We start from the raw sequence: 57671 nt of genomic DNA on the forward strand, positions 1-57671 counted from the left end.
GACCTCGGCATCGACTCCATCAAGCGCGTCGAAATCATGGGCGTCCTCCAGGAACGCGCGGGCGCCACCGTCACCGCCGGACCCGAGCAGCTCGCGGAACTCCGCACCCTTCGCGACATCGTCCAGCTGATCGCGGGTTCCGCGGCCCCCGCCGCCCCGGCCGCCGCTCCGGCCGCCTCGGGTCCCGACGCGGGCGCCGTCCAGGCCGTCCTCCTCTCCGTCGTCTCGGAGAAGACCGGCTACCCGGCCGACATGCTCGACCTCGACATGGACATCGAAGCCGACCTCGGCATCGACTCCATCAAGCGCGTCGAAATCATGGGCGTCCTCCAGGAACGCGCCGACGCCACCGTGACGGCGGGACCCGAGCAGCTCGCGGAACTCCGCACGCTGCGCGACATCGTCCGGCTGATCGCCGGAAGCTCCGCCCCCACCGGAGCCCCGGCCGCGCAGCCCGCCCCTGCCCCCGCGGACGCGGCCCCGCAGCCCAAGGCGGGCATCGGCCGGGCGCAGGCCGCGCTGACGGCCCTGCCCACGCCGGACCTGCTGGTGGGCGCGTACGAGGAGGGCTCCGCCGCCCTCGTCGTCGACGACGGCTCCGAGCTGGCCGCGGCCGTCGCCGCCCGGCTCGCCGGCTCCGGCCGCCGCGTGCACGTGCTGCGGCTTCCCGGGGTCGCCGAGCGGATCACCGGTGTGACCGACCACGCCCTGTCCGGCTGGGGCGTCACCGAGCTCGCCGAGCGGATCGAACCGGTCCTGGCCGACCGGGTCAGCCTGGTCGTCGACGTGTCCGCCGCCGACGGCGGCGACTGGTCGGACGGGGTGCGCCGGCTGGCGCACACCCTCCTCGTCGCCAAGCACGCGGTCGAGCCGCTCGGCGCCGCCGCCGCCTCCGGGCGCGCCGCGTTCGTCACCGCCACCCGGCTCGACGGCCGCTTCGGTCTCGGCGGGGTGCCCGAGGAGAAGGTCCCGGCGGGCGGTGTCGCCGGCCTGGTGAAGACCCTCGCCGTGGAGGCCCCGGCGGTGTTCTGCCGGGCCGTGGACCTGGCGCCGGCGCTGGACGCGCAGACGGCCGCCGCGCTCGTCGTCGACGAGGCGTCCGACGCCGTCGCCGACACCGTGCAGGTCGGCCACGACGGGACCCGCCGCGTCGGCCTCACCGTCGCCGAGCAGCCTCTGCGGGCCGCCGGAACCGACGTCCCGCAGCTCGGCCCGGACGACCTGCTGGTCGTCACCGGCGGCGGCCGCGGCATCACCGCCGCCTGCGTCGTCGAGCTGGCCCGGCAGTACCGGCCCGGTCTGCTCCTGCTGGGCCGCACCCCGCTGGCCGACGAGCCGGAGTGGGCGCGCGGCGTGGCGGAGTCCGCGCTGAAGGGCGCGGCGGCGGCGCACCTGAAGGCGGCCGGTGAGAAGCCGACCCCGAAGCGGGTGGAGCAGCTCAGCGGTGCGGTCGTCGGCGCCCGCGAGATCCGGGCGACGCTGGAGCAGGTGCGGGCCGCGGGCAGCGAGGTCGAGTACCTCGCCGCGGACATCACCGACGGGGCCGCGACGGCCGCCGCGCTGGCCCCGTACCGGGAGCGCGTCACCGGCCTGGTGCACGGTGCGGGCGTACTGGCCGACCAGCTCATCGCGAACAAGAAGGCCTCGGAGATCGAGCGGGTCTTCGCGCCGAAGCTGGCCGGGCTGCGCTCGGTGGCCGCGGCACTGCCCGAGGGGGCGCTGCGCCACGCGGTGCTGTTCTCCTCGGTCGCCGGGTTCTTCGGCAACCAGGGCCAGTCGGACTACGCCATGGCGAACGAGGTGCTGAACGCCTGGGCGTCGTCGTTCAAGCAGCGCAACCCGCAGGCCCACATCACCTCCCTGAACTGGGGGGCGTGGGAGAGCGGCATGGTCTCCCCGCAGGTCAAGGCGATCTTCGAGGAGCGGGGCATCGTCCTGATCCCCGTGGAGACCGGGGCGAGGATGTTCGCCGAGCAGTTCTCGGCGGGCCGCGCGGACGACGTCGTCACCGTCCTCGGGCCGACGACGCCGCTGTCCGAGCCGGAGCGTCCCGCGAGCGGCGCGCCGGTGACGGTGGAGCGGTCGCTGGAGGCGCTGGCCGGGGACCCGATCATCGGGGACCACGTCATCGGTGACGCGGCGGTCCTGCCGGCGGCGGTCGCCCTCGGCTGGGCTATCGGCGCGGCCGAGCGGACGACGGGCCAGGAGGTGCGCCGGGTCCGGGACTTCACCGTCCAGAAGGGCATCGTCTTCGACGGCACCGAGCCGGCCCGGATCTCCCTCACCCTCACCCCGTCCGGCGACACGCTGGGCGCGGCGATCCGCTCGACCGGCGCCGACGGCGGCCCGCGGCCGCACTACGGCGCGGTCGTCGAGACGGGCGCCGCGGCCGACGTGCCGGCGGTGGCCGGGCTGCCGGCGGCCGGGACCGGCCGGGACGCCGGATTCCTGTACGCCGACGGCACCCTGTTCCACGGCCCGTCCCTGCGCGGGGTGCGCCGGATCCTGGCCGAGGCGGAGTCCCGGCTGGTGCTGGAGGCCTCGCTGGCCGAGCACCGGCCCGACGGCGGCGCCTACGGCGGCTCCCGGTACGCGCCCGGCACGGCCGACCTGCTGCTCCAGGCGGGGCTGGTGTGGGTGAAGCTGTTCCGCGGGACGTCGGGTCTGCCGCTCTCGGTGGGCCGCGCCGACCTGCACCACCCGCTGCCGGACGGCGAGCCGTTCCTGATCGTGGTGGAGCCGACCGCGGCGAGCAACGGCACCAGTTCCTCGCTCACCATCACGGCCTGCGCGCCCGACGGACGCGTCCTGACCCGCTTCGACAACGTGTCGGTGGTCTCCGCCCCGCAGCTGGCGGCGAAGTTCGCCACCCGGAACGGCACCAGCGGCTGATTCCGCTCCGTATCCGACGCAAGCGGTCGTGTCGGCCCGGACGGTACCCGCACCGTGCGCCCGTCCGGGCCGGCCGCCCCTCAGAAGGGACCCCACAGCTCTCATGAGCAAGTACGCGATCGTCGGCCTCTCCTGCCTGTTCCCCGGAGCGGGGACGCCTGCCGAGTTCTGGCAGAACCTCAGCTCCGGCACGGACAGCCGCAGGGAGGGCGGGGAGGAGGTCTTCGGCCCCGCCCTCGACCCCCGGGACACCGACCCCCAGCACGAGATCTACTGCCGCCGGGGCGGCTTCATCACCGACTTCGCCTTCGACCCGACCGGCTACCGCCTCGACGCCGGGCAGCTCGCCGGCCTCGACCGGATCTTCCACTGGTCGCTGCACGTGGCGCGGGAGGCGCTGCGGGACAGCGGCCACGCCGACCGGCCGGAGGTCCTCGCCCGCACCGGTCTGATCCTGGGCAACTACTCCTTCCCCACCCTCGCCTCGGCCGAGGTCAGCGTGCCGCTCGTGCAGGAGGCCGTCCTCCAGGGCCTCCGCGACGCCGGCCACCCGGCGCTCGGCGCGCTCGCCGACAAGGCCCTGCAGATCGACGCGGCGTCCCTGAACCCGCAGGACCTGCGGGTCAGCGGCTCCCCCGTCGGCGTGGCGGCGGCCGCGCTGGGCCTGGGCGGCCCCCGCTACGCCCTCGACGCGGCCTGCTCGTCCGCCCTGTACGCGCTCAAGCTGGCCTGCGACCACCTGGCGGCCGGACAGGCCGACCTGGTGCTGGCGGGCGGCGTGTGCGCCCCGGACCCCACCCTCATCCACCTGTCGTTCTCGGACCTCCAGGCGTACCCGCGCAACGGGTTCAGCCAGCCGTTCGACGACCGCTCGGGCGGCATCCTGACCGGCCAGGGCGCCGGCATGGTCGCCGTGAAGCGGCTCGCGGACGCGCTCCGCGACGGCGACACCATCCACGCGGTCGTCGACGGGATCGGCCTGACCAACGACGGGGCGGGCCGCCACCTCCTCGTCCCGCAGGGCGGCGGCCAGCTCCAGTCGTACGAACTGGCGTACGCGCAGGCGGGCGTCGACCCGGCGGCGATCGACTACCTGGAGTGCCACGCGACGGGGACGCCGATCGGCGACGCCACCGAGGCCGGATCGGTCGCCGAGTTCTTCGGCGCAGCCGGCCGGACCCCGCTGATCGGCTCGGTCAAGGGCAACATCGGGCACCTGCTCACCGTCGCCGGCCTCAGCAGCATGCTGAAGGTCGTCCTGGCGATGGGCAACGGGCACATCCCGCCGACGATCGGCGTGGAGCAGCCGGTGTCCTCCAAGGACGGCCGGGTCGGCTCCGCGAACCTGGTGCGCGCCGGCCGCGACTGGCCGTCCGGTCCGGGCCCGCGCCGCGGCGCGGTGTCCGCGTTCGGCTTCGGCGGCACGAACGCGCACGTGGTGCTGTCGCAGCACACCGGCGGCGAGGCCCCGGCGGAGGAGCCGGCGGCGGCGCTGCCCGCGCTCGACGTGGTGGGCCTCGGCGCGCACTTCGGCGCGCTGGACGGAGTCGACTCCTTCGAGCGGGCCGTGTACGGCGGCGAGGACGCGCTGGTCCCGCTGCCCGAGCGGCGCTGGCGCGGCCTGGACGGCACCCGCGGCGGCTCCCTGGAGGCGGCGGCCGGGGTGTCGCCGGACGCCCTGCCGCACGGCGCGTTCGTCGACGGCGTCGGCATCGACCCGATCGACCAGAAGATCCCGCCGACGGACCTGCGCACGTACAACCTCCAGCACGCGCTGGCGACGAAGGTCGCCGACGAGGCGCTGCTGGACGCCGGCTACAGCCGGGCGGTGCCGGCCGGGCGGGCCGCGCCCGAGCCGCGCCGCATCGCGGTGGTCGTCGCGATGGAGATGGAGCCGGCGACGCACCTGCGGCTGACGCGCTACCGGCTCGGGCAGTTCCTGCGCGCCGAGTTCGAGCGGGCCGGGGTGCCGGTCGACGAGGAGGTGCTGTCCAAGCTGACGGCGGTCGGCCGGGACGCGGTCGTCGACCCGATCGTCGCGAACGAGGTCCTCAGCTACATCGGCAACGTGATGGCGAGCCGCATCTCCTCGCTGTGGAACCTGACGGGCCCGTCGTTCACGGTCTCCGCGGACGGCTCGGGCACCGCCGAGGCGCTCGAGGTGGCGCGGCTGCTGCTGCTCGACCCGAGCATCGAGGCCGTCCTGGTCGGTGCGGTCGACCTGGCGGGCTCGGCGGAGAACATGCTGCTGACGCCGGAGGCGGTGGCCGAGGCCGGCCTGACCTTCGGCGAGGGCGGGCAGGGCCGCCGCATCGGCGAGGGCGCCGGCGCGGTCGTCGTCACCCGCCCCGGCGGGGCGGGTCCGGGTGCGCGGGTGTACGCGCGCCTGGAGTCCCTCGCCATCCGGTACGCGGACCCCGTCGACGGGGAGCTGCCGGAGGCGGACGCCGGCGCGTTCGCGGCGGCGGCCTCGGCCGCGCTGGAGGAGGCGGGCGTCACCGCCGCCGACATCGGCTGCGTCGAGGCGCACGCGGGCGGCACCGCCGCCCAGGACCGGGCGGAGATCGCGGCGCTGGCCGCGGTGTACCCGGCGGGCACGGCGAGCGCCGCCCTGGGCAGCGCCAAGGCGCAGGTTGGCGACGCCGGCTGCGCGGCGGGCATGGCGGGGCTGATCCGCTCCGTCCTCGGCCTGCACCACGGCTACGTGCCGGGCACGCGCGGCTGGCAGCGCCCGGCCGGCGACCTCGCGGAGGACTTCGCGGCGTCCGGGCTGTACGTGCCGACGGCCTCGCGCCCGTGGCTGCGTACCCGGAAGGACAGCCGCCGGTACGCGGCGGTCAGCTTCCTCGGCGGCAGCGGCGCCCACGGCCACATGGTGCTGTCCTCCGACACCACCCGCGGCGCGGTCAGCGCCGCGGACTGGCGGCGCGCGGACGGGCCGGTGCTGCTGCCGCTGGCCGCGGACTCGGCGGACGACCTGCTCATGCTGGTCGCCCTGCACCGGGACCTGGTGGCCGAGGGCCGCGACCCGTACGAGCTCGCCCGCGCGGCCGCCGGCACGCTCGCCGGCAAGCCGGTGCGCGCGGTGCTCGTCGGGCGGGACCGGGAGGAGCTGCTCGCCCAGCTGGAGCTGGCCGTGCGGGACCTGCCGGGCGTGCACGCCGGGGGCGGGGAGTGGGCGACGCCGGCGGGGAGCTTCTCCACGGCCGCCCCGATCGGCCCCGACGGCAGGGTCGCGCTGGTCTACCCGGGGGCGTTCAACTCCTACCCGGGGCTGGGCCAGGACTTCTTCCGGGCGTTCCCGGGGCTGCTCGACCGGTTCGAGGGGCAGGCGGACGAGCCGGCCCGGCTGATGCGCGCCGCGGCCCTGTACCCGCGGACGCAGGCGGCGCCCGGGCGGCGGGAGCTGATGGAGCTGGAGGCCTCGCTGGGCGAGGACATCCCGTTCATGCTGGCGACCGGCACCAGCTTCGCGATGCTGTACACGGACCTGGTCCGCGGCGTCCTCGGGATCACCGCGCACGGCGGCTTCGGCTACAGCCTCGGCGAGTCGAGCATGCTGTTCGCGACGGAGTGCTGGCTGCCGGAGGGCCGCCGCGACGACCTGATCAGCAACACGCCGCTCTTCCACGACCGGCTGTGCGGGCCGCGGCGCACCGTGCGCGAGCTGTGGGGCCTGTCCGAGGACACCCCGGACGCGGACGTGTGGGCGAGCCACGTGCTGCTGACCGACGCGGACACCGTCCGGGCCGCGCTGGCCCGAGGCTATGACCGGGTGTACCTGACGCACGTCAACACCCCGAAGGAGCTGGTGGTCGCGGGCGATCCGGCGCAGTGCCGGGCGCTGATCGCGGAACTGGGCTGCCCGGCGGCCCGGTCGCCCGTCAACGCCGTGATGCACTGCCCGGCGGTCGACGCCGAACTCGACGGGCTGGCCGGGCTGAACGACTACCCGACCGGCTCGACGGGCGGCCTGGAGCTGTTCAGCGCGTACGACTACGAGGCGATCCGGGACCTGGACCGCAAGGAGGTCAGCCGCCGGATCGCGCACACGCTGCGCTCCGCGATCGACTTCCCGCGGCTGGTGCGGGGCGCCTACGACCGGGGGTTCCGCTACTTCCTGGAGGTCGGGCCGAGCTCGACCTGCTCGCGGTGGGTCAAGGACACCCTCGGCTCGGCTCGGCACGTCGCCGTGCCGGTGGACCGGCGCGGCGTGCCGACCGCCCGGTCGGTGGCGCAGCTGGTCGCCCGGCTGGTCGGGCACGGCCTCGCCGTCGACCTGGAGCCGCTGCTGGCGGCCGCCGACGAGCCGGTGCCGGTGCTGGCGGCCCGCAACTCCCGCTTCCGGGTGGGCGGCGGCGTCCCCGTACCGTCGCGCGTCGCCGCAGGCGTCACCGCGGCCGGCGCCGCCGGCCCCCTCGCCGCATCCACTGCGCCCCTGCCCGACGGCACGCGCGCCGCCACGGCCGCCGGGAACTCCGGCCGACCGGGCTCCGCGGGCACCGCACCGACCGCGCCGGGAACCGCGGCGCGCGGGGCAGCCCAGGACGGCGCCGGACGCACCGCCGCGGCGCCCGGGCCCGGTGCCTCGGGCTCGCCCGGCGGTGGACGTGCCGTCCCGCCTCCCGCCGACGGCCCCGCCGGGGAGTCGGCCGCGGACTCCGCGCCGTCTCCCGCCGGCGGTCCCGCCGGCCCGCCGGCCGCGAACCGCACGCCGTCCGCCTCCGCTGCGGCCGCCGGCGGTGGTTCCGCCGGTCCGGCCACCGGGAGCGCCGGTCGACCTGGCGCCGCAGGCGCCGGCTCAGCCGGCTCCGGCTCCGCGCCCGCCGGGCCGCGTTCCACCGGTACGGCCGCCCCGGCCGCCGGCAGACCTGCCCGTCCGGGCGCCCCTGCTCCGGCCGCGGCGTCGGCCGCGGCAACACCCGCACCCGTCCCGTCCGTACCGCCGGAGGACCCACGCCTCATGCCTGCCGACCCGACCCTGGCCGATCCGGAGGTCATCGCCTTCGACGGCGAGCCGATCTCCTTCCTTCCGTGGGCGCCCCCGGTGCCCGCGGCCGTGCAGCCCGCCGCCGCCGAGCCGGCCGCCCCCGCCGCGCCCGCGGCCCCGGGCGCCCCGGCCGGGCAGGGCTCCCCGCTGCCGGCGCCGGCGCCCGCCCGGGCCGCCGCCCGCCGTACGCCGTCCCGGTCCGCCCAGGCCGCCCCGGCCCCCGCCGCCTCCGGCGACGCGGCCGCGGCCGCCGCCGACCTGGTCCGCGACATCCGCCGGCAGATGGTCTCCACCCACGCGGTGGTGATGGAGACCCAGCGCATCCTGCAGGAGTCCGCGCTCAGCCGCGCGGAGTCCCTGCTGGAGGGCGGTCCGGCCACCGCCGGGGGCGTTCCCCCGGTGAGCGCCGCGCCCGCCGCACCCGCCGTGCCCGCCGCGCCCGCCCGGGCGGCGCTGCCGGCCGCGCCGCCGGCGCCGGCCGCCCTGCCGCAGCCGCCCGCGCCGCGCGTCGTCGAGGCGAGCGCCGTCCTGCCCCCGGCCGCCCCCGCTCGGAAGCCGGACGGGGTGATCTGGGACGAGGCGGACCTGATGGAGTTCGCCGTCGGCAGCGTCGCCAAGGTGTTCGGCCCGGAGTTCGGCGTCATCGACGGCTACGCCCAGCGCGTCCGGCTGCCCGCCGAGCCGTACCACTTCGTCAGCCGGGTCACCGCCCTGTCCGGCACCACGCACGAGTTCAAGCCCGCGAAGATCACCACGGAGTACGACGTCCCCGAGGACGCCTGGTACGCCGTCGACGGGGGCGTGCCGCCGGCCGTCACCGTCGAGGCCGGCCAGTGCGACCTGCTGCTGGTCAGCTACCTCGGCATCGACTTCCGCAACAAGGGCGAGCGGGTCTACCGCCTCCTCGACAGCACGCTGGTCTTCCGCGGCAACCTGCCGCGCGTCGGCCAGACCCTCAAGTACGACATCTCCATCGACCGGTTCGTGCACAACGGCGACACCACGCTCTTCTTCTTCAGCTACAAGTGCTACGCCGACGGCGAGCTCATCCTGGAGCTGCACGACGCCTGCGCCGGCTTCTTCAGCGCCGCCGAGCTGGAGACCCCGATCGGCGTGGTCATGACCGACAAGGAGAAGGCCGAGCGGGCCGCCCTGCCCAAGGGGTACTTCAAGCCGCTCGCCTACACCGACAAGAACCACCTCACCGCCGAGGACCTGGAGCTGCTCGCCCAGGGCCGCCCCGGCGACGTGTTCGGCCCCGACCACGCCCAGGACCCGGGCATCAACCCGGCCCTGCGACTGCCCGTCGAGAAGCTCCGCATGGTCGACGAGGTCACCATCGACCGCAAGGGCGGCCCCCGCGGCCTCGGCACGCTCAGCGCCGTGAAGAACCTGAGCCCCGATGCCTGGTACTTCGAGTGCCACTTCCCGGACGACCCGGTGCTCGCCGGCTCCCTCGTCGCCGAGGGCGCGGTCCAGCTCCTCCAGATCTACCTCCTGCACCAGGGCATGCACCTGACCCTCCCGGACGCCGCGTTCCAGTGCGTCACGGACACCCCGATCGAGGTGCAGGTCCGCGGCCAGATCACGCAGAAGCACACGCAGATCCGCTACGAGGTCGAGGTCATGGAGCTGACGCTCCTGCCGCGCGCCACGGTCATCGCGGACGTGCTGATCTACATAGGGGACCTGCCGGTCATCCGGATGAAGAACCTCGGCCTCCAGGTCCGCGAGAAGCCGGGGACCCCGTACCGCCCGGAGGCCGGCGGCATCCCGCAGTTCCTGGGCCGCCGCAACCGCAGCGGCGAGGCCGCCATGATCAACGAGATGCACCTGGCGCACGCCGCGAAGGGCGACCTGGACATCGCGATGGGCCCCGAGTTCGAGGTCTACCGCACCAGCCGGGCCCCTTACATCCCGAACGGCGCGTTCCAGTTCGTCGACCGCGTCATGTCCCTCAAGGGCACCCGCGGCGACCTGGGCCCCGGCTCGGAGATGGTGACCGAGTACGACTCCCCCGCCGACGCCTGGTACTACGAGGAGAACTCCTACCCGCACATGCCGAACGCCGTCTACATGGAGAGCTCGCTCCAGGCGGCGATCTTCCTCGGCTACTACCTCGGCGCCACCCTGAAGAACACCGACGAGCAGTACGCCATCCGCAACCTGGACGGCCGCGCCACCCTGGTCAAGGACATCGACCTGCGGGGCAAGACCATCCGCCACCACTCCAAGCTCCTGATGACCAGCGCCGTCACCGGCGCCGTCCTGCAGAACTTCTCGTACGAGCTGTCGGCCGACGGCGAGGTCTTCTACACGGGCGAGTCGCTGTTCGGCTACTTCAGCGACGCGGCCCTGGCCAACCAGGTGGGCCTGGACAACGGCAAGTACGTCGCCCCCTGGATCGAGACGAACGAGGTCGACCCGGCGAAGGTCCGCCGCATCGAGCTCCCCGAGGGCGCGCCCGCCTTCACCGACCCGTCCGGCGGCCACCTGCACCTGCCCGGCGGCCGGTACGCGCTCGTCGACCGGGTGGACCTGGTCGAGGGCGGCGGCCGGCACGGCCGCGGCTACCTGCACGGCCACCGGGCGATCCGGCCCGACGAGTGGTACTTCGACTGCCACTTCCACCGCGACCCCGTGATGCCCGGCTCGCTCGGCGTCGAGGCGATCCTCCAGGCGATGCGCCTGTACGTGATCGAGGAGAACCTCGCCGAGGGCTTCGAGCGGCCGCGCTTCGCGATGGCCACCGGGGTGGAGATGTCCTGGAAGTACCGCGGCCAGATCCTGCGCCACGACAAGGAGCTCTCCTTCGACGTGCACGTCAAGGAGGTGCGCCGCGAGGAGGGCCGCCTGCTGCTCATCGCCGACGCCGAGCTGTCGAAGCCGGGACTGCGCATCTACGAACTCACCGACGTGGCCATCGAGGTCCGTTCCACCGAGGCCTGACGGCCCGACAGCTGAGCCCAAGGAGCTTCGTTTCCCCATGGACACTCTCGAGACCCCTCTCCGGTGGTACGGAGAGCGCAACCCGAGCATCGACCCCGCCGGGATCTACCAGGTGCTGGCCGATCTGGACCACCCGTGTTTCATCACCGTCACCCGTGAGGGCATCGGCGCCGCGGCCGGCGGTTTCGCGACCGCCGACGGCGACGGCCTGCCCCTGCTGGCCGCCGCGCAGCCGCTCCCGCCGGAGCGGCTCGGCTCGGCCGCCTTCCGCGCGGCGCACGGGGTGAAGTACGCGTACATGGCGGGCGCCATGGCGGGCGGGATCGCCTCCGCCGACATGGTGGTCGCCCTCGCCCGGGAGGGCTTCCTGGCCTCCTTCGGCGCGGCGGGCCTGCTGCCCGAGCACATCGAGGCGGCGCTGGCGCGGTTCGCCGCGGAGATCCCGGGCCTGCCGTTCGCGGTGAACCTGATCCACAGCCCGAGCGAGGACCGGCTGGAGCGGGAGGCCGTCGAGCTGTTCCTGCGGCACGGGGTGCGCTGCGTCGAGGCGTCGGCGTACATGGACCTCACCCCGCACGTGGTGCGCTACCGCCTGGCGGGGCTGCGCCGGGACGAGGACGGCCGCATCGCCGCCGACAACCGGCTGATCGCCAAGATCAGCCGGCCGGAGACCGCCGAGCGGTTCATGCGCCCGGCGCCGGCCGCGCTGGTCGCGGCCCTGCTGGAGCAGGGGCTGGTCACGGCGGAGCAGGCCGAGCTGGCCCGCCATCTGCCGCTGGCCGACGACATCACCGTCGAGGCCGACTCGGGCGGCCACACCGACCGGCGGCCGCTGCCCGCGCTGCTGCCGTCGATCCTGCGGCTGCGCGACAACGTGCAGCGCGAGTACCGCTACGCCGTCCCGATCCGGGTCGGCGCCGGCGGCGGCCTGGGCACCCCGGTCGCGGTGGCGGCCGCCTTCGCGATGGGCGCCGCGTACGCGGTGACGGGCTCGGTGAACCAGTCCTGCCTGGAGTCGGGCGCCTCCACCGCCGCGAAGGCGATGCTCGCGGAGGCGGGCATCGCGGACTGCGAGATGGCCCCGGCGGCCGACATGTTCGAGATGGGCGTGGACCTCCAGGTCCTGAAGAAGGGCACGTTCTTCCCGATGCGCGCCCGCCGCCTGTACGAGCTGTACCAGGCGTACGACGGGCTGGAGGACATCCCGGCCGCCGACCGGGCGAAGCTGGAGTCGCAGGTGTTCCGGCGGCCGCTGGAGGACGTCTGGCAGGAGTGCGTGAGGTACTTCACCCGCCGCGACCCCGAGCAGCTGGCCCGCGCCGCCGACAGCCCGAAGCGGAAGATGGCCCTGGTGTTCCGCTGGTACCTGGGCATGGCCTCGCGGTGGGCGGTCGTCGGCGACGCCGATCGTGCCATGGACTACCAGGTGTGGTGCGGGCCGGCCATGGGCAGCTTCAACGACTGGGTGACCGGCAGCTACCTCAAGACGCCCGGCAACCGCCGGGTCGCCGAGGTGGCCCACCACCTGATGCGGGGTGCCGCCTTCCACACCCGGCTGAACCAGCTGCGCAACGCGGGCGTGCATGTGCCGGCGTCCGCCGCGGACTACCGGCCGGTGCCGCTGGAGACCTCGGCGGGGATGCCGTGAGCGTGCGCGGTGCGGAGGAGCTGGAGGCGCTGCTCGGCGACCCGGCGGACGACGCGAATCCGTACGGGTTCGCGGCGGCCGTCGGCCGCGACGAGCGGGACGCGTTCCCGGCGGAGTTCTGCGCCGAGCTGGCGCGGGCCGGGTTCCACCTGAACTACCTGCCCAAGGAGTGGGGCGGCACGTTCGAGTCGTTCGACCGCAGCCTGACGCTGGTGCGGTCGGCGGCCCGCCGGGACGTCAACATCATGCCCGGCACGATGTTCAGCATCATCGCGGCGACCTGCCTGCAGCTGCACGGCAGCGTGGAGCAGCAGCAGCTCGCCGCGGAGGTCCTGCGCGGCGGCGGCGCGGTGGGCTTCGCGCTCACCGAGGCGGCGCACGGCAGCGACCTGCTGGCCAACGAGGTCGCGCTGAGCGCGGACGGCGTGCTGGACGGCGAGAAGTGGATGGTCGGGCTGGGCCTGCGGTGCGAGGCGGTGTACGTGGTCGCCCGCACCGGGGCCCGCGGTCCCGGGGCGTTCTCGGCGGTCCTGCTGGACCTGCGGGACGTCCCGGCGGGGCAGCTGGAGCGACTGCCGGCGGCCGCGACGAACGGCATGCGCGGGATCGACCTGGCGCGGCTGCGGTTCACGGGCCTGCGGGTGCCGGACGGGGCGCGTGTCGGCCGGGAGGGCGAGGGCCTGGAGGCGGCCGTCAAGGCGCAGCAGGCGGTCCGCCTGATGAGCATGGCCGGCAGCCTGGGCATCGCGGACAGCGCCGTCCGCATCGCCCTGGACTTCGCGGCCGTCCGGAAGGTCGGCAGGGCGGTGCTGGCGTCGTCGCCGTGGCCGCGGCGCGAGCTGTCGGTCGCCGCGGCGGCCCTCCTCGCGGCGGACGTGTCGGCGCTGACGGCGGCCCGCGGGGTGCACGTGGTGCCGGAGGCGTTCTCGGTGTGGGCTCCCGCGGCCAAGCACGTGGTCGCGGAGTCCTGCGAGGAGCTGGTCCGGCGGGCGGGCGCGGTGCTGGCGACCCGCTCGGTCCTGCGGGAGGGCGAGGGCGGCGCGGGGCTGTTCCAGAAGCTCCAGCGGGACACGGCGGTGGTCCGGGTGATCGACGCGAGCACCCTGGCGAACCTGAAGTCGTACGCCGGCCAGGTGCCCACCCTCACCGAGGGCGGCGCCTCGGCTCCGGCCGATGCGGAGGCGCTGTCCGCGGTGTTCGCCCTGGACGCCGGGCTGCCCGCGTACGAGCCGGGCCGGCTCGACATGTTCGCGCGGGGCGCGGACCCGGTGCTGGCGGCCCTGCCGGGCGCGGCCGCGGAGGTGTCGGCGGCGCTGGCGGCGGACCCGTCCGCCGCGCCGGTCGCCGCGCTGGTGGAGGAGCTGGCGGGCGCGGTGGCGGGGCTCGGCGGGCTGACCCGCGCGGCCCGCGGGCCGGGCGCCGACCCGAACGCGCTGGTGGACGCGGCAGAGCGGTACGCGTGGCTGCACGCGGCGGGCTGCGCGGTCCACCTGTGGCGGGCCAACCGCGACCGCTCCCTGTACGGGACGGAGCCCGGCTCGGCCGGCTGGCTGGGCGCGGTCCTCGGCTATCTGCTGGCCCGCGCCGACGGCACCGACCCGCGGCGGCGGGGCGCGGTGCTGGAGCCGGCGCTCGACGCGGCGCTGGCGCTGAGGGAGTCCGGCCTGCTGTTCACCGCGCTGCCGGTGCGGCTGGCCACGAACCGACGGGAAGAGTCCTGATGTCCAAGTCCGATCTGACCGCGCTGGCCGCGGAGCTCGAGGAGTACCTCGGCGACCCGCACGACCCGGACAGCCGGATGCCGTTCACCGGGGTGCTGGAGTTCGACGAGAGCGGCGCCTACCCGGTGCACTACGTGAACCTGCTGCGCCGGTGGGGCGCGCACCTGCGGGGCCTGCCGGCCGAGCAGGGCGGCCTCGCGGGCAACGTGGAGACCGGGGTCAACCTGATGCGCCTGGTGGCGCGCCGCGACCCGTCCACCGCGGTCGGGACGGCGCTGAACAACCTCAGCTTCATGCCGGCGTGGATCACGGGCACGGAGGAGCAGAAGCGCTCGCTGATCGCGGACATGCGGCGGGGCAGCTCGATGTCGTGGGGCCTGTCGGAGCGGGTGCACGGCAGCGACCTGGTGGCGAACGAGGTGCGGGCCGAACGCGTGGAGGGCGGCTGGCGGCTGTACGGCGAGAAGTGGCCGATCGGCAACGCGACGGTCGCCGACAAGATGGTCGTGTTCGCCCGGACGGGCGAGCGGCCGGGCCCGGCCGCGTACTCGCTGTTCGTGGTCGACAAGTGGCTGGCGGAGCCGGGCACGATCGAGGACACGCCGTTCGAGAACCTGTACGGGGTGCGGGCGCTGGACCTCAGCGGGGTCCGCTTCGACGGGACGTTCGTCCCGGACTCGGCGATGCTGGGGCGCCGCGGCGAGGGCCTGGAGATCGCCCTGAAGGCGAGCCAGACGGCCCGCGTGGTGCTGATGCACCTGGCGCTGGCGGCCGTGGACACGAGCCTGCGCCTGGCGGTGGACTTCGCCGAGAACCGGGTGCTGCTGGGCGACACCGTCGCGGACGTCCCGTACACGCGGCGCCAGCTGGCGGAGGCGTTCGCGGACCTGATGCTGGCGGACGCGGTGTTCCTGGGGGCGACGCGCAGCCTGCAGGCGGCTCCGGAGCAGGTCAGCGTGTGGTCGTCGGTGGTGAAGTACCTGGTGCCGACGAAGCTCCAGCGGACACTGTCGCAGCTGACGGTGGTGCTGGGCGCGCGGACGTTCGTCCGCGACCACCCGCACTACGGGATGCACCAGAAGATGGTCCGCGACATCCTGATCACCGACATCGCCGACGGCAACACGGTGGTGAACCTGCGCAACCTGGGCCACCAGCTGGGCAGCCTGCTGGCCTCGGCGGCCGACCCGGATCCGGCGGCCGTGGCGGTGGCCGAGGAGCGCGCCGCGACGCTGTTCGGGATGGACGCGGAGCTGCCGCCGTACGCGCCGTGGAAGCAGGAGCTGTTCAGCCGGGGCGGCCTGGACGACGCGGTGCTGGCCGCGCCGGACGGGATCCGCCGGCTGCGGCAGCTCGCGGACGCGGCCGCGGGCACGGACCGGGAGCGGCTGCTGGCCGCCGCGGACACCGCCGAGGAGCTGGTGGGGCGCGCGGGCGCGCTGCACGGGCGGGCGCGGGAGCTGAAGGCGCGGCTGGGCCGGGGCTACGGGCAGTCGCCGGAGCTGTTCGACCTGGCCAAGGAGTACTGCCTGGTGCACGCGGCGGCGGCGGTCGTGCTGTCGTACGTTCACTCGCAGGGGGTACTCGAGGCCCCGCTCCCCAACCCCGCTCTACTGCTGCTCCAGTTGGAGCGCGTACGCAGGGAGTTGTACCCGCACGAGGCGGTCACGGACCAGTCCGTGGTCGACGACGTGATGCAGGTGCTGCGGCATCTGCACCGGGAGGACCGGCTGTTCTCGCTCTGGCAGTTCCCGCTCGCCAAGCGGACCTCCGACTCCTCCGCCGCCCGCATCTGACATCGCCGCAACGACTGTGAAGGACGTTTCCATGTCGCAGAATCCCACTCCCCGCGTCGCGATCGTCGGCGCCGGCGTCGCCGGGATCTCCGCTGCCTACCACCTGCGCGAGCACGCGCAGATCACCGTGTTCGAGCGGGAGGACCGGCTCGGCGGGCACGCCAACACCGTGGAGGTGGAGGACGACGGCCGCATCCTCGGCATCGACACCGCTTTCGTGGTCTTCAACCGCCCCGCCTACCCGAACCTGTTCGGCTTCTTCGAGGAGCTGGGCGTGGAGGCGGTGGAGCACCTGGGCGGCTTCAACTTCTTCGACCTGGACAGCGGGCTGGAGTACGGCACGCGTGAGCTGGACCTGGCCGAGGAGGAGGTCGTCGGCCGCTACTCGGAGGAGTTCGTCACGATCTGGCGGGAGGCGCGCCGCTTCCACGAGGAGGGCCGCCGCGACTTCCTGCGCAAGAAGGCGGACATCCCGCTGGGCGAGTACCTCGACCGGGGCGGCTACAGCCAGGCGTTCCGCTACTCGTACGTGATCCTGCTGTGCTCGGCGGTGTGGTCGGTGCCGGCGGAGCTGATCTGGGAGATCCCGGCCTCGACGGTGATCGCCTTCTACCTGGGGCACGACGAGGGCGGGCTCGGCGGCCGCAAGGTGGACTGGCGGACCGTCGGCGGCGGCTCGATCTCGTACGTGCGCAAGGCGATCGCCGCGATCGGCGGCGACCTGCGCGTGGCGGAGCCGGCGACGTCGATCCGGCAGGATGCGGACGGCGTCACGGTGACGACGGCGAAGGGCAGCGAGACGTTCGACTACGTCGTCGTGGGCACCCACGCCGACGAGGCGCTGGCGCTGCTGGAGAACCCGTCGGCCCGCCAGAAGGAGGTGCTGGGGCCGGTGCGCTACAGCTCCTCTCGGGTGGTGCTGCACACCGACGCGTCGGTGATGCCGGCGACGAAGGAGCGCTGGGAGGCCTGGAACTACGGGCAGGTCGTGGCGGGCGGCGAGGCGAAGCAGTACGTGGCGTACTACATGAACAAGCTGCACGGCTTCACCGCGGAGAAGGACTACTTCGTGACGCTGGACTACCCGCTGGAGGTGGACCCGGAGTCGGTGATCGCGGAGTTCCCGTACACGCACCCGATCATCGACATCAACGTCCGCAACCTCCAGGCGGACATATACAACGTCAACGAGGGGACCCGGCTGAAGCTGGCCGGCTCGTACTTCCACTCCAGGAAGCTGGGCTGGGACCAGATCGGCTCGCACGAGGCGGGTTTCTCCTCGGGCGCCGAGGCCGCGGCCCAGCTTCTGAAGGAGCTCAGGGAGCAGTCGAAGGGCTGACACCGCCCGCGGGCGCGCCGGGAGCGTCCGGGCCTTCGGGCCCGGCGCCCCGGCGGACCGCGGACTGGTGCTCCTGGGCGAGCCGGCGCAGCGCCAAGAGGGCCGGCTCCAGCAGGACGGTCAGCACGAGGGCCCGCTCGGCCATTTCGAGCGGGTCCCGTATCCCCTCGATCCCGTCGAGGTCGACGGCGGCGATCCGTGCGGCGAGCTCGCCGTAGGGGACCAGCCGCTTCCAGTCGTAGTCCGTGCCGAGCTCGGCGAGGGTGTCGAGGGTCCGGGCGACGACCGCCCTGCCGGAGGACTCCTCGGACACCTGCCAGCCGAGGGCGTCCAGCATGGCGTCGACCTCGGGCATGCGGGGGCTCTCCGCGGCCCCGGCCGCGTCCCCGGTGTCCGCCGCGTCGGCGGTGGCGCCGAGGACGAGGCCGAGGACGCGGTGGGGGTCGCCCTCCCGCTCGTACACGCCGCCGAGGACCTCCCTGGCGGCGCCCACGCTCAGCCCGCGCACCCCGACCAGGGCCCGGACCAGCCGGAGCCGCCGTACGTGCGACTCGTCGTACTCGGCCTGGTTCGGGGCGGTCGCGCGTCCGGGATGCAGCAGTCCCTCGCGGAGGTAGTACTTGATGGTGGTGATCGGCACCCCGCTGCGGCGGCTCAGCTCCGAGATACGCATCGCTCTTCCTTCTCCCGGCTGTTTTTCGACTCTCGATTAGCTAGTGGACAGTGCCACTATCTATCATGGATACTGCCACTCACCAATACTGAAGGCGAGACCCCACGGTGCCCAAACTCACCTGGAAGAGCAGCAAGCCGGTCCCCGCTGACACCGGGACCCACATCATGGCCTCCCGCTTCGAGGTCAAGTCGCTCGCCGACGTCCCCCGCTTCTTCGTCCGCGCCCTCGCGGCCTGGGCCCAGCTGAAGACGTCGCGCGGAGCCGTCGAGGCCTCCCTGATCGCCGAACCCCTCAAGCGCACGTTCTGGACCCTGTCCGCCTGGGAGAGCCGCGAGGCGATCCACGGCTACGCGAGGGCCGAACCGCACCGCGGCATCATGCGCGAGCTGCGGTCCACGATGCGCACGTCCGTCTTCACCTTCTGGGAGCTGCCCGCCGGCGAACTCCCGCTGGACTGGGACGACGCCCGCGCCCGCCTCGCCGCGCAGCTGCGCGCGGACGCCGAGAACGCCTGACGGCGCCCTCCGGGCGCACCGCACGCCGCCCGGACCCCTCTTCTCCCGACCCGGGACACCCCCGCCCCGGGTCGGGGCCCCTCCCCTGCACGACCGTCTTCCGTCCCCGCCTTCGTACTGGAGACCCCCGGATGAGCACGAACCAGAGCAAGACCCCGAGCCCGAGCCCCGGCGGCGCGGGCGCCTTAGGAGCGGACGACGGCGCCGGGCGCCGCCGCCCGGCCCTGTGGCTGCTGATCACCGCCACGAGCGTCCCGATGTTCATGGTCGCCCTGAACAACCTCGTCGTCTCGACCGCCCTGCCCACCCTGGCCAAGGACCTGAACGCGGACACGCAGGACCTCCAGTGGTTCGTCAACGCGTACGTGCTGGCTTTCGCCTGCCTGCTCCTCACGGGCGCCGCCCTCGGCGACCGGTTCGGCCGGCGCAGGGTCTTCCTCCTGGGCATCGGCCTCTTCACCGCCGCCTCGGTCTACTGCGGCCTGTGCGACACCACCGCCGAGCTGATCTTCGGCCGCACCGCGCAGGGCGTCGGCGCGGCGGCCGTGATGCCGCTGTCGATGACTCTGCTGGCGCAGGCCGTACCGGCCAACAGGCGCAACCTGGCGCTCGGGCTGTGGTCGGCGTTCAGCGGCCTGGCCGTGGCCTTCGGGCCGCTGGTCGGCGGCGCCGTCGTCGACGGCATCGACTGGCACTGGATCTTCTGGATCAACGTCCCCGTCTGCCTGGTCGCGGTCCCGCTGGTGCTGAAGGTCCTCGACGAGAGCCGGCTGGCCGGCACGCGCCTCGACCTGTTCGGCATGGTCCTGGCGACCGGCGGACTCGTCGCCCTGGTCTGGGGCATCGTCAACGGCTCCGAGGACGGCTGGACCGACCCCACCATCATCGGCGCGTTCGCCGCCGGCGCGGTCCTGCTCGCCGGGTTCGTCGCCTGGGAGGCGCGGGCCGCGGAGCCGATGCTGCCGCTGTCGCTGTACCGGGTGCGCTCCTTCGTCCTGTGCAACGCGGTCTCGGGGGCGATGTACTTCGGCGTCTTCGGGTCCATCTTCCTGCTCTCCCAGTACCTCCAGATCGCCCCGGTCCGCACCCCGCTGGAGGCCGGCGTGCTGACCCTGGCGTGGACCCTGATGCCGATGTTCATCGCACCGCTGGCCGGCATCCTGACCGACCGCGTCGGCGGCGGCCGCCTGATGGCGCTCGGGCTCTTCCTCCAGGCGGTCGGCCTGGGCTGGATCGCCCTGGTCGCGACGGACAACACCCCGTACTCCCACCTCGTCGGCGGCATGGTCGTCGGCGGTACGGGCATGGGCTTCGCCTTCGCCCCGACCGCGGCGGTCGTCCTCGCCTCGGTCTCGCAGAAGCTGTACGGCACTGCGTCGGGCGCGAACACCACGGCCCGCGAGGTCGGCGGCGCGCTCGGCATCGCCGTCCTGGCCACGGTCTTCGTCCGCAACGGCTCCGCGGCGAGCGCCCAGCAGTTCGTCGACGGCATGAAGCCGGCGATCTGGGTCGGCGTGGCGGTGGTCCTCCTGGGCGCCCTGGCCGCCCTCGCGATCCCCCGCACGGCCACCACCCGCCCGGCGGCGGACGAGCCGACGCGGGACGAGGCCGCCCCCCAGCCCCAGCCGGCGACGGTGACGGCCTGACACCCCGCCACACCCCGCACAGGCCCGGCCGCTCGACCCGGCCGGGCCCTGCCGCGTCCGGCGGCATCCCTCCCTTCCCCTTCGGCATCTACTTGCTAGAGTGGAAAGTAGATGCCGGACGGCAAACGAACGGGGCGGACACGGAATGACGGCAAACCAGGCAAACGCAGTCGGCACCCTGCAGGACATGGCCCGGATCGAGGCGGCGTCCGCACGGGCGGGCAAGGGCTGGTACGGCCGCTACCTGTGGCTGTTCGCCGCGTGGCAGCTCGTCCTCGTCCCCGCCGTCCTGCTGTGGCACGGCCCGGCTGCGCTCGCCGTGACGATGCCGGCCAACGTGCTGGCGGTCACGGCCCTCTCCGTGTTCGCCGTACGCCGGCCGGTGGTGCCGCGGGGCCTGACCCGCAGGCACCTGACGGTGATCGGCACCTGGGCCGCGGCCTACTGCGCCAGCCTCGCGCTGGGCCTGACCGCGTTCACGGACAGCGTCCCCTTCGCGGCCGCGGCAGCCCTGGCCTGCGCCGCCCCGGCGGCGACCGCCGCCCTCCGCGAATCGCGCCGGGCATGACGACCCAGCACGCCCCCACGCCGGGGCACCCCCGCCACGCCCTCGAACCCCTCCTGACCTCGGCGGTCCGCCTGTCGGTCGTCGCGGCGCTCGCGGGCGTCGACAAGGCCGAGTTCGCCTACGTCCGCGACCTGGTGGAGATCACGGACTCGGCCCTCTCGAAGCAGGCGACGCGCCTGGAGGAGGCCGGCTGGCTGGGCATCGAAAAAGGCCAGGCAGGCCGCCGCCCCCGCACCTGGCTCTCCCTCACCGAAGCCGGCCGCACCGCCTACACCCGCCACCTGACCGCCCTCCGAGCCATCGCGGGCCCCCTGCACTGACGCCGCGAGGCATCAGTCCTGCGGATTGCCGTTGGCGGCGAGACCGGCGCCCATGGCCCGGTAGGCGTGCTCCCCCTGCGCGCCGGCCCACCACCCCGCTCACCCTCCGCCCCACCCGGGCAGCACCCCCGGCCACCGTCACCTCACACACACCGCACCCCTCCCACCACCCAAAGCCCCGACGCTAGCCCCGCTCCCCCGCCACGCCCAGGTACGAAGGGGCACCCCGCGGGGCAGCCCCACGGGCGCTCCGGCCTCTCCGCACGCGGGCGGCACGAACGCGACCGGCGGTCACCGGCGGGCCGTAAGCTCGTCGAATGCCTTCGTCCCTCCTCACCCACGCCCTGACCACGTCCGTCGACCCGCCCCTACGCCCCCTCCCGGCCCCCGTACCGGACCTCCTCACCACCCTGGGCGCCGCCCCGCGCCTGGCCGCACACCTGCGGGCGGTCCACGACGTGGCGTACGAACTGACAACCTGGATCACCCCCGCCTACTCCACCCTGCCGCTCGACCGCGAGGCAGTACGGTTCGGCGCGGCCACTCACGACATAGGCAAGGTCCTCCACCCCGCCGAACTCACCGGCCCCGGCTCCGCCCACGAACCGGCCGGCCGCACACTCCTCCTCGACCACGGCTTCCCGCCCCACCTGGCCCGCTTCGCGCACACTCACGCCCGCTGGACGGATCCGACCGCCACGGTGGAGGACCTCGTGGTCAGCACGGCGGACAAAGTCTGGAAGGGCAAACGCGTCCCCGACCTGGAGGACCTCCTGACCTCCCACCTGGCCAGGGCCACAGGCACGGAGCACTGGGAAGCCTTCCTGGCCCTGGACGACACCCTGACCACCCTGGCCAACACGGCCGAGTACCGCCTGTCCTTCCAGAACGCGTACCCGGTGATCTGAGGCCGGCTCGTCCGCTGCAGCCAGTCCCGAACGCTGCTTACGGACAGGAGGATTGACACACGCAGCCGACCTCGCGTCCTACGCTGTCCGGTGTCTGTCGAGCTGCACAGAGAAGGGGCAAGGCCGTGTCATTCGATGCTCCCCCCGGCCCGCACGACAATCCCGTCGCGTTCGGGCAACGTGTCCAGATCCACCGCACCCGCCGCGGCATGACCCGCGAGCAGCTGGCCGGACTCCTCGGCCACCACCCGTCATGGGTGAAGAAGATCGAGACGGGCAGCATGCGCATGCCGCGGCTGCCGGAGATCCTGCGCATCGCGCAGGCCCTGCGGATCCGCCGCCTGGACGACCTCGTCGGCGACATGGGCGCCGAGCCGCACACCGACCTCTTCCTCGGCCCCGGCCACGACAGACTGCCGGCCGTCCGCACCGCCCTCGCCTCCTACGCTCCGCCCGGTACGCGCGAAGCCCCGTCGCCCGAGTTCCTGCGCGCCGCCCTCGACTCCGCGTGGCGCGCCCGCCACGGGGCACCCGACCACCGCGAGGTGATCGGCTCACTCTTGCCCGGGCTGATCCGCGACACGCAGCTGGCAGTCCGTCAGGCCGACACGGCAGCCGAGCGGCGCGCCGCCCTGGCCCTCCAGGCGGAGGCGTGCTGCTTGGCCCAGTTCTTCGTCGCCTACCAGCCCGACCCGTCGCTGCTGTGGCGGGTCGCCGAGCGCGGGACGGCCGCGGCCCACGAATCCGAGGACCCGCACGCCATCGGCGTGGCCGCATGGCTGTCCGCCCAGGCCCATCGCGACTCGGGTCCCGGCCGCTACGACGAGGCGGACGAAGTCGTCCGGCAAGCCCTGCACCTACTCGAACCGAACCTGGACCGGGCACCCCAGCACGTCCAGGCCCTCGTAGGCGCACTGCGCGCGGAGGCCGGCCTCACGGCCGCGAAGCGCCGAGAGACGGGCGCGGCGTGGGGCTGGTGGGAGCGCGCCGACCAGATCGCCCAACGGCTCCCCGCCGACTACTTCCACCCGATCACGTCCTTCGGCCGCGCGGTGATGGGCGCGCACGGCGTCAGCGTGGCCGTGGAGCTGCACTCCGGCGGCGAGGCCGCGCGCCAGGCCGCCCGGGCAGAAGCCGCCACCATCCCGTCGCGCCCGCGACGCGCCCGGCACCGCATCGAGCAGGCCCGCGCCTACCACCTGGACGGCCAGGCCGAAGCAGCCCTGACAACCCTCCAGCAGGCCCACGCGGCCGCCCCGGACACCACGCGCTACAACGGCTTCGCCCGCGTCATCGTCCTGGAAGAGACGACAAGCCGGGCCCCGGAACGCCGCCGCCTGGCCAGCCGCCTGGCCGTCGACCTCGGCCTCCTGGCCGCCTGACACAGGGGCCGAAACCGGGCCCCTCCCCCACTCCACAGGCCCCTACCGTCGTCGCCACACCGAGCCGACGACGGTAGGGAAGGCCCCTTGCAACAGGAAACATCACCCACGGACTGGTACGCCCGCACGCTGCACAACCCGGCGGAGGCGTACAAGGCATGGCGGACGTGCGGGGTGGCGGTACTCCCGCTCGGGGAGCACTTCGAGGCGATCCGCTTCCCGCAGGCTCTCGCAGCCGCAGCAGTCGGCTGCACCACGACGACCGTCGTAAACCTGGCCTTCGCGGACGCCCTGGAGGGCCCGATCATCCACGACCCCCGCGGCGGCAACTACTACCTCTTGGTCGCCCCCGCCACCCGAACCCGCTGGAACCGCACCCACCAACACCACGCCGAATGCCTCGGCACCAACACCCAACTCGGCGTCCCGCACCCCGCCCACGACCGCGCAACCCCCACTCGCCCGCTCTACTGGGCCAACCCACCCACCCCGAACACCCCGTTCTGCCGCACGGCGGCAGCAAACCTCCTCCTCCGCATCGCAACGGCCCGCCTGACGGAGTCGGCAGCAACCACCCCGTCTCAACCCCGGCACCGTCCGCTCAAAGCGCCGGGAAGCACCCACATCCTGAACGCCCAGCCCATCAAAGCGCAGGCCGAACCAGGACCCCAGCCCACGCCGCCCCTACCCCGCAGGTTGTCTTGAACACCAGCCCTCTCCGGGCCGGCGCCCGAGGGACCATCCCCGCGTTTTCTGGGAGCAGGTCACGTAGATCGTGACGTCCTCGGTAGTGCGGGGGTCATCCCCGCGCGTGCGGGGAGCAGTCGGTCCGGACCGCCTTGGCGATGTTGGTCCGGGGGTCATCCCCGCGCGTGCGGGGAGCAGTTCACCCTGAACGGCGCCTCCGCGGACAACCAGGGGTCATCCCCGCGCGTGCGGGGAGCAGGACGGTGGGCACGGCCCAGACGCCGAACCGCGGGGGTCATCCCCGCGCGTGCGGGGAGCAGGGGGAGGCCCTGGGGCTGGTCGTGTTCGGGGGGGTCATCTCCGCGCGTGCGGGGAGCAGTCGAGCGTCGTCAACGGCGCCCACGGTCACGCGGGGTCATCCCCGCGCGTGCGGGGAGCAGCTTCTCCGCGTCGAGGTCCTGCGGCGGAAGACGGGGTCATCCCCGCGCGTGCGGGGAGCAGGGTGATCTGGTTGACGAAGTGGCCGGCGAGGCGGGGTCATCCCCGCGCGTGCGGGGAGCAGCAGCCCCGGGAGGAGGACGGCCGTGGCGTCGCTGGGTCATCCCCGCGCGTGCGGGGAGCAGATTCGGTCGGCATTGCGGCCTCCCTTTCGGTCGGGGTCATCCCCGCGCGTGCGGGGAGCAGTGCTGCACTCAACTTCCCCTTTCCGGGGGGGTGGGGTCATCCCCGCGCGTGCGGGGAGCAGGTCAGGTCCGCGCCGACCGCGTACAGCCGGGCGGGGTCATCCCCGCGCGTGCGGGGAGCAGTGGGAGCAGCACGTGCAGTCGTGCAGGCACTCGGGGTCATCCCCGCGCGTGCGGGGAGCAGATGCCTGCGGTGTCGAACTGGATGAACGGGTCGGGGTCATCCCCGCGCGTGCGGGGAGCAGGCCGAAGAGGTCGCCGTCGGGGAGTGGACCCCGGGGTCATCCCCGCGCGTGCGGGGAGCAGGTTCACGGTCGCGTTCCCGTTCGGGACCCAGTTGGGTCATCCCCGCGCGTGCGGGGAGCAGACGACCACGCCGCCGACCAGCCACAGCGGCACAGGGTCATCCCCGCGCGTGCGGGGAGCAGTTCCTTGAGGCGTGGGGGCGGCCGGGCGGCCAGGGGTCATCCCCGCGCGTGCGGGGAGCAGCTGACCAAGCCGGCCGACAAGACGATCAAGCAGGGGTCATCCCCGCGCGTGCGGGGAGCAGGTACGCAGCACCCCCGCCGCGGAGCTGTACAGGGGGTCATCCCCGCGCGTGCGGGGAGCAGCTGGTAGCGGTCCATGCGCCTCAGACGATCTCGGGGTCATCCCCGCGCGTGCGGGGAGCAGGGCGCATCGGCGGCTGACGTGGGGTATCTGGGGGGGGTCATCCCCGCGCGTGCGGGGAGCAGGCCTTGTTCGGCCGGGCGTGGAGGGCAGAGGTCGGGTCATCCCCGCGCGTGCGGGGAGCAGGCTTCGTGAGCTGCGGGTTTTCGGAGGGTCACGCCTCGTTTCACTCACTTGCAAGGATTGCGACTTTCGGGGCATTGCCGTCCTATCGGCCGCCGCCAAAGCGGCAGCGTTTCGATGCCTTGCTCCAGCCCGGCTGGGGCTGGGGTTGCCGTGTGGTGCGGGCGCTCGGGCGGTGGATCAGGGTCAGGCGCTCAAGGTCGATCGGGTGCCACTTGTGGTCGTGCGTCTCGAAAGCGAAGCCCTGCTCGTTGTCCGTGTTGTACGCGAGCAGGGCTCGGCCGATGCCCGCGTACTGCTTCACCTCCGCCCACAGCGCCGCCCTGATCCGGGCGGACGGTCCTCCGATGAAGACGCCCGGCGAGATCTCCAGTAGCCACCGCGTCAGGAAGCCACGCAGACCGACCGGGCATTGGGTCAGCACGATCACCGTCACCAGGTGACCTCATCTCCGTGGTTACGGCCTGAGGCGACCATGAGGTCGCCGTCCGACTGGAGCATGACTTCGTCGGCCTGGTCCGGCCCGCCCTCCCCGCTCCCCAACCCGTCGGGGAGGAGCAGCCGCTTGATGTCCTTGACGCAGCGGTCGAGGAGGCGGGTCTTGTTGATGGTGTCGCGCAGTGCGCGGCGGGTGCGGGGGCCGACGTCCTGGTCGCCTTCCGCCGCCACGTCGAAGGCGACCGGGATCCCGATCTCCGTCTTGTAGAAGTCGGCCACGTCCAGGACGAACGACAGTTCGTGCCCCGAGTGCACGAAGCCCAGCCCCGGTGCACAGCCGAGCGCGGCCACGACGGCGTGGGAGACGCCGTACATGCACTGCGCGGCGGCGGTGACGGCCTGGTTCGGGGCGTCGCTCGCGGCGAAGTCGCCGGGAACGTAGTTGCGTCCGTGCCAGGGGACTCCGGTGCGCTCGGCCTGGTCGCGGTAGCAGTCCCTGAGGCGCCGTCCCTCGTGGCCCAGCAGCTCCTGCCTGGTGAGCCCGGCCGGGTCTTCGTCGGGGAACCGCAGCCGGTACATCGCCCGGGCAACGTCCAGGCGCGTGCGGCGGTTGGCCCACCGGGTGGCTTGCGCTTCCACGAGCGCCGAGGAGCGGTTCAGGGAGCGTCCGCCCGCGTAGTAGCGCACGCCGTGTTCGCCGACCCAGGCGACGGCGGTGCCGCTGTCGGCGAGCACGGTCATCGCCTGGTCGGTGATGCGCGTGCCCGGGCCGAGCAGCAGGGTGCCGATGGTGGCGGAGGGGATGTGCGTGGTGCCGTCGGCGTCCTCGGCCGTGATGGCGTTCTGGTCGCGGTGGACGATGCACCGCTCGAGGTAGACGAACGAGATGCGCTCCGCGACGCGCGCCAGGTCGCGCGGGGACGAGGCACGGCGCCGTGCCACGGTCGTCACCTTGTGCCTCCTGACGCCGCAGCCAGGGTCATCAGGCCGCACCCGTACGCCTTCGCCTTGCCCAGCCCGAGGGTCAGGGTCCGCCGCAGGAGCTCGGGGTCGGTGATCTCGAGCCGGCCGTCGAAGGTGACGGTCACCAGCGGTACGCGGTTCGCCAGGCCTGTGCCGGTGTCCGTCTTGCCGAAGCGGTGCCGCTGTTCGTCGCGGACGGTGAGCTGGTGCTCGTCCCCCTGTGCGAGGCGCCGCCGTTCGGCGGGGGTTTCGAGGACCCGGAAGCCGGCCCGCTCCTGCCGGTCCAGCAGCCACCCCATCTGGTGGCGCGGGGTGCGATGGGCGGTGCGCTTGCGGATCTCGTCCGTGCTGCGGCGTACGTGGTGGACGGGGTTCGCCGTGAGCCGGAAGTCCCAGATGCCGCCCTTGGCGAGGCCGTCGAGGAAGGACGTGTACTCGTACGTCTGCCAGGCGGCTGTGGTCGGCCAGCCGGCCTGTTCGACGAGGTGGGTGAGGTCCGGGCGCTGCTCGCTGACGATGAAGAGCAGGGCCTCGGCGCGCGAGTTGCGGTCGACGCGCCAGAGGACGCGCGGGGCATGGGGGTCGCCGGGCAGCACGTCGGCGAACGACGACATCACGGCGGCGTGCATGCGCTGCGGTGAGGCGAGCAGGTGGCGTGAGCCGGCGCGGGCGGTGTTGAGTCGGAATCGGGTCAGGTACATCAGTGGCCGTCCGGCGGGAGGTTCAGGGGAAGCTGCGTGAGGTGGGCTTCGGGGGTGTGCCGGGGTGGGGGCACGGGCACACGCCGCCCGGTTGCCGTGGCGTGGTGCCGTTCGCCGGGCTGGAAGCGCGGGTTCGGCACCTCGACGGATGTCTGCACGACGGTGCGCAGCGCGTAGCGGCGGTGGGACGGCGCGAAGCTGAGCGGCTGGTCGCGGAGGGCCGTGCCGTGCGGGTCTCCGGGGGCCGCTTCGGCCAGAAGGGTCAGGCGGACCGAGGGCCGGCTTCGGTGCCGTTCCTGGTGCCATGCGGCGGCCTGCCACGGCGCCTCGCGCAGCACTGCTGCGGGATCGTCCGCGGCTCGGACGATTTCCAGGTCGACGGGCCCTTGCGGTGGGCATGAGCGCCGTCCGAGGTAGGGCAGGTGGACGGGGTCCCGCACGGCGGCGTGCAGGTCCTGCACGAGCGCGTCGTCGCCTGCGACGGCTGCGACGAAGACGGCGTCTGCCAGGTAGAAGCGCTCCGAGACGGGCATCGCCTTGCCCGTGTCGGTGTGGCGGGCCGTCTGGAAGTCCCGTACGCGCGTGCCGGCCTGGTCGATCCGTACGGCGAAGGAGAGGGCGGCCAGGTCGGAGAGGTCAGCGTTGCGCGGGCGGCCGAGTGCGGCGGCGAGCAGGCCGATGACGCCGCTCTTCGTGGGGGCGGTCTCCGTCGTGCGGCGGGCGAAGCGGGCGGAGGACCCCCATGCCTGGAGGGGGCCCGCCAGCCGCAGGGCGAGGACGCTCATCCCCGCTTGCCCATCCGTTCCGCGACGGCGTCCCCCACCCTGCCGACGAGTTCGCGGAGGTTGACCTGCTCGCCGAGCGGTGCCAGGGCTTCGGTCTGCTCGCCGACGCGGACGATCCAGGTGTGGTCCGCGGCGGCGCCGAAGGACTCCTCCACCGCGGGGACGTGTGCCGCGAGGGCCTCGCAGGCGGCCCGGACGTGGCCGTCGCCCGTGCCTTCCCGGGTCACGGGGCGTTCGAAGGCGCCGACGAAGCTGACGGGGCGGGCGGAGCGCAGCTTGACGACGACCGCGTCCGGCAGGGTGTGGTTCCCGAAGGTGTTGATCTTCCCGCTGGGCATGGAGAGGGTGAAGGCCTCGACGAAGGCTTCGACCGCACGGCGCACCGGCTCCGGAGTCGGTGCAGGTGCAGGTCCCGGTGCCGGCTCTGCGCGGCGTTCGTCGTCGGTCAGGCCGGCGTCGAGGTTGGCGGCGAGCAGGTCGACGTCGACCGCGGCGTAGCGGTAGAGGGTGGCGGAGTTGAAGTCGACCGTTCCGATCATTCCCGCCCCCGGCTCGGCGTCGCCGTTCTGGTCGTCGACGGCGGTGAAGTAGTCGGCTTCCAGGTCCACCGGGTGGACGCTGAGGGCGTGGGCGACCTGGGCGGCGGCGTCGACGTTGAGGTCGGTGTTGTCGGCCACCATCCGGCCGAAGAGGGCGATGTCCACGGAGTGCCGGGTGGCGGCCGCCTTCTTCGCCCGGCTCTTCACCTCGGGGTCCTTGAGGTGCACCTTCGGGTCGGCTTTCTTCGCGATGCCCTCGAGGGCCAGGTCCGCGAGCAGGTCGAGCTGGCGGGCGCTGAGGAACAGCAGGTACGAGGACTGGGGTGCCTGCGGCTCGGGAGCCCCCTCGCCCCGCGGGTCGCCCTTGCCGCCCTTCGCACCGGTCTTGCGCGCCGGGGTCTCGATCTTGGCCCCGGTGGCGACCTGGATGACCTCGGCGGCCATCGGCCACACCTGCTCGGCGGTCAGGGACGTCTCGCGCGCCGTGATGCGCCGGGTGAGGGCGTCCACGACCTTCTTCGTCCTGACGCCCAGGTCTGCCGGGTCCAGCAGTTCCCCGAAGGCGTTGCGCGTGGCCTTCTTCCAGGCCTGGCTGGACACCCTGGAGCGGCGGACTCCGCCGTAGACGGCGCTCTTCGGGGCGCCGGTGTCGTCCCTGTTGATGTTGCTCGGAGGCACCGTCTGGAGGATGTGCACGTCGAGGATGGTGCGGCTCATGTCTCGTCCTTCGTGTCGTTCGGGCCGGCGCCGGTCTCGACCGGCCCGCCGGGTGCGTCGTCCTGCTGCGCGCCGTGGCCGGCAGCGGGCTGGTGGGCGTGGAAGCTGCGCCCCCAGGCCTGGCGGACCAGCGCGGGCCCGCCGGGCCGCTGCCAGCGGTCGAGCTGCTCGGCGAGCAGGCCGTAGTCGAGGGGGATCTCGGCGGCCCGCAGGAGTACGACCAGTTCCCGGAGCCGCTGGGCCAGCACGTCGAACGTCGTCGCCGTGCCCGCGCGGACGAGCCGCTTGCGGATCGGCTCGTCGGAGTCGGTGCCGGACATGAGGCGTCGTACGGCCGTGCCCAGGGAGGCTCCGTCCTCCACGTGCATCCGCTTGGCCCGGTTGGACTGCTGGTGGAGGGCCCACAGGGTCACGGCGACGTGGGCGGCGCGCTCGGCGCGCAGTGCCTCGGCTTCGTCCACACGGCCGCGGCCGTGCACGGTCCGTGTGGCGTAGAACTGCTCCATGCCCACGAGGCCCCACAGGTCGGGCGTCTCGGTCGCCTGTCGGCCGATGCCCCTGCGGAGGCGTGCGAGGGCTTGTACGGCGTGGGATACGTCGTTGCGGTAGTCGTGTTGGAGGGTGCGGATGCGCTGGGCGACGGCTTGGCGGAGCGGCCCGTGCTCCGTTCCTGCGCCTGTACTGCGCTGCGGAGGTTCGGCGGGCGCCGGACTCCTCGGCGCGGTCTCCATCATCGGACTGCCTCCTTGCTGAGGTCGGCTCCACGTGCGGCTGCAGCCGGGTCGGACGGTGCGGTGTCGTTGCGCAGCGCGAGGGCCTTGTTGAGCCGGGCGTGGAAAATGCGTTCGGAGCGGGCGTGGTCGAGCCAGCCGGTGTCGCCGGCGTCCGCGAGCAGGGTGGCGGCGGTGTCGCGGAGGATCCAGTACGCCGTCCGCTGCCAGACAGCACGCGCGTCGGAGGGGTCGGGTGCGTCGCCGAGGTCGGCCAGCCACTGGCGGTACGGGCCGTCGAGCAGGCCGAAGCCCAGATCGCGGGCCGTGTCCCGGGGGGCTTCGGCGGCCCTACGAGAGGCTGCGGCGAGGTCGGCGGCCAGGTCCGCGAGGGCGTTGACCGCCTTGGTGCTGTCCTCGACTGCCGCGACGGCCTGCTGCGCGTAGCGCTGATCCTGTTCGTGGAGAAGGACGACGGGCATGGCGAACGCGTCGTCGACCACTTCGTCGATGACCGACTGCTGTGTGCCGTAGACGGCGCCGATCAGCCGGGGCCGGATCAGCAGGTCCCGTGGGAGGAGCCGTTCGTGGGTCAGTTCGGCGATCCACTTGAGCACACCGGCCCGCAGGTACGGGGCCGGCTCAGTCCGCTGTCCGGGCTGCTCCTCGCCGACGGAGGCAAGGAGTGAGGCGAGGCTGCGCCAGGCGGAGCGGGCGGGGTCGTGCTGGCGGGGCATGTAGACCGGGGAGCGGCCGAGCTTCTTCTCCTGCGGGATGCTGCGGCGCCAGCCGCTCAGGGGTTCGTGCCGGTGGGCGTCCGCCACCGGCAAGGGGTCGCCGTAGGAGAGGACCACGCCGTGGACTGCGGTGCCGTCGTGGTGGAGGCGGATGCGCCGGGACTGCCAGGTGTAGAGGTCGCGAGGCCCTGTGGGCCGGGTGGTGAGGTCGTCCTGCGTCTGGGGACCGCACTGCTCCCGGCGCCAGGCAGGGCGGTCGTCCTTGACCGTGGTGACGGCCGTGCCGTCCGCGGGGATCAGATTCAGGAGGAGCGTCTGCTGGAGGCTGTCGCCTTCGGCGAACAGTCCTCCGATGTTGCCGGCCCAGGCCACACCCTGCGGGTAGCCCTTGCCGCCCTTCACACGGGGGTCGCCCACGGCCCCGGACTTGATGCCGGAGGTGTCGAAGGCCTGGGCGTGGACGAGCCACCTGGCGGCTTCGGCGAAGGTGAGCCGTTCGACGCCGGGCCGGCGCATGGTGAAGAACGCGTCGCCGTTCGGGATGTCGGCCACGATCCGGTTCAGGGAGAACACTTCGTCCTTCTGCGTGCGCAGGTCCGCGACTTGGAAGAACGGCCGGGTGGGGCGCAGGAGGTCGAACCGCTCCCGGTGGCGGTCGAGGTAGGGGCCGACCGCGGCGAGGGGTTGCGGGCTTTCGCTCAGGTCCTGCCAGGCGTCGATGTCCGGGGGGCCGTCGACCGCGTCGTGGAGGATGGCCAGCAGCAGGCGCATGAGGGCGAATTCCTGCGTGGGCAGGTCGCCCACGATCCGCCGGATCCCGGCGGCCCGGGCGAAGACCTCTCTGAGGGAGAGCTCCGCCGTGGAACCGTCGCACAACTGGACGCCCAGCCAGGGGCGGGAGACCAGGTCGAATCCGGGAACGCCTTTCACCAGCTTCACGTCCTTGGTGCCGGCCGGAGTGACCTCCAGGCCGTCGGTCTCGCTGTAGTGGAGGTCGAAGCCTGCCAGCCGGGCGCGGCAGTCCTCGTCGAGCACGAGAAACAGTTCTCCGGCGAGCATGTGGCTCTCCTTGGCCTGCCATGCGGCGGGGCAGAACTGCTCGAGTTCGCCGATCACCTGGTCGATGAGCCACGGCTTGCCGAAGTGGTACGGGAGCCGCAGCGCGCTGGCGACGGCCGCGCGGGCGGCGCGGGGCGGCGGGACGGCGTCCAGGGGCAGTTCGAGCCCGCCCATGCCCCGGTCCAGCCAGGGCAGGGTGGTGTACGTGCCGTCGCGGCGGCGCTGGACGACGAGCACCTCCAGGGCCTCCTCGCTGTCTCTGACCTGGGCGCGGCCGGCGCGGGTGTCTTCCGCGTCGCCGACTCCGGCGTCGATCCAGCCGATCAGGGAGCGGCCGGGCCTGCGCGCCTGGTCGAGGAGGAAGGTCTGCGCCTTCCGGCGCTTCTCCGCGGTGTTCCTGTCGTGTTCGTCCCGGGCGCTGTCCACGGCCGCGGTCCAGGCCTCGGGGGCGGGTGGCGTCGTATCACCGTAGGCGGCCTGCACGAGGGGGCTGATGCGGTCGGGGAGGTCGAGGGGCCTGCCTTCGAGATGCGGGTGCAGGACGGCGAGGGACCGCAGGAGGGCGTGCCGTCCGTAGACGGCGGCAGATCCTTCGGCGGGGCTGGGCGGTCCTGCATCCCAGTCGACGCCGGTGATGAGGCATCTCGGGACGCGCAGCCGCTCCGGGCGGCCGGCCTGGCCTTCGCCACGCTGGTGGCGGTGCAGCCGCCCCATGCGTTGGAGGACGAGGTCGACGGGGGCGAGGTCGGTGACCAGGACGTCGAAGTCGATGTCGAGCGACTGCTCCGCGACCTGGCTCGCGACCACGATGTGCGGCTGCGGCCCTGCGGGGCGCGTGCCCCCCGGGCCGAACCGGGCGACGAGGTCGTCGTCCTTGCGGGCCCGGTCGAGGTCGGTGAACCGGGAGTGGGCCACGGTGACCGCGTCGGGGCCGAAGCGTTCGCGCAGTACGTCGGCACTCTGGAGGACACGGTCGACGGTGTTGCGGACGACCAGGGCGCAGCCGCCCCCGGCGAGTTCGGCCGCCAGGCGGTCGGCCAGGGCGGAGGGGTCGTCGTCCAGCTTCTCGACGGTGATCGAGAGGTGTCGGCCCGCGGCCGCAGGGGGCGTTCCGACGATCGTCTCCCGGCCTTCGGAAACCACGCTGATCAGTGGATAGGCGCTGGTTGCGGTGAGGGCTCCGGCCTCGTCGGCTCCCTCGGAGTAGGCGAGGGCGAGCGCCCGGCGCCGATCGGCGGGCAAGGTTGCGGACAGCATCACGACGGGGACCTTGTAGCGGCCGAGCCAGGACAGGACGCGTTCGAGGTATGCGTTCATGTACGCGTCGTAGGCGTGGACCTCGTCGATGACGACGACCTTGCCGGCCAGGGCCAGGTGCCGCAGCACCAGATGCCGGCTCTTCAGTGCGGCGAAGAGCAGCTGGTCGATGGTTCCGACGACGAACGGTGCGAGCATCCCCTTCTTGCGGCCGCGCAGCCACTGGTGTGCGACGAGGGCCGACGCTGCCGCGCACCGATCGTCTCGGAGGGACCGCAGCGAGGTCGGATCCCCGTCGAGGTCGACGGCTGCGATCGGACGGCTTCCTGCGCGGAGGTCCGCGGCGAAGGCGTCGTCGAGGAAGCCCTTGGAATGGGCCAGGTAGACGGTGCGTGCCCTCTCGCCCGGAAGACGGTCGAGCCACTTGCGGAAGCGGCCGTACATGGCGTTGGCCGTCGCCCTGGTCGGCAGTGCGACGAAGCAGCCGCCGGCCCGCGTCCGGGAGGCGAACACCTCCGCCACGGCGAGTGCCGCCTCCGTCTTGCCCTCGCCCATCGGCGCCTCGATGATCATCAGGCCCGGGGTGGGGGTCGCCCGCGCCAACCGGACGGCTTCCTCCTGCAGGGGACGGACGGCGGGAAGCCCGAAGCGCGCTTCGAGCAGGCCCCGCACGTCCTCCTCCACGATCGGCGCGGTCCAGGGCGGCGGCAGCTCGATGCCGCGCCACGCGGCTTCGATGCGCTCGGCGTCGCTGCGGTGCCGCTCCTCGGGGTAGAGGAGGAAGAGGTCGGAGTTGCTGGCGATCCAGTCCGCGAGGATCACGAGGGCCGACAGCACGACCTGCACCGGCTGGGGCAACTTGACCGCGCTCCAGTCGTGCAGGCGGTCCCGCACTCCATAGGCCGCGGTGGCCGCGTCGAGCAACTCGGTCTGCACGGCGCGCCACAGGCGGTAGGAGGGCCCGGGTGTGCGCAGGAGCTCGGGATGCTGGTGCAGGGCGTGGAAGTGCTCGTGGCCGGGAAGTACCCCGTGGTGCCCGCCGATGGCCCCGGCGAACGCCATCGCCGCCCGTGGCGACCACCCGCGCCCCTCCAGCCACTCCTCCACGAGGGCCTGGCCGGCCAAGCCGTGCGGAGCGCGCCTGCGGGCGTCGCCGAACTGCCGGGGCGTGGGCATGTCCAGCCCCACAGACCTCATACGCTCGGCGAGTTGGTCTACCTGGCAGGCGAAGGCGGGCGTCGCTTTTCCGATGTCGTGGACGGCCCCCAGCCACACGGCGAGCCGCCGCGCATCGCGCTCGCCGTCGGGGAGGCTTTCCGCCGCGAGGCGCCGAACGTGATGCGGCAGCCACTGGTCCCACAACCGCTCCGCCATCGCGGCGGAGTCCGCCATGTGCCGCCACAGCGGCAGCCACTTCGAGGTCTTGTCCTCGTGCTTCGCCCACACGATCCGCGCCGCCGGTGACAGCGAAGCGCTCCAGTGCGGTGCGCCGTCGTGCATCTCGATCCCCCCAGGACCTCGGTACGCGCACCCGGGCGGGAATCCCCATCCACGCCCGGAGAGCGGGCTCCCGGGCTCGCCGCGCGAGCGGGAGGGGAGCCCGTTCATGATTAGGCCAGCAGACGCCTTACGGACGTCACTTCCCAGACATCACCCGTGTGAGTGAACGGCGGGTGAGGGTGACCAGCACAACGACAAGCACGGTGACTCGGATCCAGCTGTCGACGGGGAGCTGCGACCCGGCACCGCCCATGAGCACGGCAACGAGAACGGGCAGCAGCCGCGACTGTGACTGCTGCCCGTTCATGACCTGGAAGTTCGCCGGGAGTAAGCTGAGAGACATTCGCGGACCCTTTCTGCGGTTGCGGTCGGGCCCCGTCGTCGGATGTCTTGCCGGACGATGGACGACGGGCCCCCCGGCCTGAGCGGTTGCGCAGGCGACGACTCCCCAGGCCCTCTGAGACAGCCGCTTGCGCCGACCTTAACGCATCTGACGCTTGATCAACTCTGCATTGTGGCGCTCTTGTTGTCCTGCAAAGATCAGGTTTCAACAAGCAGAACAAGCACGGTTCTCCTGAAGGGCGGAAGAAGGGCGCAAGAGGTAAAACATCCCCGCAGTAAGCGGGGAGCAACACCATGCTGAGCATGCACGGGGGTCATCCCCGAGAAGCGGGGAAGGCAACGCTACGTCGGGCCGAACACGGCAGACGTGGGGAGAGGGTACCTCGGCGAGCCCTTGGCAGCACCGCATCCTCCAGACTGTGCTCCCCCGCCGAAGCTGCCGCAGCGACGGCTGCTGCCGGCTGCAGCCCGCCTACGGCGCGTACGGGCAGCCTTGGCGGGTTAGGCAAGGCTCGGCAAGCAGTCCGCGTACTGGTCGGCCAACGCGGCGAGGGTGCGCGTCGGGCGGCGCCACCTGCCCCGTGCCGACCACCGTCGCGGGACAGGCGAAGCCGGACAAAACCGCGCCCAGCACGCAGGGATCATCCCCGCGTGCGCGGGGAGCAGCAGTCCTGGTAGCGGGGGCCGGGCTGCGTCTCGGGGTCATCCCCGCGTGCGCGGGGAGCAGGTAGCCGTCAGCTACCAGATCCTCGAACCGCGGGGGTCATCCCCGCGTGCGCGGGGAGCAGGCGGCAGCGGGGGCGTCTCACACTCCAGTTCGGGGGTCATCCCCGCGTGCGCGGGGAGCAGTTCCGGGGGAAGCAGAACGGCCCCCTGGACCAGGGGTCATCCCCGCGTGCGCGGGGAGCAGGAGCTGCAAGAGATCATGGGCGATGCCCTGGGGGGGTCATCCCCGCGTGCGCGGGGAGCAGCTCGAGCACCACGCCGGCGAGATCGAGCGGCAGGGGTCATCCCCGCGTGCGCGGGGAGCAGCTCCGTCGTGGCGCCTACCCTGGTCGCTGCCTGGGGTCATCCCCGCGTGCGCGGGGAGCAGGCGGTGCAGCAGGCGTACGGCGACGAATTCGCGGGGTCATCCCCGCGTGCGCGGGGAGCAGTCCGGGCTCCACAAGCTGACGACCCTGTACGACGGGTCATCCCCGCGTGCGCGGGGAGCAGCGACGGACGGCGGGAGCCGGTACGGATACGGGGGGGGTCATCCCCGCGTGCGCGGGGAGCAGCACCGACGTAGACAGTCACCGCGAGCCCCGAATCCGGTCCCACAGGGGTCATCCCCGCGTGCGCGGGGAGCAGCCCGTGATCGGTCGACGGACCGGGCGTGTTGAGGGGTCATCCCCGCGTGCGCGGGGAGCAGGTGCTGGCTCTACCTGGAACGGCACGCCGCCGGGGGTCATCCCCGCGTGCGCGGGGAGCAGTTCACGAGCCAGGCGCGCCATCGTCTCGGACAGGGGTCATCCCCGCGTGCGCGGGGAGCAGAAGGACGAAAAGAATGTGACGCGCGGCTACTGGGGGTCATCCCCGCGTGCGCGGGGAGCAGGCCGCGCTCCGACTGGCCCGGGGCGGACGGGTGGGGTCATCCCCGCGTGCGCGGGGAGCAGGGACACAGGGGTAGACCTTGTAGTCCCGGACGAGGGTCATCCCCGCGTGCGCGGGGAGCAGACTACGTGAGCTGCGATGTTATGCGAGAAGGTGCGCGGTTCTGAGCACTTTCACAGGATCCGGCAATGTGCTCGAATGGTTCAGACAGGGTGTTTTCGACGTGAACGGCCCATAGGGGGGAGGCGAAGCGGGGTTTGACTGGAAGGCGGGTCACCCCGTCGCCAGGGCGTCCTCCACCGCCGCCATGAACGCCGGGTCCAGCATCGTGTGCACCGCCGTGTCGCGGGCCGTGTCCAGGCCCGTGTCGTGGCATGCCGTGCTCAGCAGGTAGCGGTCGGCCAGGACCGGGTGCGTCGCGAACGCCCATTCCCCGCCGCCCGCCGGGGTGCCGTCCGGGGTGATCAGGCCGCCGCTGCGCAGGCCGAAGCCGAACTCGGTGAAGCCGAGCTGGAGGCCCTGCCCGAGGGCCTTGGTGTACGCCTCCTTCAGCGTCCACAGCCGCAGCAGCTCCGCGGTCTGCCGCTCCCCCGACATGCGGGCGAGTTCGGCGTGTTCGGCGGGGGTGCACATGTGGCCGCGGAGCAGCTCGAAGGACATGCGGCGGTCGGCGGGTTCGACGTCGACCCCGATGCGGCCGGTGCGGCAGACGCCGACCGCGATCAGGTCGTCGGTGTGGCTCAGGCTGATGTCGATCTGGTCGAGGCCGCGGATGAACGGGCGCCCGCCCAGCTTGTACGCGAGGTCGAACGCGGCGGGGCCGGTGCGGAGCGCGGCCGCCGCCGTGTACTTGATGATCATGCGGGAGGTCAGGAAGCGGTAGCGGATCGCCGCGTCGGCCGTACCGCGGTAGCGCTGCCAGTCGTGGCCGAGCAGCGGGCGCAGGCCCGGTTCGGCGAGAGCCGCGGGCAGCCATTCCCCCCAGGTCGCGTACACGACGGCGCTGCCGTACCGGTCCAGTCCGCGGTGGACCTCGTCCCACGGCCCGTGCGGGCCGGGGACGTGGACGGGCGGCGCGATGCGCGTCGGCGCGTCCGTGGCGGTACGCGGCGCGTCCGGTGCGGGCTGGTCCGGCATGGGCGGGCTCCTCCTGTGGGCGGTTCTGGGGCCGGTGCGGGCGGGGGCTGCGCCGGATGTCACCGCGCGAGCGGGAGCCCGTCGAGGTCGCAGGCGCGGCCGTCGCGGTAGCGCGCGGACAGTTCGGCGAGCATCCGGTCGAGGACGCCGTCGGGGAGTTCCGGCACCGGGATGCCCATGCGGCGGCCGAGCCGCGTCAGGGCGAGGACGGCCCAGGCCGGGTCGGCGAGGAACGGGTCGCGGCCGTCCTGCGACCGGGACTCCCACACCCCGAGGACGCTCGCCGCGGCGAGGACCAGGGCGTAGCGGTCGGAGAGGGTGACGACGGCCGGGTCGGTCAGCGCCTCCCGCGTCTCGGGGATGCGCAGGCAGCGGGCGCGGAGCCCCCGCAGCTCGTTGACGAAGGTCTCGGCGAGCTCCGCGAGCACGGCGAGGTCGCTCGCGGGGCTGCCGTCGGCGCGGTGCGGTGCGAGGCGTTCGGCGGCGCCGACGAGGGTGGCGGAGAGGAAGTCGTCGCCGCTGGCGATGCCGAGCAGCCGGTAGTCCAGTACGGGCAGGGGTGCGCCGGCGCGGAACAGCGCGGGCGGCGGCTCCTCGGCGCAGAACCAGGACCGTTCGGCGAGGCTGCGCAGCTGGGGGACGATGACGGCCTGGCAGGCGGCCGTCCCGGTGTGGCCGAGGCCGGCGACGGGCAGGTCGCGGACCAGCTTGTCGAGGGAGCCGTACTGGGGGCTGCGGTGCTCGTACCCGTGCGAGCCGAGGACCGACGCGAGGGCTTCGAGGTCCTCGCGCAGCAGGTCCGGTACGACGTACTTGACGGCGGCGGCCAGGACGTGGCTGCGCTCGGGCAGCAGGCTGAGCGCGCGCAGCGCGGTCGTCGCCATGCTGTCGCAGGCCAGCAGGTCGGCGAAGACGCCGGTGAGCGGCTTGTACCAGCGGCGTACGGTGCGCCCGCCGCGGCCGGGGCTGACGGCGCGGACGGCGGAGTGCAGGACGGTGTCGGCGGCGGCGACGGCCAGGGCGGGGATCAGGCAGCGGTTGACCTGGAAGGTGCGCAGCGCGAGGGCGACGCCTTCGCCGGGCCGGCCGACGAGCGCGGACGACGGCACGGGCGCCCCGGTGAACTCCAGGCCGGAGAACAGCCCGCCGCGCATGCCGGGGGCGGGGACGCGGGGCAGCCGGGTGACGGTGCCGGCGGGGAGGTCGGCGGGGTCGAGGAGGAGGACGGAGTGGCTGCGGGGGCCGCGTTCGGGCGCGGTGCGGGCCCAGACGACCCAGGCGGCGGAGCGGGACGCGTTCATGATGACGTCCTTGCGCCCGCTGAGGGTGTAGCCGGAGCGGCCGGGGGTGGCGGTGAACTCGTCGCGGAGGATGGCGTTGGCGTGGGCGACCTCGTGGTGGACGATCGAGGCGCGGCCGCCGCGCAGGAGCAGCCCCGCGGTGTCGGCGCGCTGCCGCTCGGTCCCGGCGGCCCACACGGCGGCGGTGCCGAAGAGCGAGGTGATGCCGTAGCCGAAGCCGAGGGCGACATCGCGGCGGAAGACGGGGCGGAGCACCTTGGCGAGGAGGTCGGCGCGGGTGAGGCGGCCGCCGAACTCGGCGGGCACGAACTCGGCGCCCAGGCGTGCGTCGGTGAGCAACTGCTCGGTGGCCGCGGGGGGTTCGCCGCGGGTGTCGGCGGCGAGGAGCGCGGCCAGGCCGTGCGGGTTGGCGGGGTCGAGGGGGTCGCCGAGCAGCGCGTCGAGCCGGGCGGCCCGGGCGAGGGCGGCGGCGTCCTCGGGCGCGGCGGCCGGCGCCCCGGCGGGGACGGCCCGGCCCGGGGCTGTGCCGACGGGGCCGGGGACGGCGGCAGCGGTACCGGCGGTGATCTCGGTCGTCGTGGCCATGGCGGCGTGGATCAGCTCCTTCGTCACAGGGCTCGGGGGCTCGGGCCTCACGGAGCCGGGGGCCGGGCTGGTCCGCAGCCGGTCCGTAGCTGGTCCGTACGGACGACCAGCGTCGCGACGCCCACTCGACATCCACTCGAACCCCCGTCCAATCCCCCTCCACTCGCGTCGAACCCCCGCACGATCCGCACACGCACCGCGTCTTTCGGGCATTTTCCGGAGCTTCACGGCCGACCGGAGCCGCCTTGCCCGGATTCTTCCGTTCCGCGGATCACCCTTGATGAGGCTCCGCGCGACGATCGACTCGGCGTCCACGGGAGGGCTGCCGTCGCGGGCCTGCGGACCGCCACAGGGACCACGCTCGTTCGGCTGCACAGCTGTAGCAGCAAGGTGTCTCACCGCGGGTGCCAGCCTACCCATCAGCACATGGCGAAACACGGAATCGAGGTCGGCATGGATTTTGTCGTGGAGGCGATATTTGTCGTCTCGGCGGCATGCATCACCGGCAACATGGTGCGGTCGCGTTCTGCCCGAAGTGCCGAAAAGCGGACGGAAGCCGCTACCTCAGGGGCCGGTACGGCCATCCCTTGCCGGGTGGCCTGGAGGGTCGGCTTCGGGATGCCGGTTTCCGCATACGGATGGCTGGTCGGCGATACAGCCGGCCCGGCGTTCGTACGGAGCCGGCGCCAGGCCATCTACCTTCCGGCGGGGGGCAGGGTTTCGTTCAGCGATCACTGGCGCCCGGGAATGCAGCTCCTTCGGTATCGCGCACCGGACGGCCAGGAGATCCGTATCCTCTGCTACGACGCCGACTGCGCGGCGATTCTGCGGTACCTGCGCGTGCCGAATTCAGCCGACTTCGACTGACCATCCGGTCGCCGCTGCACCGTTGCTTCCCCTCGCTGCGGCCAGGGTCGCGGCAGCGACCGGGGACCACATCACGACCACGGGTGGAGACGTGAAGCTGACATGGGATGTTCCTCTGACCAAGTGGATCAGCCCGGCGCACGAAGAGGCTGTATACGCAAGCGGTGACACGCCTCTGGGGCGGGTCACCCTCACGCGGCGGCCCTGCGGCCGCTCGCACGCAGAAGCGGCTGCAGACGCGTGGGAGGATTGGGAGCTCGCCCTCGCGGGTGAGCACAAGTTGCAGGCTTTCGCACTGGCAGCCCCTGGTTATCCCTCGCGAAAGCGGCTCCGGAGAGGCATCGCAGCCAGCCTCGACGGTGAGGCCTGCGAGGTCACCGTCTCGTCCGCGTTCCTGTGGTCGAATCGGTCGGCCCGGCTGAAGGGGGCCACTGTCGATCTGGCGTTCACGACGAGGGGCCTGGGCATTGACCTGTGGGAACGGGGCGAGCCTCTGGGTGCGCGAAGATACGGCAGTTGGAAGTTCACCACGCCTACGGCCTCCGTCATTCTGGCCGCGTGCCTTTTCGAGTGGGCCGCGATGGGCCATTTCTTCCACACACCCGGCCTTCGCCTGCTCACTCTGGCGTCGATCGCCTCTTTCGGAGGATGACACGGACGTGTTCACTGGGCTCAGATTTCACATAAGGAAAGGCTGAGACGTGAGGACAATGTGGGGGTGTTGCAGTGGCGAGACGGGGGCGCACCGGAATAGGCAATGGTGTGGCGCCGGTGCGGTTGCCGTAGTTGTCTGTACGCTTGCTCCGGCGCTGATTTTCGGTCGCTCCCTCCTTGGATGCTGGACCTTGGTTCTGCCGGGTGTGATCGCGACCCTGGGCACGGCCGCGCTGATCGAGCTCAACACCGCGCGTGCATTCGGAAGCAAATGGGACGGTGCCACTCTGTCCGTCCGCACCCGCTCAGGTGACAGGCGGACGGTGAGTTCCGGCTCGGTGAGAAGAGTCGGATTCCTGGTGATTCCCACCCGTTACGGGTGGCGCAACTACTTCACCCTGCGCGACCGGGCAGGGCTGGTGACGATCCTCAGGGAGGATGAATTCAGCGAGGTCATCGGAGCATTGGCCGGTCAAGCTCGCGCTTCGGGCTTCCGTGGAGGCGTCTCGAAAGCCGCGGATGCCCGCTTGGCGGCCGGCAGTGGTCAGCAGCCCTCTCTGCCTCTTCCTCTTCGGGGCCTTCTTGTTCCAGCCTTGGCTCTCGGATTGTTCCTGCTCGCCACTGCGGTCGCGTCGTCCGTCGCCTGGCTTCGGAACTGATCTTCCTGGTCGGCCGCCGTCCCGCTCAAGGGAGGTTCGAAGGGGGCACGATGCGGGGTGGGGAGATTGGTCCGTGCCAGTGGATGCGTACGGGAGGTGCGATGAGCGCGAGGAGCGCGGGCGGGGCGTGGGTGCGCCGGTTCCATCCGGCGCCGGATGCGGCGGTGCGGCTGGTGTGCCTGCCGCACTCCGGGGGGTCGGCCAGCTACTTCTTCCCGTTCTCGAGGGCGCTCTCCCCCGCCTTGGAGGTGCTCACCGTCCAGTACCCGGGGCGGGGTGACCGGCGGGCGGAGCCGTTCGTGACGGACGTGCGGGAGATGGCGGACCAGGTGTACGCCGAGTTGCTGTCCTGGTCGGACCGGCCGCTCGCGTTCTTCGGGCACAGCATCGGTGCGACCGTCGGCTTCGAGGTGGCGCTGCGGCTGGAGGCGGCGGGCATCGAGCCGCTCGTGCTGTTCGCGTCGAGCCGCCGGGCGCCGTCGACGCACCGGGAGGGCGAGTACGACAACATCGCCGACGACGAGTGGGTGCTGTCCACCGTGAAGGACCTGGGCGGCACCCCGGACGAGCTGCTCACCGACGACCGGCTGCTGCGGCTGAGCCTGCCCGTGCTGCGCGCCGACTACGAGGCCGCGCGTTCCTACCGGTACCGGCCCGGGCCGCCGCTGCGCTGCCCGATCGTGGCGCTGGTCGGTCAGCGCGACACGAAGGTGTCGCTGCGGGAGGCGGCTGCCTGGCGCGGGCACACGGACGCGGAGACGGAGTTCCACTGGTTCGACGGCGGGCACTTCTACCTGAACGACCACGTTGAGGATGTCGTGGGAATCGTCAGGAAGCAGTTGCTGCCCGCCGCCGCCTGAGTGGCCGTCAGCCGCCGACGGAGGGCGGTGCCGCCGTGCGCAGGGTGCGGGCGAGAGCGCGGGCCGAAGCGGCGACAGCCACCGGCGGCGGACGCCAGCCGTGTGCGCCGATGCGCTGGGCGACCTCGTACGCGAGCTGCCCGGCGCCGGAGTAGCCGCCGAGGAGCAGGGGTTCCCCGGCGGCGAGTACGGGCCGCAGGGCGCGCAGGCAGGCGGCGGCGTCCGCGGGCGGTGCGACGGTGGCGAGGGCCTGCGGGCCGCGGTAGGCGTCGGCCACGCCGTCGTAGCAGTCGGCGGTCGCGCCGGGCGGAGGCACGAGCAGGACCGTTCCGGCGCCGGGATGCGCGGCCGGCCGCAGCTCGACCAGGCCGGTGCCGCGGGCCGCGGGCGGGGCTGTCGGCGTGGCCGGCCCGGCCGCCTCCGCGAGGAGGCGCAGGAACGCCCGTGCCGGTGTGACGCCGTCGGTGTCGGCGGGCAGTTCGCGCAGCAGCAGCGCGGTCTGCGCGAGCGCCGCCTCGGCCTCCCGGTCCGGGATCCGCGTGCGGTCGTTCACGGCGGTCAGCACCAGTCCGCCCTCGCAGTCGTGGTGCGCGCGGATGCTGATCGGCAGCGCCGTGTACGCGTCGACGGCCTGCGGCCGTCCCAGCTGTACGCCCTCCTCGGCGAGCTCGGCCTCCACCGCGGCCGGCGGCCCGGGGTGGAAGGGCGGGCCGGCCGGGGGGTCGAACGCGAGCAGAGAGGCGGTGAGTTCGCTGTCGGCGCCGCGGCCGCTCCAGGCGTGGATCTGCCCGTGCGAGACCCATTCGTACGAGGACGCGCCGAGCGCCGCCCCGGCGAGGTCCGCCAGCAGCCGGGCGACGGGCGCCGCCGGGTCGACGCGGACGTGCAGCGGCAGCGGCCCCTGGAGCGGGGCGGGCAGGCCGGTGGCGCCGCGGAGGGTGATGCCGCGGCCGGAGACGGCGACGGCGAACGCGACGGGCGCCGGCCGGAATCCGGAGCCGGTCCCGCGGTGCAGCAGCAGCGCCCAGGCGGCGCCGAGCGCGGTGGACTCGGCGGCGCCGTGCCGGGCGGCCCATTCGCGCAGCCGGACGGCCTCGCCGGGCGTCAGCCGGATACGGGCGCGGCCGTGCCCGGTACGGGCGGGCCGGTCGCCGCGGGCGGCCGCGGCCGGGGCGGGCGGCAGGGTGCGGGAGTCGGGCGGGGGGACGGCCCGGGCCCAGTAGGCGCGGGGGGCGGTGTCGTCCTGGCGGGCGAGCCAGTCGAGGTGGTCGCGTACGTCGGGGCGGCGTTCGCCGCCGCGGGTGCGGCCGGCGGCGAGGTAGGCGCGGTAGAAGGAACGCAGCAGCAGCCGGACGCTCCAGCCGTCGAGCAGCGCGTGGTGGTAGGTGAGGATGACGCGGGTGGGGCCGGCGGGCCCGGCCTGCTCGTCGAGCAGGGCGATGCGCAGCGGGCCGGGGCGGTGCAGGTCGAAGGGGCGGAGGCGTTCCCCGACGAGCAGGGAGTGCCAGTCGGCGGAGCCGTAGGGGTGGCGCACGGGGTCGGGGGCGGCGTCCGGGTGTACGACGACGCACGGCCCGGCGGCCGCCGAGTCGGCGGCGTGCTCGGCGAACGCGGCCCGCAGTACGGGCTCCTGCGCGGACACCGCCCGCCAGGCGTCCCGGAAGCGGCGGGTGTCCAGGGGCCCGTACCAGCGCCAGTGCAGCTGCTCGACGTGCAGCGGCGCGGCCCCGGACCGCGCGGTGAGCGCGTCGAGCAGCACTTCCCGCTGCCGGGGGGATGCGGGCATCCCGAGTGGCGGGACGGCCACGGCCCGGCCGGTCCCGGCGCGAGCGGCCGCGGCACCGGCCCGGCCGGCTGCGGCACCGGCCCGAGCGGCAGCAGCGCCGGTCTCACCAGTCGTCCCGGCAGCGCCGGCACCGGCACGGGCAGCCGCAGCACCGCCGGCGCCGGCCGCGTCAGCAGCGCCCGCGGCACCGTCGGCATCAGCCGCACCGGTGACACCGGCGGCACCGCCAGCACCGGCCTCGCCGTCCGTTCTGGCTCCTGCCGCGCCGGCGACATCGGCCGTCCCGGTGGCAGGGGTCGCGGCCGCGCCGGCGACATCGGCGGCACCCGTGGCACGGGGCGCATCGGCCGCAACCGCACCGGCGGTACGGGCCGTCCTGGCTGTGCCGCCCGCATCGGGCGCACCTGCGGCACCGGCTGAACCTGCCGAACCAGCCGAACCAGCCGAACCAGCCGAATCAGCCGAATCAGCCACCACCCCTTCGGCGCCGACAGTGCCTCTGGCACCAGGAGCACCGGCCGTTTCACTGGCGCCCGGACCGCCCGCACCGATGAGCCGGCCCGCAGCAGCCACGCCGGCCCCACCACCCACACCACCCGCACCTGCCAGCCGCGTCCCCGCTTCCTGCGGTGCGGCGCGGTGGGCGGGCAGCACGTGCCCCGTCGGCCCTTCCGTGTCCTCGCGTGCGGCAGCGTCCGGCGCCGCGGCGTCCGCACCAGCGGCAGCCTGCGGCGCTCCGGCGGTCAGCAGGTCGGCGAGGGCGCCCGGCGGGCAGTGGCCCGGCTCCAGGTGCAGGGTGTGGTGGGTCGCGGAGTGCCGGTGCAGGGTGTGGGTGCTCGGCGGGAGTGCCGCCAGCGCGGCCTCCAGGGCGCCGGGGTCGAGTGGGCCGCGCAGGTCCAGGGCCGGTGCGGAACCTGGGGCGATGACCACGGTCAGGGCGGCTGCCATGCGTCCCCCTCCTCGGCGTCGGCCTGCAAAGGGGACCATGATGCATGCCCATGCCACGTATTGCTGACACGGCCTGACGTGCCGCCGGGGTGACGGCGGAGCCCCGCCGGAGGGGGCGTGGGTGGAAGGGTTCCGGCGGGGCCCTGCCGTTCCGCGGCCGCAGGCACCGCGGGTCTGGGGCCGGCCCGCAGGGAGCAGCGGGCCGGGGGTCTGGGGCCGGCCCGCAGGGAGCAGCGGGCCGGGGGTCGGTGGCCGGCCCGCAGGGAGCAGCGGGCCGGGGGTCGGTGGCCGGCCCGCCGCGGGCGGTCGGCCACGTTCGAGGGCCTGCCCTCGGGACGGTGGGCCGGGTCGGCGGACCGGCTCACCGGTCGGCAGGCCGAAGGGGGCGACCGACCCGTGGCAGGGGTGGGCGGTCGGTGTCGACCCGCTGGGCGGCGGGCCGGAGGTGCGGTCGGTGATCCGCGGGAAGCGACCGGCCGGGGGCGGAGCCGACCCACCGGCCGGCGGATCGGGGTCCCGGCTGACCCGCAGGCGGCACACCCGCCGGATGCGCCCACCCGCCGGATGCGGCTGCCCGCAGCGGCAGCGTGCCGGGGCGGAGGCGACCACCGGTCGGCGGGTCGCGGCCGCCTGCCTGGTGTAGGCGCGCCCGGCTCCGGACGAGTTGCTCCCAGCGGGCCGGCCGCCGACTCCGGCCCGCTGGCAGCCCGTCGGCAGGCAGGCCACCGACTGGGCCGACTGCTGCCTGTGGGCCGGCTTCCCGCACGCGGGCGGCCCAGGTCGGTGGTGGCCCGGCGGAGGTGGCGGCTGCCGCGGCAGCCCCGCCGCATGCCCCGCGGCCCCCGCTACAGCATCCGCACCGCCGTCTCCGCGTGGTGCTTCGCCAGGGTGAGCGTCGCCGTGCTGTTGCGGCCCAGGGCCTCGCGGACGTACGCCCGGGCCTGCGCCGTCGTCGTGCCGGGGCCCAGGACCCGCTCGACCGCCTCCTCGCGCAGCAGGACGCTGTGCTGCGAGACCGCGGTGACGCCCGTCTCGTCCGGGATGACGGACCACTCCCCCGTGTGCGCGGCCATCAGCGCGGGAGTGGCCGTCTGCTTGTAGACGATGCGGCCGGCGTGCGGGAAGCAGACCCGTACCGACTCGGTGGTGTGCACCGACCCGTCCGCGGTCAGGGTGTCCATCGCCATCAGCTGCACCCCCGGCTCGTCCTCCCTGACGTCGAGCCGGGAGACGTGCGGCAGCAGCCGCGGCCAGTCGGCGACGTCGTACAGGAAGGCGTACACCAGCTCCGCGGGGCCGTCGATGCGGACGGAGTCCTCGAAGGTGAGGAGCAGGTCGTCGAGGCGGCTCCACCGCTCGGCGGTCTCCTTCAGCTGCGCGAGTTCCGCGCGGCTGTTGGTGTCGGTGGCCCGCCGGACCCAGTCGGCGTCCGCGGCCCGGTTCCCGTCGACGGTGAAGTCGTGTTCGAGGTGCAGGCGGCAGCGGCCCGGCCCGCGCGGTTCGACCGTCCAGCTGCCGCCCATGGCCGTGGTGGGGGCCGCGGGCAGCTCGTGGCGGAAGTCGATGCGGTGCCGGGTGGCGTCGAGGGTTCGGCGGGAGAGCCAGGACCGGACGGTTCCGTTCGCGGTGGCCCACATGTGGAACCGGTCGTGGACGCCGTCGAAGTCCAGGCGCTCCACGTGGATGCTCGCGGGGACGAACAACGGCCACTGGGTCGTGTCCGCCACCAGCCCGTAGACCACGCCGGCCGGCGCGGCGACGTCCGTGGTGTAGGACGCGCGGTGCACTCGCTGGACAGCCATCACACACCTCTCTCACGCTTGATGCAGAGTCTGTCGGAGTCCGCTGGAGCCCCCGTGGAGCGCCCTTGGAGGCGCAGGCCTCACGCCGCGCGCGCCGCCGGCGCCGCGTCCGCGCGGGCCGCCGCCGCGCGGGCCGCGGCCTCCGCGTCCCGTTTGGCGTGCGTCATCGTCACCGTGCTGTTGCGGCCCAGCGCGTCGCGTACGTAGCGCCGGGCCGCCGCCAGGTCGGCGGTCGGGCCCAGGACCCGCGTCACCGCGTCCGGCCGCAGGACGACGCCGTGGCGGGAGGTGACGGTCGAGCCGCGGGCGTCGCCGGCGACCGTCCAGACGCCGGTGTGCGCGGCCATGAGGGCCGGCGGCCGGGTCTGCTTGTAGACGATGCGGCCGGCGTCGGGGAAGCACACCCGCACCGACTCGGTGGTGTGCGACGACCCGTCCGCGGTGAGCGTGTCCATGGCCAGCAGCTGTACGCCGGGCAAGGCCGGGTCCTCGGTGAGGTCGAGGCGCGCGACGTGCGGCAGCAGGACGGGCCACCGGTCGGCCCGCTCCAGGAAGGTGTACACCCGCTCCGGCGGGGCCTCCACGCGGACGGTGTCCTCGAAGGTCATCACGAGCTGGTCCATCAGCGCCCACCCGCCGGCGATGCGGGCGAGGCTGTCGAGTTCGGCGCTGCTGTTGGCGTCGGTGGCGCGTTCGACCCAGGCGATGTCCTCGGGGCTGTCGCCGGTGACCCGGAAGTCGTGCAGCAGCGTCAGCCGGCACCGGTCGCCGCCCAGCGGCTCGACCTCCCACGTGCCGGTCATCTCGCTGAGCGGCGGCGCGGCGGCGTCCTGCCGGAATTCGATGCGGCGGTTCCCGGCGTCGAGGACGCGGCGCGAGGTCCACGTCTTGACCTGGCCGTTCGCGGTGGCCCACATCCGCAGGTGCTCGTGCGTCCCGTCGTGCGCGAGGCGCTCCACGTACACGTTGGGCGGGAAGAGCAGCGGCCACTGCACGGGGTCGGCGATGAGCCCGTAGACGACGCCGGCCGGCGCGTCGACCTCGATGTCGTGCACCGTCCGGTGCATCTCCCCCACTGCCTCGGCGATCCTCGTCACGGTCCCTGCCGCCCCTCTCTCCGCCATCAGAAGTTCCCCAGTCCGCCGCAGACGTTGAGCGCCTGCGCCGTCACCGATGCCGCCAGGTCCGTGGTCAGGTAGCCGACCATGGCCGCGACCTCCTCGGGGGTCGCGTACCGGCCCAGCGGGATCTTCGCCTCGAACTGCTCCTGCACGTCCTCGACGGTGGTGCCCCATGCCGCCGCGTACCCGGCGCGCACCCGCTCCGCCATGGGCGTCTCGACGTACCCGGGGCAGACGGCGTTCACGGTGACCCCCGTCGGGGCGAGCTCCTTGCCGAGGGCCTTGGTGAAGCCGACGACGGCGTGCTTGGACGCCGAGTAGGGCGCGCCGAGCAGGACGCCCTGCTTGCCGGCCGTGGAGGCGATGTTGATGATCCGGCCGTTGGCGGCGTCGGCGAGGCCGCCGTTCCTCAGCACCTCCCTTGTCAGCAGGAACACGCTGTTCAGGTTGGTGTCGATGACGTCGTACCAGAGCTCGTCGCTGATGCCCGCGGTGGGGCCGCCGCCGCTGCGCCCCGCGTTGTTGACGAGGACGCCGATCGGCCCGAACCGCGCGACGCAGGCCGCGACGAGTGCGGCGACGGACTCGCCGGAGCGGACGTCGGCCGCGGTGCCGTCGACGTCGAGGCCTTCGGCGCGCAGTTCGGCGACGGTCTTCTCGACGGCTTCGGCGGTCCGCGCGCAGAGGAAGACGCGGTGGCCGCGCCGGCCGAGGTCGCGGGCCACGGCGAGGCCGATGCCGCTCGTGCCGCCGGTGACCAGGGCGACCGGCCGGTGGGGCGCCGGTGTCGGTGCTGTCATCGCTGACCCTCCAGGACTCGTGGTGTGGACTCGACCGTGTCGCGGACGACTGGAGATCCGCCGGACACCTGCTGGAGGACCTGTCGGCGCTGCTGCTCCGCCCGCGCTTCCGCCCGCGCCTCGGCGTACGGCCGCAGTTCGTGGACCTCGGCGAGCCGGCCCAGCGGGGCGAGCGCCCGCTCCAGGGCGCGCCAGCCGAGGACGGGCCCGCCCGCGGCGACGTAGCCGTCGGGCCGGATCAGGAGCCAGCCGCCCGGTCCGAGGGCGAGAGTGCGGCGCAGTAGGCCGTCGGGGTCGGGCAGCGGTGCGGGGCCGCGGCCGGCGGTGTCGCCGACGGTGCGCACGGAGAGCCAGTCGCCGTGCTCGGCGGCGGTGGCGCGGGCGACGCGCAGGGCTTCGCCGGGTCCGGCGGCGGCCCACAGCAGGGTCCAGCGGGGGTCGCGGAGTTCGGCGGTGAGGGCCTGGGCGCCTGGGGCGTCGGGGTGCCGGGCGGCGGCGGCCGCGGCCCGGGTCCCGGCGGGCAGGCCGGGACCGGTGACGGGCGTGGACAGGGGGCTGTCGGGGTAGGCGAGGCGCAGCCCGGACATGCCGCCGAGGACCTTGCGCTGGATGGCCCGGCGCAGCGGGGTGATGTGGCGGACGAAGGTGAAGACGACGGGCAGGGCGACGCCCGCCAGCCGGTTCTTGAACTGGACGAGGAAGGTGGCCTTGCGGGTGGAGCCGAGCAGCGCCCGCCCGACGGGGACGCGCTCCATGCCGTACGTGGCCAGCAGCTCGGGTCCGGCCTGCCCGCGGTCGGCCATGGCGAGCTTCCAGCCGAGGTTGTACGCCTCCTGGATGCCGGTGTTCATGCCCTGGCCGGAGGCGGGGCTGTGGACGTGGGCGGCGTCGCCGGCTACGAAGCAGCGGCCTTCCCGCATCCGGGGCACCATGCGCTGCTGGAAGGTGAAGACGGAGCTCCAGGAGGGTTCGCCGACGGTGACGGGGCGGCCGAGTCCGGCGCTGAGCTTGCGGGAGAAGCGGGCGGCGACGTCCGCGGCGTCGTACGGGTCGCCGGGGCGGCGTACGGGCGCGGTGTCGAGCAGCCGCCACCGTCCGGCCTGCTGGTAGGGGACCATCATGAGGGCCTGGCCGCCGGTGTGCGCCCAGTAGATGGTGTCGGGCGGGAGGTCGGTCTCGACGGCGGCGTCGGCGAGTTCCCAGGTGTCGCGGGATTCGCCGATCAGGGGCAGGCCGAGCTGTTTGCGGACGGTGCTGTGGCCGCCGTCGCAGCCGACGAGCCAGGGGACCTCGTACTCCTCGCGGGTGCCGTCGGGGTGTTCGAGAGTGGCGCGGACGGCGGTGTCGTCCTGGTCGAGGGCGGTGAGGCGGACGCCCCATTCGATGGTGACGCCGAGCCGGGCGACGGCGTCGCGCAGCAGTTCCTCGGTGCGGGTCTGCTCGATGACGAGGCTGTACGGGTGGCGGGTCGGCATGGTCTCGTAGTCGGCTTCGAGGCGGACGAGGCGCCGGCCGGTGGCGTACATGGTGAAGGCCTGGTTGCGGCGGCCGGAGGCGAGGAAGGCGTCGACCAGGCCCATCTGGTCGAACGTCTCCAGGGTGCGGGGGTGGACGGCGACGGCGCGGCTGGTGGCGGCGGGGCCGGGCGCGGCGTCGACGAGCCGGACGGGCAGGCCGCGGCGGGCGAGTTCGTGGGCGGCGGTGAGGCCGACGGGGCCCGCGCCGACGACGAGGACGCGGGCGGCCCGGCCGGCGGGCGGCGCGGTGGGTGTGCCGGTGGCGGCCCGCAGGGCGGTGGTGGGCCGCGGGGGCGTGGTGGTCCGGGTCCGCATGGCGGTGGCTCCTCGGGTCGGGTGGGTCTGGCGGGTCTGGCGGGTGGGGTGGGGCGTGCTGGACACACGGGGCGGGTGGGGCGTGCTGGACAGGCGGGGCGGACGGCTCACAGGACGGCCTCGGCGGCAGCCCCGGCGGCCCCGGCGGCCCCGGCGCCCCCGAGGGCCCCGGCGGCCGCTTCGGCCGCGGCGCGGGCCCGGATGTCCTTGCGGAGGGCGGCGCGCTCGGGCTTGCCGGCGTGGTTGCGGGGGACGGCGTCGAGGATGTCGACGCGGCGGATCTGCTCGAAGCCGGCGAGGCGCTCGTTGGCGGCCTCGACGACCGCGTCGGCGAGGTCGAGCCGGCGGGCGGCGGGCGCGGCTGCGTCGCGCAGGACGAGCCCGAGCCAGACCACGGCCCCGTGCACGGGGTCGGGCCAGCCCGCGGCGACGCAGTCGGCGACGCGCGGGTCGGCGGCGACGATCCGCTCGACGGCGGTGGGCGAGACGAGCTCGTTGTCGTACTTGAAGACGTCGCCGAGCCGGTCGACGAGGAACAGCGAGCCGTCCTCGGTGCGGTAGCCGATGTCGCCGGTGGAGAACCACCCGTCGGCGGCGAGGGCGGGGCAGGGCCGGTCCAGGTAGCCGGCCGTCACCTGCGGGCCGCGGACCTGCACCTCGCCGGTGGAGTACACGCCGAGCGGGGCCCGGGTCTCCAGGTGGACGACGCGGAACTCGGTGCCCGGTACGGCCTTCCCCACGGACCCCGGCTTCGGGTCGGACGGGTCCTGGCAGTGCGAGAGCGGCGACAGCTCGGCCATCCCGTACCCCTGGACGACCGGTACGCCGAGCCGCTCCTCCAGGGCGCGGGCGGCGCTCGGCGCGAGCGCGCTGCCCCCGGACAGGACGGCGGTCAGGCGCGTCCCGGCCGGGAACGGTCCGGCGATCCGGTCGTCGGCGGCGAGGGCGTGCAGGCGGGCGGGGAGCCCGTAGTAGTGCGTGGCGGACACCTCGGCGGCCAGCGCGAGCGAGGCCACCGGGTCGGGGTCGGGGCACAGCACCTGGAAGCAGCCGGCGAAGACGCCCGAGTTGAGGTGCATCACGTGGTACAGCGGCAGGTGGTTGAGGGTGACGGAGTCGCTGCCGAGCCGGTGCGCGGCGGCGATCTGGGCGGCGTTCGCGACGAGGTTGCGGTGGCTGAGGCGGACTCCCTTGGGGCGGCCCGTGGTGCCGGTGGTGAACTGGATGCACGCGTCGGCGTCGAGGTCGGCCCGCCCGGGCGGCAGGCAGGCCCGCTCGGCGGCCGAGTCGAGGACCGCGTCCAGCGGCACCGCGTCGCCGGGGACGACCCCGTCGGGCGCGTCGGTCACGACGACGGTGCGCAGCGCGGGCAGCCGGTCGGCGATTTTGAGCAGCGTCTCGGCGGTGGCGGTGGGCACGAAGGCGATCTCGACGGCGGCGGCGGTGCACACGTGCAGCAGCCCCGCCTCCTTGAGCAGCGGGTTGACCAGCACGGCCGTGTTGCCGCTGCGCACGGCCCCGTAGTAGGCGGCGGCGAAGCCGGCGTCGAGGGTGTTGGCGACGCCGATGCGGGCGCCGCGGCGGCCGCAGGCCTCCTCCAGCCAGGCGGCGATCCGGTCGGTGCGGGCGTCGAGCTCGGCGAACGTGACGGTCCCGGCTCCCCCGGACCTGCCGCGGCCCGCGCGGATCGCCCAGCCGGCGGGGTCGCGGACGGCGGCGCGGCGCAGCAGGCCGTCCAAGGGGAGTTGCGGGTACACGAGTGTCGGCATGGTGCGTCCTCCTGCTGGCTCCCGATGGGGCGGTCGCGGCTGCGGCACGCCTCACCACCCTGGGGAGGCGTGCTTGAGGAGGCTTCGAAGGGTGCTCGACCTGGGCCGCAAAGACTGTGGGGACCAGACGGAGGGAATCCCATGAGCACCCGCACGGAAACCGCCACCGCCGCCCGCGCGGAAACCGGCACCGGCACCGCCACCCGCACCGGCACCGGCACCGGCACCGGCCTGCCCGCGGCCGAGTTCGGCCCGCTGTACGCGGAGGTCCAGCAGTTCTACGCCCGCCAGATGCAGCTGTTCGACTCGTTCGACGCGGAGGGCTGGGCGGAGACGTTCACCGCGGACGCGGTCTTCGACGTGCCGACGCTGCCCGAGCCCGTACGGGGCCGCGCGGGCCTGGAGGCGAACGTACGGCGCAACCGGCAGGCGGAGGAGGCGACCGGGGACCGGCTGCGGCACTGGATCGGCATGCTGGACGTCCGGCCCGCCCCGGACGGCACGCTCCGCACCCGGGCGTACGCCCAGGTGCACCGGACGCCGCGGGGCGGGGAGCCGCGGCTGTACCGGATGTGCGTGATGGAGGACGCCCTGGTGCGCACGGGGTCGGGCTGGCAGGTGGCCCGCCGCCTGGTGACCCGCGACGACCTCCGCTGACCTGGCGGGCGGATCCCCGGCGGACGGCCGTCATACGGCGAGAGCCACCGCCGGACCGGACCGGGTACGCACCCGGCGGTTCGGCGGTGGCTCTCTACGCGCCCGTCGTCACAGGGGCGCCGGAGGCGCCGGCCGGTCAGACGGGGGCCCGTTCCGAGAGGACCCGGTTGACCATGTCGAGGTAGCGGCGGGGGGTGTCCGCCTCGTCGAAGTCCTCGCCGTCGAGGACGATGCCGAACTCCCGCTCGATGTACCCGGTGGTCTGGAGCACGGCGAGGGAGTCGTAGCCGAGCTCGAACCAGTACTGGTCGAGGACGTCGCCGTCGAGGTCGACGCCCTCCTCCTCTCCGGCGCACTCCCGCAGGATGCGGGTCAGGCTGCTGAGCTCCAGGCGGTTCATGCGACACCTCTGTTCAGTGGTCGAGGGGGTCTGTGTGAGTGGGTGACGACGTGCGAAGGGACAGCCGAGGGGTCAGGCCGCCGGGGCGCGGACGACCGCGGCCGAGTTGAAGCCGCCGCGCCCGCGCGCCAGGACCAGCGCCGTGCGCAGCCGCAGCCCGGTGCGGGGGGCGCCCGTGACGAGGTCGACGGGGCAGTCGCCGGCGGGGGCGGTGGTGCCGGTGGTCGGCGGGACGACCTGGTCGCGCAGGGCCATCAGAGCTGCGGCGAGGTCGAGGGCGGATCCGCCGGCGGCGAGCCGCCCGGTCATCGACTTCGGGGCGGTGACGGGCACCGCCCGCGGCCCGAACAGCTTCGCGAGGGCCTCGGCTTCGAGGCGGTCGGCGGCGCGGTCTCCGGCGGCGTCGGCGAAGACGACGTCGACCTCGCCGGGCCCGATGCCCGCGTCGGCGAGCGCCGCCTCGGCGGCGGCGCCCAGCCGGCAGCCGCCTCCGGCCCCGTCCGCCGGCCCGTCGAACGCGGCCCCGTGCCCGGCGATCAGCCCGTACGCGCGCGCCCCGCGCTCCCGCGCCCGGGTGGCGTCCTCCAGGACCAGGTGCGCCCCGCCCTCGCCGACCACGTAGCCGCTCGCGTCCCGGTCGAACGGCAGGTAGGCGCGCTCCGGGTCGGGTTCGGTGCTCAGTCCGCCGCCCGCGAGGTGCGCGGCCCACCCCCACGGGCACAGCGAGGAGTCGATGCCGCCGGTGACGACGAGGTGGGCGCCCTTGCGGATCTGCCGCCGGGCGTGGGCGGTCGCGTCCAGCCCGCCGGCCTGCTCGGTGACGATGACGCCGCTGGCGCCGCGCAGCCCGTGCCGGATGGAGATCTGGCCGCTGTTGACGGCGTAGAACCAGGCGAAGGACTGGTACGCGCTGACGTGCCGGCCGCCCCGGCTCCACAGCGCCTCCAGCTCGCGCTGCCCGAACTCGAAGCCGCCGGCGGAGTTGGCGGTGACGACCCCGGCCGCGTAGTCGGGCAGGTCGGCGGGGTCGGCGCCGGCGTCGTCGAGGGCCTCCTTGGCGGCGGCGAGCGAGAGGCGGGTGACCCGGTCGGTCTGCTGGAGGAGCCGGCTCGGGACGTGCTCCTCGTCGACGAACCCGGGCACCTCCCCCGCGAGCCGCACCGGGTAGGGGGAGGCGTCGAAGCGGGTCAGCGGGCGGATGCCGCTCTCGCCGCGGAGGACGGCGGCCCACCAGGCCTTCAGGCCGAGCCCGTTGGGGGCGGCGACGCCGATCCCGGTGACGGCGGGGGCGGTGGCTGCGGTGCTCATCGGTCAGTCCTCGGCCTTCGGGGTGAGTCCGGGGTCGGTCAGGATCATCGCGCTCTGGAAGCCGCCGAAGCCGCTGCCGACGGTCAGGACGGCGTCGGTGCGCCGGGCGCGGGCGGTGAGCGGGGTGTAGTCGAGGTCGCAGGCGGGGTCCGGCTCGTGCAGGTTCGCGGTCGGCGGGACGGTGTCGTGCTCGATGGCGAGGGCGCACGCGGCGACCTCCAGCGCGCCGATGGCGCCGAGGGAGTGGCCGATCATCGACTTGATGGAGCTGACGGGCGCCTCGTACGCGTGCTGCCCGAGGGCCCTTTTGAAGGCCTCGGTCTCGTGCTTGTCGTTCTGCTTGGTGCCGGAGCCGTGCGCGTTGACGTAGTCGATCCGGTCGGGGGCGAGGCGCGCCTCGCCGAGGGCGGCGGTGATGGCGGCGGCCATCTCGACGCCGTCGGGGCGCAGGCCGGTCATGTGGTACGCGTTGCTGCGCGAGGCGAAGCCGGCGATCTCGGCGTAGATGTGCGCGCCGCGGCGGCGGGCGTGCCCGTACTCCTCCAGGACGAGGACGGCGCAGCCTTCGCCGAGGACGAAGCCGTTGCGGGTGGCGTCGAAGGGGCGGGAGGCGGTCGCCGGGTCGTCGTTGCGGGTGGAGGTGGCGCGGATCGCGTCGAAGCAGGCCGCGGTGATCGGCGTGATGGGCGCTTCGGTCGCGCCGGCGAGCATGACGTCGGCGCTGCCCTCGCGGACGAGGTCGACGGCGTGCCCGATCGCGTCGAGGCCGGAGGTGCAGCCGGTGGAGACGAGCGCGACGGGCCCCTGGGCGCCGGCGGCGCGGGCCACTTCGGCGGCCATGGAGCTGGGCACGAGGTAGTCGTGCAGGTGGGGGACGGCCTTGGTGTGGTCGACGAGCCGGCGGGTGCCGTGCTCGCTGACGACGCCGTACTCGGCGTCGAGGCCGGTGGTGCAGCCGAGGGCGCTGCCGAGGGTGACGCCGGTGCGGACGGGGTCGGGGGCGGCGCCCGCGTCGGCGACGGCCTCGCGGGCGGCGGTGAGGGCGAACTGGGCGGCCCGGTCGAGGCGTGCGGACTCCTCGGCGGTGAAGCCGTGGGCGAGGGGATCGAAGTCGGCCTCGGCGGCGACGCGGGAGCGGAAGGAGGAGGCGTCGAAGAGGGTGATGGCGCGGGTGGCGGTGCGCCCTTCGGTGAGCAGCGACCAGAACTCCCGGGTGCCGGGCCGGCCGGGGGCGACGACTCCGATGCCGGTGATGACGACGCGCCTCATCGCGTCCCTCCCTGTTCCCGTTCCTGCTGCTGTCGTTGTGCTTCCTGCTGCTGCTGTCGCGTGAGCCCGCGCAGGGCGACGCGGGCGGCCCGGCCGAGGAGGCGCGGCAGCTCGCGGTCGCGGACGAAGAAGTGGCCGCCGGGCAGGGTCCGCTGCACGAACGGCCCGGTGGTCCAGTGCGCCCACTCGGCGAGTGCGTCCGCGCCGGCGAGGCGGTCGTCGGCGCCGCCCACGGCGAGCAGCGGTACGTCGACGGGGCCGTCGGCGGCGGCGCGCAGGGACAGGGCGAGGCGCAGGTCGTCGCGGAGGACGGGCATGACGTGCCGGTGCCACACGTCGCCGGGGCGGGTGTCGGGCGGCGCGGCGCCGTAGCGGTCGAGGACGGCGAGGAGTTCGGCGTCCGGCAGCTCGGCGGCGGCCGCGAGGACGGCGGGCGTGCCGGGCGGCGGGCAGGCGCCGACGGCGAGCAGCGCCGGCTGCGGCAGCCGGGTCTGCCGGAGGGCGCGGGCGACGGTGTAGGCGACGGTCGCGCCGAGGCTGTGCCCGTACAGCACGTACGGGACGCCGGGCTCGTCGGCGATGTGCTCGAACAGCGGTCCCAGGTCGGCGAGGAGCGCCTCGCGGGTGGTGACGCGCGGCTCGCGGCGGCGCCGGTCACGGCCGGGCAGCGGCCAGGCGATGGTGTCGACGCCGCTGCCCGTGCTCCGGCTCCAGCGCCGGAACGCGGAGTCCCCGGCCCCTGCGTGCGCGAAGCAGTGCAGTCGTACCGCCATCTCCACCCTCCCCGTTCCGCGATGTCGTCCCGACCCTCGCGGAAGCCGCTGGAGACCTGCTCGAACCCCGCTGCGCGCCTGCTGGACCCGCACCGCGCGCGGCCCGGCGCGGCGGTGGCGGGAGCGGGGGCGGCAGCGGCGGCGGCTGCGGGTGCCGGGCGCTACGCGGCGTACAGGTCGAACGTGGACACCCGGCGCGGTCCGGCGACCACGTCGAGGGCCGGGTCGACGGTCAGCATCGCCTGGTGCAGGCGCTGCAGCTGCGGCGACGGCTCCACGCCCAGCTCGTC

At 74.1% G+C, this 57671-nt stretch carries 40 protein-coding genes and 2 CRISPR repeat arrays (1 of these 42 only partly in view); of the genes, 18 read left to right on the plus strand and 22 right to left on the minus strand.

Annotation, left to right across the window (positions count from 1 at the left end):
- From ACZ462_RS22130 to ACZ462_RS22155, 6 genes are all read left to right on the plus strand, one after another.
- Positions 1–2892 (plus strand): SDR family NAD(P)-dependent oxidoreductase (locus ACZ462_RS22130; protein ID WP_468252639.1); only part of this gene is annotated, 2892 nt, incomplete at its 5' end.
- Positions 2893–2995: 103 nt separating this feature from the next.
- The gene (locus tag ACZ462_RS22135) at positions 2996–10831 is read left to right on the plus strand and encodes a beta-ketoacyl synthase N-terminal-like domain-containing protein (RefSeq protein WP_467803163.1); all 7836 of its coding nucleotides are present in this window, start codon (positions 2996–2998) and stop codon (positions 10829–10831) included.
- Between the two features lie 37 nt (positions 10832–10868).
- Positions 10869–12479 (plus strand): PfaD family polyunsaturated fatty acid/polyketide biosynthesis protein, encoded by a 1611-nt coding sequence (locus tag ACZ462_RS22140; protein WP_467803164.1) that lies wholly within the window; start codon positions 10869–10871, stop codon positions 12477–12479.
- On the plus strand, positions 12476–14200 hold the full coding sequence (locus ACZ462_RS22145; RefSeq protein ID WP_467803166.1) for an acyl-CoA dehydrogenase family protein: 1725 nt from the start codon (positions 12476–12478) through the stop codon (positions 14198–14200). The genes ACZ462_RS22140 and ACZ462_RS22145 overlap by 4 nt, the downstream gene beginning before the upstream one ends.
- A complete protein-coding gene (locus ACZ462_RS22150) occupies positions 14200–15996 on the plus strand; it encodes an acyl-CoA dehydrogenase family protein (RefSeq protein ID WP_467803168.1) in 1797 nt (598 codons plus the stop codon). Before ACZ462_RS22145 ends, ACZ462_RS22150 begins: the two co-directional genes overlap by 1 nt.
- Before the next feature lie 31 nt (positions 15997–16027).
- Positions 16028–17335: an NAD(P)/FAD-dependent oxidoreductase gene (locus ACZ462_RS22155; protein WP_467803170.1), complete on the plus strand. Its 1308-nt coding sequence runs from the start codon at positions 16028–16030 to the stop codon at positions 17333–17335.
- Here ACZ462_RS22155 and ACZ462_RS22160 read toward each other — a convergent pair.
- The gene (locus ACZ462_RS22160) at positions 17313–18008 is read right to left on the minus strand and encodes a MerR family transcriptional regulator (RefSeq protein WP_467803171.1); all 696 of its coding nucleotides are present in this window, start codon (positions 18006–18008) and stop codon (positions 17313–17315) included. The genes ACZ462_RS22155 and ACZ462_RS22160 overlap by 23 nt on opposite strands.
- Positions 18009–18115: 107 nt before the next feature.
- Between ACZ462_RS22160 and ACZ462_RS22165 the strand changes: the two genes are divergently transcribed.
- The 7 genes from ACZ462_RS22165 (at position 18116) to ACZ462_RS22195 (ending at position 24055) form a co-directional block, all read left to right on the plus strand.
- Positions 18116–18526, plus strand: a complete 411-nt coding sequence (locus ACZ462_RS22165) for a DUF3291 domain-containing protein (RefSeq protein WP_467803173.1) — start codon at positions 18116–18118, stop codon at positions 18524–18526.
- A 257-nt stretch (positions 18527–18783) separates the two neighbouring features.
- Complete coding sequence (locus ACZ462_RS22170) at positions 18784–20172, plus strand: DHA2 family efflux MFS transporter permease subunit (RefSeq protein ID WP_467803267.1); 1389 nt, start codon at positions 18784–18786, stop codon at positions 20170–20172.
- A gap of 187 nt (positions 20173–20359) precedes the next feature.
- The gene (locus ACZ462_RS22175; protein WP_467803174.1) at positions 20360–20740 is read left to right on the plus strand and encodes a hypothetical protein; all 381 of its coding nucleotides are present in this window, start codon (positions 20360–20362) and stop codon (positions 20738–20740) included.
- Complete coding sequence (locus ACZ462_RS22180; protein WP_467803176.1) at positions 20737–21060, plus strand: winged helix-turn-helix domain-containing protein; 324 nt, start codon at positions 20737–20739, stop codon at positions 21058–21060. Before ACZ462_RS22175 ends, ACZ462_RS22180 begins: the two co-directional genes overlap by 4 nt.
- A 317-nt stretch (positions 21061–21377) precedes the next feature.
- The gene (locus tag ACZ462_RS22185; protein WP_467803178.1) at positions 21378–21968 is read left to right on the plus strand and encodes an HD domain-containing protein; all 591 of its coding nucleotides are present in this window, start codon (positions 21378–21380) and stop codon (positions 21966–21968) included.
- A gap of 125 nt (positions 21969–22093) precedes the next feature.
- Positions 22094–23350 carry a helix-turn-helix domain-containing protein gene (locus ACZ462_RS22190; RefSeq protein ID WP_467803179.1) on the plus strand — a complete coding sequence of 419 codons (1257 nt, stop codon included), beginning with the start codon at positions 22094–22096 and terminating at the stop codon, positions 23348–23350.
- A gap of 87 nt (positions 23351–23437) precedes the next feature.
- On the plus strand, positions 23438–24055 hold the full coding sequence (locus ACZ462_RS22195; RefSeq protein WP_467803180.1) for a hypothetical protein: 618 nt from the start codon (positions 23438–23440) through the stop codon (positions 24053–24055).
- A gap of 91 nt (positions 24056–24146) precedes the next feature.
- A CRISPR array of direct repeats spans positions 24147–25515; the repeat unit is 28 nt; unit sequence GGGTCATCCCCGCGCGTGCGGGGAGCAG.
- 82 nt (positions 25516–25597) lie between these two features.
- On the opposite strand, the gene cas2e is transcribed toward ACZ462_RS22195, so the two are convergent.
- The 10 genes from cas2e to ACZ462_RS22245 form a co-directional block, all read right to left on the minus strand.
- Entirely contained in the window at positions 25598–25948 is a 351-nt protein-coding gene (gene cas2e / locus ACZ462_RS22200) for a type I-E CRISPR-associated endoribonuclease Cas2e (protein ID WP_467803182.1), read from the minus strand.
- Positions 25945–26901 (minus strand): type I-E CRISPR-associated endonuclease Cas1e, encoded by a 957-nt coding sequence (cas1e, locus tag ACZ462_RS22205; RefSeq protein WP_467803183.1) that lies wholly within the window; start codon positions 26899–26901, stop codon positions 25945–25947. Before cas1e ends, cas2e begins: the two co-directional genes overlap by 4 nt.
- Positions 26898–27614, minus strand: coding sequence for a type I-E CRISPR-associated protein Cas6/Cse3/CasE (gene cas6e, locus ACZ462_RS22210; RefSeq protein WP_467803184.1), 717 nt, complete (start codon positions 27612–27614; stop codon positions 26898–26900). The genes cas1e and cas6e overlap by 4 nt, the downstream gene beginning before the upstream one ends.
- Entirely contained in the window at positions 27614–28399 is a 786-nt protein-coding gene (cas5e, locus tag ACZ462_RS22215; protein WP_467803185.1) for a type I-E CRISPR-associated protein Cas5/CasD, read from the minus strand. The genes cas6e and cas5e overlap by 1 nt, the downstream gene beginning before the upstream one ends.
- Complete coding sequence (gene cas7e, locus ACZ462_RS22220) at positions 28396–29655, minus strand: type I-E CRISPR-associated protein Cas7/Cse4/CasC (RefSeq protein ID WP_114059266.1); 1260 nt, start codon at positions 29653–29655, stop codon at positions 28396–28398. Before cas7e ends, cas5e begins: the two co-directional genes overlap by 4 nt.
- Positions 29652–30389, minus strand: coding sequence for a type I-E CRISPR-associated protein Cse2/CasB (gene casB, locus ACZ462_RS22225; RefSeq protein ID WP_467803187.1), 738 nt, complete (start codon positions 30387–30389; stop codon positions 29652–29654). Before casB ends, cas7e begins: the two co-directional genes overlap by 4 nt.
- On the minus strand, positions 30386–34918 hold the full coding sequence (casA, locus tag ACZ462_RS22230) for a type I-E CRISPR-associated protein Cse1/CasA (RefSeq protein WP_467803188.1): 4533 nt from the start codon (positions 34916–34918) through the stop codon (positions 30386–30388). Before casA ends, casB begins: the two co-directional genes overlap by 4 nt.
- 136 nt (positions 34919–35054) lie before the next feature.
- Complete coding sequence (locus tag ACZ462_RS22235) at positions 35055–35261, minus strand: hypothetical protein (protein WP_467803189.1); 207 nt, start codon at positions 35259–35261, stop codon at positions 35055–35057.
- A 636-nt stretch (positions 35262–35897) separates the two neighbouring features.
- A CRISPR array of direct repeats spans positions 35898–36976; the repeat unit is 29 nt; unit sequence GGGGTCATCCCCGCGTGCGCGGGGAGCAG.
- Between the two features lie 150 nt (positions 36977–37126).
- Complete coding sequence (locus ACZ462_RS22240; protein ID WP_467803191.1) at positions 37127–37990, minus strand: 4'-phosphopantetheinyl transferase family protein; 864 nt, start codon at positions 37988–37990, stop codon at positions 37127–37129.
- Positions 37991–38049: 59 nt separating this feature from the next.
- The gene (locus tag ACZ462_RS22245; RefSeq protein ID WP_467803192.1) at positions 38050–39876 is read right to left on the minus strand and encodes an acyl-CoA dehydrogenase; all 1827 of its coding nucleotides are present in this window, start codon (positions 39874–39876) and stop codon (positions 38050–38052) included.
- A gap of 426 nt (positions 39877–40302) precedes the next feature.
- On the opposite strand from ACZ462_RS22245, the gene ACZ462_RS22250 reads away from it, so the two are divergent.
- The 4 genes from ACZ462_RS22250 to ACZ462_RS22265 all read left to right on the plus strand — a co-directional run bounded on the left by ACZ462_RS22250 (position 40303) and on the right by ACZ462_RS22265 (position 42916).
- A complete protein-coding gene (locus tag ACZ462_RS22250; RefSeq protein ID WP_467803193.1) occupies positions 40303–40743 on the plus strand; it encodes a hypothetical protein in 441 nt (146 codons plus the stop codon).
- A gap of 91 nt (positions 40744–40834) precedes the next feature.
- Complete coding sequence (locus tag ACZ462_RS22255; protein ID WP_467803194.1) at positions 40835–41395, plus strand: hypothetical protein; 561 nt, start codon at positions 40835–40837, stop codon at positions 41393–41395.
- A 208-nt stretch (positions 41396–41603) separates the two neighbouring features.
- Positions 41604–42056, plus strand: a complete 453-nt coding sequence (locus ACZ462_RS22260; protein WP_467803195.1) for a hypothetical protein — start codon at positions 41604–41606, stop codon at positions 42054–42056.
- 101 nt (positions 42057–42157) lie between these two features.
- The gene (locus ACZ462_RS22265; protein ID WP_467803196.1) at positions 42158–42916 is read left to right on the plus strand and encodes a thioesterase II family protein; all 759 of its coding nucleotides are present in this window, start codon (positions 42158–42160) and stop codon (positions 42914–42916) included.
- 7 nt (positions 42917–42923) lie between these two features.
- Here the strand turns inward: ACZ462_RS22265 and ACZ462_RS22270 are convergent, their stop codons facing one another.
- From ACZ462_RS22270 to ACZ462_RS22295, 6 genes are all read right to left on the minus strand, one after another.
- Positions 42924–44702 (minus strand): condensation domain-containing protein, encoded by a 1779-nt coding sequence (locus ACZ462_RS22270; RefSeq protein WP_468252649.1) that lies wholly within the window; start codon positions 44700–44702, stop codon positions 42924–42926.
- 1793 nt (positions 44703–46495) lie between these two features.
- Entirely contained in the window at positions 46496–47452 is a 957-nt protein-coding gene (locus ACZ462_RS22275) for an aromatase/cyclase (RefSeq protein ID WP_467803200.1), read from the minus strand.
- A gap of 80 nt (positions 47453–47532) precedes the next feature.
- The gene (locus ACZ462_RS22280) at positions 47533–48549 is read right to left on the minus strand and encodes an aromatase/cyclase (protein WP_467803201.1); all 1017 of its coding nucleotides are present in this window, start codon (positions 48547–48549) and stop codon (positions 47533–47535) included.
- Between the two features lie 26 nt (positions 48550–48575).
- The gene (gene fabG, locus ACZ462_RS22285) at positions 48576–49373 is read right to left on the minus strand and encodes a 3-oxoacyl-ACP reductase FabG (protein ID WP_467803203.1); all 798 of its coding nucleotides are present in this window, start codon (positions 49371–49373) and stop codon (positions 48576–48578) included.
- On the minus strand, positions 49370–51205 hold the full coding sequence (locus tag ACZ462_RS22290) for an FAD-dependent oxidoreductase (RefSeq protein ID WP_467803205.1): 1836 nt from the start codon (positions 51203–51205) through the stop codon (positions 49370–49372). The genes fabG and ACZ462_RS22290 overlap by 4 nt, the downstream gene beginning before the upstream one ends.
- Positions 51206–51312: 107 nt before the next feature.
- A complete protein-coding gene (locus ACZ462_RS22295; protein ID WP_467803206.1) occupies positions 51313–52974 on the minus strand; it encodes a class I adenylate-forming enzyme family protein in 1662 nt (553 codons plus the stop codon).
- A gap of 141 nt (positions 52975–53115) precedes the next feature.
- On the opposite strand from ACZ462_RS22295, the gene ACZ462_RS22300 reads away from it, so the two are divergent.
- Positions 53116–53631 (plus strand): nuclear transport factor 2 family protein, encoded by a 516-nt coding sequence (locus ACZ462_RS22300; protein ID WP_467803207.1) that lies wholly within the window; start codon positions 53116–53118, stop codon positions 53629–53631.
- Positions 53632–53767: 136 nt separating this feature from the next.
- Here ACZ462_RS22300 and ACZ462_RS22305 read toward each other — a convergent pair whose 3' ends face one another.
- The 5 genes from ACZ462_RS22305 to ACZ462_RS22325 form a co-directional block, all read right to left on the minus strand.
- The gene (locus ACZ462_RS22305) at positions 53768–54031 is read right to left on the minus strand and encodes an acyl carrier protein (RefSeq protein WP_114059254.1); all 264 of its coding nucleotides are present in this window, start codon (positions 54029–54031) and stop codon (positions 53768–53770) included.
- Between the two features lie 72 nt (positions 54032–54103).
- Positions 54104–55339 (minus strand): ketosynthase chain-length factor, encoded by a 1236-nt coding sequence (locus ACZ462_RS22310; RefSeq protein ID WP_467803210.1) that lies wholly within the window; start codon positions 55337–55339, stop codon positions 54104–54106.
- A gap of 3 nt (positions 55340–55342) precedes the next feature.
- On the minus strand, positions 55343–56608 hold the full coding sequence (locus ACZ462_RS22315) for a beta-ketoacyl-[acyl-carrier-protein] synthase family protein (RefSeq protein ID WP_467803211.1): 1266 nt from the start codon (positions 56606–56608) through the stop codon (positions 55343–55345).
- The gene (locus tag ACZ462_RS22320) at positions 56605–57381 is read right to left on the minus strand and encodes a thioesterase II family protein (protein ID WP_467803212.1); all 777 of its coding nucleotides are present in this window, start codon (positions 57379–57381) and stop codon (positions 56605–56607) included. The genes ACZ462_RS22315 and ACZ462_RS22320 overlap by 4 nt, the downstream gene beginning before the upstream one ends.
- 161 nt (positions 57382–57542) lie before the next feature.
- A protein-coding gene (locus tag ACZ462_RS22325; RefSeq protein ID WP_114059486.1) for an AfsR/SARP family transcriptional regulator crosses the window boundary here: on the minus strand, positions 57543–57671 show its end. Its footprint extends 693 nt past the window's final position; only the last 129 of its 822 coding nucleotides appear in the window; the start codon falls outside the window, past its right edge — the gene reads right to left on this strand; it ends in the stop codon at positions 57543–57545.

The organism is Streptomyces sp. NPDC031121 (assembly GCF_055570615.1).

Excerpts from the sequence above, each read along its gene's own strand:
- fabG (WP_467803203.1), bottom strand. The coding sequence starts at position 49,373 with ATGACAGCACCGACACCGGCGCCCCACCGGCCGGTCGCCCTGGTCACC.
- cas6e (WP_467803184.1), bottom strand. The coding sequence starts at position 27,614 with ATGTACCTGACCCGATTCCGACTCAACACCGCCCGCGCCGGCTCACGC.
- ACZ462_RS22175 (WP_467803174.1), top strand. The coding sequence starts at position 20,360 with ATGGCCCGGATCGAGGCGGCGTCCGCACGGGCGGGCAAGGGCTGGTAC.
- ACZ462_RS22185 (WP_467803178.1), top strand. The coding sequence starts at position 21,378 with ATGCCTTCGTCCCTCCTCACCCACGCCCTGACCACGTCCGTCGACCCG.
- ACZ462_RS22270 (WP_468252649.1), bottom strand. The coding sequence starts at position 44,702 with ATGCCCGCATCCCCCCGGCAGCGGGAAGTGCTGCTCGACGCGCTCACC.
- ACZ462_RS22155 (WP_467803170.1), top strand. The coding sequence starts at position 16,028 with ATGTCGCAGAATCCCACTCCCCGCGTCGCGATCGTCGGCGCCGGCGTC.
- ACZ462_RS22235 (WP_467803189.1), bottom strand. The coding sequence starts at position 35,261 with ATGTCTCTCAGCTTACTCCCGGCGAACTTCCAGGTCATGAACGGGCAG.
- ACZ462_RS22170 (WP_467803267.1), top strand. The coding sequence starts at position 18,784 with ATGTTCATGGTCGCCCTGAACAACCTCGTCGTCTCGACCGCCCTGCCC.
- cas5e (WP_467803185.1), bottom strand. The coding sequence starts at position 28,399 with ATGAGCGTCCTCGCCCTGCGGCTGGCGGGCCCCCTCCAGGCATGGGGG.
- ACZ462_RS22295 (WP_467803206.1), bottom strand. The coding sequence starts at position 52,974 with ATGCCGACACTCGTGTACCCGCAACTCCCCTTGGACGGCCTGCTGCGC.
- ACZ462_RS22300 (WP_467803207.1), top strand. The coding sequence starts at position 53,116 with ATGAGCACCCGCACGGAAACCGCCACCGCCGCCCGCGCGGAAACCGGC.
- ACZ462_RS22315 (WP_467803211.1), bottom strand. The coding sequence starts at position 56,608 with ATGAGGCGCGTCGTCATCACCGGCATCGGAGTCGTCGCCCCCGGCCGG.
- ACZ462_RS22160 (WP_467803171.1), bottom strand. The coding sequence starts at position 18,008 with ATGCGTATCTCGGAGCTGAGCCGCCGCAGCGGGGTGCCGATCACCACC.
- casB (WP_467803187.1), bottom strand. The coding sequence starts at position 30,389 with ATGATGGAGACCGCGCCGAGGAGTCCGGCGCCCGCCGAACCTCCGCAG.
- ACZ462_RS22265 (WP_467803196.1), top strand. The coding sequence starts at position 42,158 with ATGAGCGCGAGGAGCGCGGGCGGGGCGTGGGTGCGCCGGTTCCATCCG.
- ACZ462_RS22310 (WP_467803210.1), bottom strand. The coding sequence starts at position 55,339 with ATGAGCACCGCAGCCACCGCCCCCGCCGTCACCGGGATCGGCGTCGCC.
- ACZ462_RS22180 (WP_467803176.1), top strand. The coding sequence starts at position 20,737 with ATGACGACCCAGCACGCCCCCACGCCGGGGCACCCCCGCCACGCCCTC.
- cas7e (WP_114059266.1), bottom strand. The coding sequence starts at position 29,655 with ATGAGCCGCACCATCCTCGACGTGCACATCCTCCAGACGGTGCCTCCG.
- ACZ462_RS22305 (WP_114059254.1), bottom strand. The coding sequence starts at position 54,031 with ATGAACCGCCTGGAGCTCAGCAGCCTGACCCGCATCCTGCGGGAGTGC.
- ACZ462_RS22245 (WP_467803192.1), bottom strand. The coding sequence starts at position 39,876 with ATGGCCACGACGACCGAGATCACCGCCGGTACCGCTGCCGCCGTCCCC.
- ACZ462_RS22275 (WP_467803200.1), bottom strand. The coding sequence starts at position 47,452 with ATGGCTGTCCAGCGAGTGCACCGCGCGTCCTACACCACGGACGTCGCC.
- ACZ462_RS22240 (WP_467803191.1), bottom strand. The coding sequence starts at position 37,990 with ATGCCGGACCAGCCCGCACCGGACGCGCCGCGTACCGCCACGGACGCG.
- ACZ462_RS22320 (WP_467803212.1), bottom strand. The coding sequence starts at position 57,381 with ATGGCGGTACGACTGCACTGCTTCGCGCACGCAGGGGCCGGGGACTCC.
- ACZ462_RS22135 (WP_467803163.1), top strand. The coding sequence starts at position 2,996 with ATGAGCAAGTACGCGATCGTCGGCCTCTCCTGCCTGTTCCCCGGAGCG.
- ACZ462_RS22140 (WP_467803164.1), top strand. The coding sequence starts at position 10,869 with ATGGACACTCTCGAGACCCCTCTCCGGTGGTACGGAGAGCGCAACCCG.
- ACZ462_RS22150 (WP_467803168.1), top strand. The coding sequence starts at position 14,200 with ATGTCCAAGTCCGATCTGACCGCGCTGGCCGCGGAGCTCGAGGAGTAC.
- casA (WP_467803188.1), bottom strand. The coding sequence starts at position 34,918 with ATGCACGACGGCGCACCGCACTGGAGCGCTTCGCTGTCACCGGCGGCG.
- ACZ462_RS22250 (WP_467803193.1), top strand. The coding sequence starts at position 40,303 with ATGGCGAAACACGGAATCGAGGTCGGCATGGATTTTGTCGTGGAGGCG.
- ACZ462_RS22290 (WP_467803205.1), bottom strand. The coding sequence starts at position 51,205 with ATGCGGACCCGGACCACCACGCCCCCGCGGCCCACCACCGCCCTGCGG.